The 57671-nt window shown below is 37.4% G+C and carries 56 protein-coding genes (2 of these 56 only partly in view); 40 read left to right on the forward strand and 16 right to left on the reverse strand.

Annotated features, from left to right (window positions below; genetic code table 11):
• Nucleotides 1-621, reverse strand: the 5' portion of a protein-coding gene (locus AB4J89_RS03270; RefSeq protein ID WP_088495482.1) for a 2-hydroxyacid dehydrogenase. It extends 378 nt beyond the left edge of the window; the window shows 621 of its 999 coding nt (coding positions 1-621); it begins with the start codon at nucleotides 619-621; its stop codon lies off the left edge, out of view.
• Nucleotides 622-770: 149 nt separating this feature from the next.
• Between AB4J89_RS03270 and AB4J89_RS03275 the strand changes: the two genes are divergently transcribed.
• Genes AB4J89_RS03275 through AB4J89_RS03285 form a run of 3 tightly spaced genes read left to right on the forward strand, consistent with a single transcriptional unit; the run spans nucleotide 771 to nucleotide 3953 of the window.
• Complete coding sequence (locus AB4J89_RS03275; protein ID WP_368468040.1) at nucleotides 771-3407, forward strand: YdbH family protein; 2637 nt, start codon at nucleotides 771-773, stop codon at nucleotides 3405-3407.
• Complete coding sequence (locus AB4J89_RS03280; RefSeq protein ID WP_088495484.1) at nucleotides 3404-3610, forward strand: YnbE family lipoprotein; 207 nt, start codon at nucleotides 3404-3406, stop codon at nucleotides 3608-3610. The genes AB4J89_RS03275 and AB4J89_RS03280 overlap by 4 nt, the downstream gene beginning before the upstream one ends.
• Before the next feature lie 10 nt (nucleotides 3611-3620).
• Entirely contained in the window at nucleotides 3621-3953 is a 333-nt protein-coding gene (locus AB4J89_RS03285) for a YdbL family protein (RefSeq protein ID WP_088495485.1), read from the forward strand.
• 82 nt (nucleotides 3954-4035) lie between these two features.
• On the opposite strand, the gene AB4J89_RS03290 is transcribed toward AB4J89_RS03285, so the two are convergent.
• The 5 genes from AB4J89_RS03290 to AB4J89_RS03310 all read right to left on the reverse strand — a co-directional run bounded on the left by AB4J89_RS03290 (nucleotide 4036) and on the right by AB4J89_RS03310 (nucleotide 9275).
• Complete coding sequence (locus AB4J89_RS03290; RefSeq protein WP_311754878.1) at nucleotides 4036-4587, reverse strand: fimbrial protein; 552 nt, start codon at nucleotides 4585-4587, stop codon at nucleotides 4036-4038.
• A gap of 26 nt (nucleotides 4588-4613) precedes the next feature.
• Nucleotides 4614-6983 (reverse strand): fimbria/pilus outer membrane usher protein, encoded by a 2370-nt coding sequence (locus tag AB4J89_RS03295; RefSeq protein ID WP_368468043.1) that lies wholly within the window; start codon nucleotides 6981-6983, stop codon nucleotides 4614-4616.
• On the reverse strand, nucleotides 6973-7668 hold the full coding sequence (locus tag AB4J89_RS03300; protein ID WP_311754876.1) for a molecular chaperone: 696 nt from the start codon (nucleotides 7666-7668) through the stop codon (nucleotides 6973-6975). Before AB4J89_RS03300 ends, AB4J89_RS03295 begins: the two co-directional genes overlap by 11 nt.
• Nucleotides 7669-7745: 77 nt before the next feature.
• Nucleotides 7746-8294 (reverse strand): fimbrial protein, encoded by a 549-nt coding sequence (locus tag AB4J89_RS03305; RefSeq protein WP_368468045.1) that lies wholly within the window; start codon nucleotides 8292-8294, stop codon nucleotides 7746-7748.
• Nucleotides 8295-8651: 357 nt separating this feature from the next.
• The gene (locus tag AB4J89_RS03310; protein WP_088495492.1) at nucleotides 8652-9275 is read right to left on the reverse strand and encodes an FMN-dependent NADH-azoreductase; all 624 of its coding nucleotides are present in this window, start codon (nucleotides 9273-9275) and stop codon (nucleotides 8652-8654) included.
• Between the two features lie 223 nt (nucleotides 9276-9498).
• On the opposite strand from AB4J89_RS03310, the gene hrpA reads away from it, so the two are divergent.
• A complete protein-coding gene (hrpA, locus tag AB4J89_RS03315) occupies nucleotides 9499-13395 on the forward strand; it encodes an ATP-dependent RNA helicase HrpA (protein WP_088495493.1) in 3897 nt (1298 codons plus the stop codon).
• A 250-nt stretch (nucleotides 13396-13645) separates the two neighbouring features.
• On the opposite strand, the gene AB4J89_RS03320 is transcribed toward hrpA, so the two are convergent.
• Together AB4J89_RS03320 and ydgH are read right to left on the reverse strand one after the other, a co-directional pair.
• A complete protein-coding gene (locus AB4J89_RS03320) occupies nucleotides 13646-15040 on the reverse strand; it encodes a basic amino acid/polyamine antiporter (protein WP_088495494.1) in 1395 nt (464 codons plus the stop codon).
• A gap of 266 nt (nucleotides 15041-15306) precedes the next feature.
• Entirely contained in the window at nucleotides 15307-16260 is a 954-nt protein-coding gene (gene ydgH, locus AB4J89_RS03325; protein WP_088495495.1) for a DUF1471 family protein YdgH, read from the reverse strand.
• A 386-nt stretch (nucleotides 16261-16646) separates the two neighbouring features.
• Between ydgH and pntA the strand changes: the two genes are divergently transcribed.
• Together pntA and pntB are read left to right on the forward strand one after the other, a co-directional pair.
• A complete protein-coding gene (gene pntA, locus AB4J89_RS03330) occupies nucleotides 16647-18176 on the forward strand; it encodes a Re/Si-specific NAD(P)(+) transhydrogenase subunit alpha (RefSeq protein WP_088495496.1) in 1530 nt (509 codons plus the stop codon).
• An 11-nt stretch (nucleotides 18177-18187) separates the two neighbouring features.
• A complete protein-coding gene (gene pntB, locus AB4J89_RS03335; RefSeq protein WP_088495497.1) occupies nucleotides 18188-19576 on the forward strand; it encodes a Re/Si-specific NAD(P)(+) transhydrogenase subunit beta in 1389 nt (462 codons plus the stop codon).
• A 77-nt stretch (nucleotides 19577-19653) separates the two neighbouring features.
• Here the strand turns inward: pntB and uspE are convergent, their stop codons facing one another.
• The gene (gene uspE, locus AB4J89_RS03340; protein ID WP_088495498.1) at nucleotides 19654-20604 is read right to left on the reverse strand and encodes a universal stress protein UspE; all 951 of its coding nucleotides are present in this window, start codon (nucleotides 20602-20604) and stop codon (nucleotides 19654-19656) included.
• Nucleotides 20605-20745: 141 nt separating this feature from the next.
• Entirely contained in the window at nucleotides 20746-21504 is a 759-nt protein-coding gene (locus AB4J89_RS03345; RefSeq protein ID WP_036912995.1) for an FNR family transcription factor, read from the reverse strand.
• A 573-nt stretch (nucleotides 21505-22077) separates the two neighbouring features.
• On the opposite strand from AB4J89_RS03345, the gene AB4J89_RS03350 reads away from it, so the two are divergent.
• The 9 genes from AB4J89_RS03350 (at nucleotide 22078) to AB4J89_RS03390 (ending at nucleotide 34074) form a co-directional block, all read left to right on the forward strand.
• Nucleotides 22078-24468 (forward strand): DMSO/selenate family reductase complex A subunit, encoded by a 2391-nt coding sequence (locus AB4J89_RS03350; protein WP_368468050.1) that lies wholly within the window; start codon nucleotides 22078-22080, stop codon nucleotides 24466-24468.
• Complete coding sequence (locus AB4J89_RS03355) at nucleotides 24465-25094, forward strand: DMSO/selenate family reductase complex B subunit (RefSeq protein WP_088495499.1); 630 nt, start codon at nucleotides 24465-24467, stop codon at nucleotides 25092-25094. The genes AB4J89_RS03350 and AB4J89_RS03355 overlap by 4 nt, the downstream gene beginning before the upstream one ends.
• A complete protein-coding gene (locus AB4J89_RS03360) occupies nucleotides 25091-25963 on the forward strand; it encodes a DmsC/YnfH family molybdoenzyme membrane anchor subunit (RefSeq protein ID WP_088495500.1) in 873 nt (290 codons plus the stop codon). The genes AB4J89_RS03355 and AB4J89_RS03360 overlap by 4 nt, the downstream gene beginning before the upstream one ends.
• Before the next feature lie 14 nt (nucleotides 25964-25977).
• The gene (locus AB4J89_RS03365) at nucleotides 25978-26862 is read left to right on the forward strand and encodes a 4Fe-4S binding protein (protein ID WP_368468052.1); all 885 of its coding nucleotides are present in this window, start codon (nucleotides 25978-25980) and stop codon (nucleotides 26860-26862) included.
• A gap of 128 nt (nucleotides 26863-26990) precedes the next feature.
• Entirely contained in the window at nucleotides 26991-28016 is a 1026-nt protein-coding gene (locus AB4J89_RS03370) for an NAD(P)H-quinone oxidoreductase (protein WP_368468054.1), read from the forward strand.
• 516 nt (nucleotides 28017-28532) lie between these two features.
• Nucleotides 28533-30371: a tyrosine decarboxylase gene (locus AB4J89_RS03375; protein WP_311754870.1), complete on the forward strand. Its 1839-nt coding sequence runs from the start codon at nucleotides 28533-28535 to the stop codon at nucleotides 30369-30371.
• 423 nt (nucleotides 30372-30794) lie between these two features.
• Nucleotides 30795-31706 (forward strand): PadR family transcriptional regulator, encoded by a 912-nt coding sequence (locus tag AB4J89_RS03380; protein WP_088495503.1) that lies wholly within the window; start codon nucleotides 30795-30797, stop codon nucleotides 31704-31706.
• Nucleotides 31699-31854: a hypothetical protein gene (locus tag AB4J89_RS03385; protein WP_164996164.1), complete on the forward strand. Its 156-nt coding sequence runs from the start codon at nucleotides 31699-31701 to the stop codon at nucleotides 31852-31854. The genes AB4J89_RS03380 and AB4J89_RS03385 overlap by 8 nt, the downstream gene beginning before the upstream one ends.
• A gap of 696 nt (nucleotides 31855-32550) precedes the next feature.
• A complete protein-coding gene (locus tag AB4J89_RS03390) occupies nucleotides 32551-34074 on the forward strand; it encodes a carbohydrate porin (protein ID WP_368468057.1) in 1524 nt (507 codons plus the stop codon).
• 136 nt (nucleotides 34075-34210) lie between these two features.
• Here AB4J89_RS03390 and AB4J89_RS03395 read toward each other — a convergent pair whose 3' ends face one another.
• Nucleotides 34211-34996: an ATP-grasp domain-containing protein gene (locus AB4J89_RS03395; protein ID WP_368468059.1), complete on the reverse strand. Its 786-nt coding sequence runs from the start codon at nucleotides 34994-34996 to the stop codon at nucleotides 34211-34213.
• 252 nt (nucleotides 34997-35248) lie between these two features.
• Between AB4J89_RS03395 and AB4J89_RS03400 the strand changes: the two genes are divergently transcribed.
• The 3 genes from AB4J89_RS03400 to ahpF all read left to right on the forward strand — a co-directional run bounded on the left by AB4J89_RS03400 (nucleotide 35249) and on the right by ahpF (nucleotide 38379).
• Complete coding sequence (locus AB4J89_RS03400; RefSeq protein WP_349474187.1) at nucleotides 35249-35899, forward strand: hypothetical protein; 651 nt, start codon at nucleotides 35249-35251, stop codon at nucleotides 35897-35899.
• Between the two features lie 280 nt (nucleotides 35900-36179).
• Nucleotides 36180-36743 carry an alkyl hydroperoxide reductase subunit C gene (gene ahpC, locus AB4J89_RS03405; RefSeq protein ID WP_006536680.1) on the forward strand — a complete coding sequence of 188 codons (564 nt, stop codon included), beginning with the start codon at nucleotides 36180-36182 and terminating at the stop codon, nucleotides 36741-36743.
• A 70-nt stretch (nucleotides 36744-36813) separates the two neighbouring features.
• Nucleotides 36814-38379, forward strand: coding sequence for an alkyl hydroperoxide reductase subunit F (gene ahpF, locus AB4J89_RS03410; RefSeq protein ID WP_109402331.1), 1566 nt, complete (start codon nucleotides 36814-36816; stop codon nucleotides 38377-38379).
• Between the two features lie 131 nt (nucleotides 38380-38510).
• On the opposite strand, the gene AB4J89_RS03415 is transcribed toward ahpF, so the two are convergent.
• Nucleotides 38511-39500 (reverse strand): tyrosine-type recombinase/integrase, encoded by a 990-nt coding sequence (locus AB4J89_RS03415; protein WP_123822141.1) that lies wholly within the window; start codon nucleotides 39498-39500, stop codon nucleotides 38511-38513.
• A 66-nt stretch (nucleotides 39501-39566) separates the two neighbouring features.
• The gene (locus tag AB4J89_RS03420) at nucleotides 39567-39866 is read right to left on the reverse strand and encodes a helix-turn-helix transcriptional regulator (protein WP_123822140.1); all 300 of its coding nucleotides are present in this window, start codon (nucleotides 39864-39866) and stop codon (nucleotides 39567-39569) included.
• A 101-nt stretch (nucleotides 39867-39967) separates the two neighbouring features.
• Between AB4J89_RS03420 and AB4J89_RS03425 the strand changes: the two genes are divergently transcribed.
• Both AB4J89_RS03425 and AB4J89_RS03430 read left to right on the forward strand, forming a co-directional pair.
• Nucleotides 39968-40228 (forward strand): Cox family DNA-binding protein, encoded by a 261-nt coding sequence (locus tag AB4J89_RS03425; protein WP_099432912.1) that lies wholly within the window; start codon nucleotides 39968-39970, stop codon nucleotides 40226-40228.
• Complete coding sequence (locus tag AB4J89_RS03430; protein ID WP_368468063.1) at nucleotides 40225-40425, forward strand: hypothetical protein; 201 nt, start codon at nucleotides 40225-40227, stop codon at nucleotides 40423-40425. Before AB4J89_RS03425 ends, AB4J89_RS03430 begins: the two co-directional genes overlap by 4 nt.
• Before the next feature lie 161 nt (nucleotides 40426-40586).
• Here AB4J89_RS03430 and AB4J89_RS03435 read toward each other — a convergent pair whose 3' ends face one another.
• The gene (locus AB4J89_RS03435; protein WP_123822138.1) at nucleotides 40587-40862 is read right to left on the reverse strand and encodes a hypothetical protein; all 276 of its coding nucleotides are present in this window, start codon (nucleotides 40860-40862) and stop codon (nucleotides 40587-40589) included.
• Nucleotides 40863-41065: 203 nt separating this feature from the next.
• On the opposite strand from AB4J89_RS03435, the gene AB4J89_RS03440 reads away from it, so the two are divergent.
• The 7 genes from AB4J89_RS03440 to AB4J89_RS03470 all read left to right on the forward strand — a co-directional run bounded on the left by AB4J89_RS03440 (nucleotide 41066) and on the right by AB4J89_RS03470 (nucleotide 47023).
• Nucleotides 41066-41461, forward strand: coding sequence for a DUF5347 family protein (locus AB4J89_RS03440; RefSeq protein WP_368468065.1), 396 nt, complete (start codon nucleotides 41066-41068; stop codon nucleotides 41459-41461).
• Nucleotides 41462-41528: 67 nt separating this feature from the next.
• Nucleotides 41529-41735 (forward strand): DUF2732 family protein, encoded by a 207-nt coding sequence (locus AB4J89_RS03445; protein WP_223878651.1) that lies wholly within the window; start codon nucleotides 41529-41531, stop codon nucleotides 41733-41735.
• Complete coding sequence (locus AB4J89_RS03450; RefSeq protein WP_123822136.1) at nucleotides 41728-41949, forward strand: TraR/DksA family transcriptional regulator; 222 nt, start codon at nucleotides 41728-41730, stop codon at nucleotides 41947-41949. The genes AB4J89_RS03445 and AB4J89_RS03450 overlap by 8 nt, the downstream gene beginning before the upstream one ends.
• A gap of 1 nt (nucleotide 41950) precedes the next feature.
• Nucleotides 41951-42778: a DNA adenine methylase gene (locus AB4J89_RS03455; protein ID WP_368468068.1), complete on the forward strand. Its 828-nt coding sequence runs from the start codon at nucleotides 41951-41953 to the stop codon at nucleotides 42776-42778.
• Nucleotides 42778-43101 carry a DUF5405 family protein gene (locus AB4J89_RS03460; RefSeq protein ID WP_109397520.1) on the forward strand — a complete coding sequence of 108 codons (324 nt, stop codon included), beginning with the start codon at nucleotides 42778-42780 and terminating at the stop codon, nucleotides 43099-43101. The genes AB4J89_RS03455 and AB4J89_RS03460 overlap by 1 nt, the downstream gene beginning before the upstream one ends.
• Nucleotides 43101-45476 carry a replication endonuclease gene (locus tag AB4J89_RS03465; RefSeq protein ID WP_368468070.1) on the forward strand — a complete coding sequence of 792 codons (2376 nt, stop codon included), beginning with the start codon at nucleotides 43101-43103 and terminating at the stop codon, nucleotides 45474-45476. The genes AB4J89_RS03460 and AB4J89_RS03465 overlap by 1 nt, the downstream gene beginning before the upstream one ends.
• Before the next feature lie 32 nt (nucleotides 45477-45508).
• The gene (locus AB4J89_RS03470; protein ID WP_368468072.1) at nucleotides 45509-47023 is read left to right on the forward strand and encodes a hypothetical protein; all 1515 of its coding nucleotides are present in this window, start codon (nucleotides 45509-45511) and stop codon (nucleotides 47021-47023) included.
• A gap of 375 nt (nucleotides 47024-47398) precedes the next feature.
• Here AB4J89_RS03470 and AB4J89_RS03475 read toward each other — a convergent pair whose 3' ends face one another.
• Both AB4J89_RS03475 and AB4J89_RS03480 read right to left on the reverse strand, forming a co-directional pair.
• Nucleotides 47399-48427 carry a phage portal protein gene (locus AB4J89_RS03475; protein WP_368468074.1) on the reverse strand — a complete coding sequence of 343 codons (1029 nt, stop codon included), beginning with the start codon at nucleotides 48425-48427 and terminating at the stop codon, nucleotides 47399-47401.
• Nucleotides 48427-50181, reverse strand: coding sequence for a terminase ATPase subunit family protein (locus tag AB4J89_RS03480; protein WP_134736419.1), 1755 nt, complete (start codon nucleotides 50179-50181; stop codon nucleotides 48427-48429). The genes AB4J89_RS03475 and AB4J89_RS03480 overlap by 1 nt, the downstream gene beginning before the upstream one ends.
• A gap of 174 nt (nucleotides 50182-50355) precedes the next feature.
• Here AB4J89_RS03480 and AB4J89_RS03485 point away from each other — a divergent pair, with 174 nt between their 5' ends.
• The 13 genes from AB4J89_RS03485 to AB4J89_RS03545 form a co-directional block, all read left to right on the forward strand.
• The gene (locus AB4J89_RS03485) at nucleotides 50356-51165 is read left to right on the forward strand and encodes a GPO family capsid scaffolding protein (RefSeq protein WP_368468076.1); all 810 of its coding nucleotides are present in this window, start codon (nucleotides 50356-50358) and stop codon (nucleotides 51163-51165) included.
• A 15-nt stretch (nucleotides 51166-51180) separates the two neighbouring features.
• Nucleotides 51181-52299, forward strand: coding sequence for a phage major capsid protein, P2 family (locus tag AB4J89_RS03490; RefSeq protein WP_368468078.1), 1119 nt, complete (start codon nucleotides 51181-51183; stop codon nucleotides 52297-52299).
• A complete protein-coding gene (gene gpM, locus AB4J89_RS03495) occupies nucleotides 52299-52967 on the forward strand; it encodes a phage terminase small subunit (RefSeq protein ID WP_234566094.1) in 669 nt (222 codons plus the stop codon). Before AB4J89_RS03490 ends, gpM begins: the two co-directional genes overlap by 1 nt.
• Before the next feature lie 74 nt (nucleotides 52968-53041).
• A complete protein-coding gene (locus AB4J89_RS03500) occupies nucleotides 53042-53497 on the forward strand; it encodes a head completion/stabilization protein (protein ID WP_368468081.1) in 456 nt (151 codons plus the stop codon).
• Nucleotides 53497-53703, forward strand: coding sequence for a tail protein X (locus AB4J89_RS03505; protein WP_012368195.1), 207 nt, complete (start codon nucleotides 53497-53499; stop codon nucleotides 53701-53703). Before AB4J89_RS03500 ends, AB4J89_RS03505 begins: the two co-directional genes overlap by 1 nt.
• Nucleotides 53704-53722: 19 nt before the next feature.
• A complete protein-coding gene (locus AB4J89_RS03510; protein ID WP_161710257.1) occupies nucleotides 53723-54037 on the forward strand; it encodes a phage holin family protein in 315 nt (104 codons plus the stop codon).
• Entirely contained in the window at nucleotides 54024-54434 is a 411-nt protein-coding gene (locus tag AB4J89_RS03515) for a M15 family metallopeptidase (RefSeq protein WP_368468083.1), read from the forward strand. Before AB4J89_RS03510 ends, AB4J89_RS03515 begins: the two co-directional genes overlap by 14 nt.
• Complete coding sequence (locus AB4J89_RS03520) at nucleotides 54431-54934, forward strand: lysis protein (RefSeq protein ID WP_368468085.1); 504 nt, start codon at nucleotides 54431-54433, stop codon at nucleotides 54932-54934. Before AB4J89_RS03515 ends, AB4J89_RS03520 begins: the two co-directional genes overlap by 4 nt.
• Entirely contained in the window at nucleotides 54909-55346 is a 438-nt protein-coding gene (locus AB4J89_RS03525; protein ID WP_368468087.1) for a phage tail protein, read from the forward strand. The genes AB4J89_RS03520 and AB4J89_RS03525 overlap by 26 nt, the downstream gene beginning before the upstream one ends.
• A complete protein-coding gene (locus AB4J89_RS03530) occupies nucleotides 55336-55971 on the forward strand; it encodes a phage virion morphogenesis protein (protein WP_115370542.1) in 636 nt (211 codons plus the stop codon). The genes AB4J89_RS03525 and AB4J89_RS03530 overlap by 11 nt, the downstream gene beginning before the upstream one ends.
• A 65-nt stretch (nucleotides 55972-56036) precedes the next feature.
• Complete coding sequence (locus AB4J89_RS03535; RefSeq protein WP_368468090.1) at nucleotides 56037-56663, forward strand: phage baseplate assembly protein V; 627 nt, start codon at nucleotides 56037-56039, stop codon at nucleotides 56661-56663.
• The gene (locus tag AB4J89_RS03540; protein ID WP_368468092.1) at nucleotides 56660-56998 is read left to right on the forward strand and encodes a GPW/gp25 family protein; all 339 of its coding nucleotides are present in this window, start codon (nucleotides 56660-56662) and stop codon (nucleotides 56996-56998) included. Before AB4J89_RS03535 ends, AB4J89_RS03540 begins: the two co-directional genes overlap by 4 nt.
• On the forward strand, nucleotides 56998-57671 hold the 5' portion of the coding sequence (locus tag AB4J89_RS03545; RefSeq protein ID WP_368468094.1) for a baseplate J/gp47 family protein. 235 nt of this gene lie beyond the right edge of the window; the window shows 674 of its 909 coding nt (coding positions 1-674); its start codon is at nucleotides 56998-57000; the stop codon falls past the right edge of the window. The genes AB4J89_RS03540 and AB4J89_RS03545 overlap by 1 nt, the downstream gene beginning before the upstream one ends.

Genomic DNA, 57671 nt, shown 5'->3' on the forward strand with positions numbered 1-57671 from the left:
GCAATGCAACGAAATAACATTAGAATTCGCATAGAGTGTTGCCAAATCGACATATTCTGCACCTAAATCAAGTACTGCTTGATTTGGATAAGGATCATAAGCAAGTAGCTTCATGCCAAAGCCTTTTAATATGCGCAATGTTGCTAATCCTATTTTACCTGTGCCAATAATACCGGCAGTACGATTATGCATATTAAAGCCAGTTAAGCCTTCTAATGAGAAGTTTGCATCACGAGTACGTTGATAAGCTCTGTGTATACGACGATTAAGTGATAGCATCATACCAACAGCATGTTCTGCAATAGCCTCTGGTGAATAAGCCGGCACACGGACAACCGTTATACCTAATTCAGCCGCAGCTTCTAAATCGACGTTATTGAATCCTGCGCAGCGTAATGCGAGGATACGTATATTAAGGCTAGCAAGCTCTTGTAAAACCGCACGATTTGCATCGTCATTGACGAAAATACAAACAGCATCAGCGCCAACGGCATTTTTTGCGGTTTGTTCTGTCAAATTAAAATCGAAATATTCAATATCATAATGGTATCCATTATGTTGATTGACCCATTCCATGTGTTTACGATCATAATGTTTAGTACTATAGGAAACGATTTTCATCCAGTCTTCTCTGCTCTCGATTAAATTTTTATTCAGAGGCTGGAAAAACAAGAATTATCCAGCCCCAATATGAAAGAAATTAATACTATCATTATAAACAATTTAGAGAGGTAAGTGGATGATTCAGGTTTGTTTAAAAGGAATATGATGTGTTGTTAAGAAAAACAATCAAATGGACAGGGACGATACTACTAGGCACAGGTCTAATTGGCACTGCTTTATGGGTGTCTATTCCTCGTTGGCTGCCCGTGGTTGCTCACTATTACTTGCCTGAAGGTGTAACACTTTCTTTATCGCAGCCGAAGTTACAGCGCATAGGCGTTTCAGTTGAAAATATCGCATTAAAGGCAGAGGGTTGTACTTTAGCTAATCTTGATAACTTTGTTTTTACTTATCAAAAAGAGCAGATTGATAAACTTCAATTTAATAGCCAGCAACTCGTCATTGATGAACAATGTTTTTCAATGATGCCAGCAAGTAAACAAGAAGAAACTGCAACTGTTCCTCTTGAGATAAATTCACTATTAACTTCAATACCTTATTTATCCGTTAATATCGATAATGTGCTCTTAAAAGAAAATGCTCGTTATCAAGGTGCATTACAACTAAAAACACAAAACAATGGGCGACTAATTACTTACCAAGGAGAAAATGCTCAACTTGGTATTTTCATTAGAGACAACCAATGGCTTGATATTAAAAAGCTTAAAGTGAATTTACCTGATGATAACAATATTGAACTGGCTGCTGAAATAGCGCTTCCTCTAGATATAGCGTCATTACCTGAAAAAGGCACCATCGATGCAACGTTATTAACTTCTCACTATGAACATCCGTTAGTTTTTATTCTTGAATGGGTTGGACAATCCGGCACTATTTCAATTGCCGAACAAGGTGGTGGTCACGCATTGGCTTTATTACCTTGGACTGTCACACCTGAAAATATCGTTATTGAGCAAGGTCGTTGGGAATGGTTTGGATTAGACCAACCGTTACGAGGTGGGGTAAATATTAATATCGCCCAATGGCAAAAAGGGTTAACGGATTTAAGATTAACTGCACGATTAAATGTGATGACAGAAGGCAATGCAGGGAAAGGAAATTTGGTGATATCGATCCCTGAAACGGCAGTAAATTGGCTAGATGCACAAATTCCTATTCAAATCACTGGTGTTGTTAATAAAGAATTAATGCAAGCTAGTGCGCAATTACCCGTTAAAGTCACTGGCATGTTGACAGATCCTACTATCGAATTTCAATCCGGATCTTTATTTCGTTTCAAAGGCCCCGTTACTGAAACACTGACAGTAACAGATGCCCGCTTACCTTTAGCTGGAACCACCTTTTCATCAAAAGGTTTTAATGGGCGTTTAAATGCGATAGTCGTTGCCCAAGACAGTATTTGGGGTGATTACCGCATTCATTTTCAAGGTAAAGCGATTGATTTCTTGCCTGATAATGGAACTTGGCAATGGCGTTATTGGGGAGATGGAAATTTACTACCGTTAAAAGCGCATTGGGATATTGCAGGAACAGGTTATTGGACTGATAAATTAGTGAGTTTTGAGAAACTCAATACAGGTTTTGATGTTTTAAAATATCAACATACTGCAATGACAGCGCCACGATTATCTTTATTAAGTCCATTTCGTTGGTTCAGAGATGATAAAAAGCCGACATTTAATGGAAAGCTAAAATTAACGAGTCAGCGTATTGATTTCCCTGCGGGTGGTTTTTTAGATAAGACAGATTTTATTGCTACGGTTAGTGGTGAATCACCTTTTAATTTTAATGTGAAAGGTGAGTTAAGTGCTAAACCCAATATAGGACCAATTGCAATTAATACACGCTGGGATGGTGCGAGGCTAAGAGGGCAAATGCGTTGGCCTTCACAACCAATTAATGTTTTTCAATCACTAATACCCGCAGATTTAGGCATTACCCTTGATAAAGGTGAATTGTATACACAAGCTGATTTTTCTATTGCACCAGGACAAGGATTAATTGCTGGTGGGCATCTTGTTGTTAAACAAGGCGGAATGTGGCTTAAAGATGGTGTTTTAGAAGGTTTAGATTTTATCTTACCTTGGCGTTTGAATGGAGATGAATGGCAATTAGGGGTTAAACAACCCGTTCAGTTACGAATAAAACGAGTTAATAACCTTTTTGAAATGACCGATATTACGGCAGATCTTCAAGGTTTTTACCCCGCAACTGAAATTAAGCCATTAGTCTTATCTAACGTTAATGTTGCAATGTTGGATGGAACAATATCTTTAGCAAAATTAGCGATACCACAACATGACGCAGCGATTATTTCTATTGATAATATTCAATTAAGTCATCTGTTTACTCTATTAAAAGTGACTCAATTTGCAGCATCAGGTAAAGTGAGTGGCGAATTTCCATTTTTTATTAATAATAATCAATGGATTATTAAAGATGGTTGGCTAGCTAATTCATCTTATTTAACGTTAAGACTTGATAAAGATTTCGTTGATTCAATTGATGATAACAATATGTCAGCGGGTGTTGCTATGGCATGGTTGCGTTATCTAGAGATCAGTCGTTCTTGGACTCGTGTTAATTTAAGCAATTTGGGTGAGTTAGTGCTAGAGGCTGAAATTCATGGAACGAATCCTTTAGAGGATAAACGCCGTCAGGTTAATCTAAATTATCGACATGAAGAAAATGTCTTCCAATTATGGCGAAGTTTACGATTTGGTTCACAATTGGAAGAGTGGTTAGAAAAAAGCTTATCAGATTTAGGGAGTGAGTCAGAGTGAAACCATTATTCTTAAAAAAACTATTTTTATTAGCGGCGATAGTAATGGGAATATCAACGTTAACAGGATGTATTCGATTAGAAGTCGCGACACCAGATAAACCTATAAATATTAATATGAACGTAAAAATTGAACATGAGATTAATGTAAAAATAGACAGACAAGTTGAAGATCTCTTAAAAAATAACAGCGCCATTTTTTAAAGGGTAAATGATGAATTATAAAAAATATCTCTTAAGTTTTGGGCTAATAATGGCTTTAACCAGTACAAATGCTATAGCATTAACACTTGATGAAGCGAGATCACAAGGGTTAGTAGGAGAAACCTTCAGCGGTTATATTGAACTTGTGCAGACAAATAACAAACAAGCTCAACAACTTGTTGATGAAATCAATCAAGCCAGAAAAGCAAAATATACTGAAGTTGCTAAAACTAACCAAGTAACACCAGAATCAGTAGCTCGACTTGCGGGTGAAAAATTAGTCGCAAGAGCTAATGAAGGTGAATTTGTTAAAGGTATTAATGGTAGATGGGTAAAAAAATAGTAACACCTTAAATAAGCATTTAATTTCGTTAAAAGCACGATCTATTATAAATAGCTATCGTGCTTTTCCATAATTGCAATCACTAACTATCGCTAAACGTAACAACATCATCATTTATTTTTATAGTGAACTGAATATTGGATTGTATATAACCGGGTTTTGGAGGTATATCATCTTTTTTTACATAATTAGCAAAAAAATAAAACTCAACTTTGCCATCAATGAGGTTTTCAACAAACTCATTCTCTTTATTAAGATCTAGTGGTCTTTGTTCTTCATTGTATAATAATTGAAATGTAATATTAGCACTTGCACTATCGTCAGTGATCTGATTTTTTAAATAACCGGTATTATTATCAATACTTGAATTTTCAATTTTCAAACGCACTTCGCCATCGCTTTTAGAGCAGTCATTTATAGTAACAATAATAATGTGGCTGTCAGTATCAGCTAATGTTCCCGCTTCATGTGATGAAAAATCATTTTCATTAATAGAAATCTTATCGCTGATATTTTCATAGATATAATCAATATCACAACTTAAAGGAATTTCATGATCACCGCGCCTAGGTGCTGATGATAATGAAAAAGAGATAAGTAGTAACGTAATCATTAAATAGATAGTTTTTTTCATAATTTTCTTAATAGAGATAAATTAGTTTAAATACAATTGATTTCTTTTTTTATTAGTGTGATGTTCTTTTCATTATCATCAATTTCATAGTTAAATTGACACTGCTTATCTTCTCCCCATTTTACTTTTACTAGTCCACTCTCTGTAATGCCAGAAAGAAAAATAATATTATTTTCTGATACTAATCCGTGAGAAATAATATTGCCGTTTTTATCGAACGCGATGACTGTCGATGCAAAGGGAAGTGGAGTCGTTGATTTAAAAATAACACGATAACCCATTTTTATTGGGAAAATTATTTTAGACACTGAGCCTAATGTAGGAATAACATTTTTACTATAAACTTCGGTTTCTGCTTGTTGGGGTAATGTCGTTGCATTTAATTTAATGTTGTTTATTCGATAAGGTGTTATGTTGTTTAAAATTAGATTTCCAAAAATATCTGTTTTCGCTTTTGTTGAAAATGACGTTTTAATTCCAGATATTCCTTGAGTATTAATCAGTGCAAATGTTCTACCTAAGCGAGGAGCAAGGGTAATACCATTAGAATGAAGAACAACTCCTCCATTGATAGAAATATTGTAATTATAACTATCTTCCACTTTGCTTACATTAAATGTGTAAAATTGATAGTTGTTTTGATAACGGGCATTGGTGGAAAAACGGTTGGACTTTCTTTTCTCATCATAAGTGTGTTGATAATTTACTGAATATCCTAAATTGTAATTAAGTAGGGCGCCTCCAATGTTGGTCGTGTTGATATAGTGTTTCTTCTTATTTTGATAGTTTGTTTGATTATTAACCCAATGATAGTGTTCATTACTATTACCTAATGGTATATGGAGATTAAGCGAGAAGAAATGATCAAAAATAGATTTGTCTTTTTTAAAGTTATATTTAAGATTATAGTTTGTTTTATTTATTGAAGATGAAAAAGATGTGCCTAACTCAAAGCTTTTAGATATATCTTTATATGTTTTTTCGTGATATTGAAAAGAAAGATAACCTAAATTATTAATATTTTGCGATAAAGAAACGGAATAGTTTATTTTTACGCTATCTTTTTTTTGAAAATTATCTAAATAATGATAAAAAGATATTCCAGAAGTAAAGTAGGTTTGCGTTTTTGATATGTTTTTTTGATAACGAAATTGATATTTAAATTTATTTTTACTATTTTCATAACTTAAGTCTGTTGCTAAACCACCCAGCATACCTAAATCAAGAGATAGTCCAGATAAATAATTCATATAGTTATCTCGTTTTTTTATCGCGCTATATGAAGTAATTCTTTGACTAAGACCATATGACAATTCACTTAAAAGGAAAATTGAATTTTCTTTATCGCTATTCTTTGGTAACGTACCGGAAATAAAATTATATTGATAACTACCTTTATTTAGTTGATTAGGCAATGATGTGAAATAATGTGTTGAGGTTTTTATTCTCCCATCGGCTTCTTTAACTTCTAAATTGAGTTTTTCACTCCCTAAAACAGGTAATGAATTTATAATAAAAGGACCAGGGGGAACGGTGCTTTCATAAATAACTTTGTCACCTTGTTTAATCACCACTTGAGCTTCAGTATCAGCAATTCCTTCAATAATAGGTTTGTTAGCATAAAGAGTATTATTTGAAATTAAATTATTGGATATTAATTGAAAGCCAATTATTTTATCAGTTGGTAATATTCGTGTTGTAGGTGAGAACTTGCCTCCATAAAAAAGAGCAGAAAAAGAATTAATTTGGCGATAGGTATATAGTGATGAAAGCTTCGATTGGTAACGATTTTTATTCCAATAAAAGCTATTTTGACTGCGTATGCGCCAAGCACCTAAATTAAGACCTGTTTGTAAATTGAGTTTTTGTTCTAGGTCTTTTTTTTGATGATGCCTAATTGAATAGGAATATTGACTAAATAATGCAGTGATCCCATTATCCCAATCTTTTTCATCAATGATTTTATTTTCTCTTTTTATCAATGCTTTTTGTGGAATAATTAAATTTAGTTTCTGATTTGAAAAAGAGTATTTAAAATCAATTGAGTATTCAATTAAAGGGATTATATCTTGATGTTCTTTTTTTATTGAATAAAAATCCTCATCAATACCAAGAGTGATAAAATCATTAACAGAGAGGCAAGGGATCAACTTGTTGTCTATATTTTTAAAATAAAGGAGTTTTGCCATTTTTTTTCTATTGTTGATATGAATAATAGAATAATAAAACCCTTCAGGTTTTTTGTTCTCAAGTAGTTGTTTAATAGTTTCTTTATCAATATTGGAAAATGAATGAGTATAAATTGAGAGTGAACTGTCCTGAGCTATAGTATGTTGATTATAAATAGATATTAAAATCAAAAATGTTAATTTTGTTTTTATATGATTAATAATCATTAATAACTTCCTTATCCGCCACCTCTATAGCTACACCATGTTGATTAAATATTTTCCATTTAACGTTTCCACTTTCTGAAATTATTTTTTTTGTGTTATATTTTTTAAATGGTGGGATTGTTTTACTTTCATTAACTATTAACATCCTATTGAAATATACTGAAGATAGAGCAATAAAATAAGGTGTAGGGTTGTTTATAATAAACTCATTATTTTTATTTTTTAAAAACTCAATCTTTTTATAAGCATCTTTTGCATCTTTTTCTATTGATATAGGTCTATATATTAAATTATATACAGAGTTTATAGAGACATGTAACATATTTTTATTGTTGTCAGAGTTTAATAGGATAGGTATTCTTTTAATGTTTATTCTATATAATGTTTCTCTATCTATTTCTTTTATTTCATCTTTTTTAAATATTTTCAAAGAAAAGGTTTCATCTTTTTCTATCTTGAAAAGAGGTGGGGTTACCATAAAAGGAATTTCATTACTATTTTCTTTATCATAATGTGTAACCCAACTTTGTATAAAGTAATCATTATTTGCTTTGTTGTTTATTTCAATTATTTCTTGATTAGCACTTTCAATAAAAATAAATTTATCTTTATTTATTTCTATTGATGATTGACTATATGTAGGAAAGATGAAAAATAATGCGAAAAATTTAAATTTTTTAAACATATTCTTTGGCTAGCTAGAGTAGAAAGTATAAGTGTTAAAACAAAGCTGGTATTCCAGCTTTGTTGATTTATGGCGTTTTAATCCACAGCAATATCACTATATATAACATCAAAAGTTAAAGTTGATGATACTAAACCTGGTGTCGCATTCATGCCATTAGGTTTCATATAGTTAACATCAAATAAAAATTGTGCACTGTTATTTTCTTTATCTATTTTTGATTTAAATGCATTAGGTTTTTCATTATTTAATTCAATAATATTTTTATCAGTATCAAAAATAGCAATATCAACATTACTACCGTTATTGGCTAAATTTTTTAAAAGTCGTTTAGTTTGTTTTGGTATTTGTAATTGTACGCTATTAATGTTTTCGCTACAGTTAGTAAATTGAATCTCAAGGGGTTGAGCTGGAGTTTTAGCAATATGATCATCACCAAAATTATTCGCTTGAACTGGTGGTAACTCAATAGGTTGTATTTCATCTAGTTGACATCTTGTATTTGGTATAACAGAACCATTAATTGTAATTGTTCCTACATTTTTTTCTGTATATTCAACAGCATTTGATTGAGTTGAAAAAAGTGTTGTAGATAGAATAAATATTGAAAGTAGACTTTTTTTCATTGTAAATTCCATTTATTGAATTAATAAAATTATTTAACTACTGCTATATTACTTAAAGCGATTAAATATTATTGATTTATTTTTTATAAATCAAATCGGTTTTTTATGTAAATATTTATTTATAATATGAATAAAAGAATAAACAATGAAATATGGTTATTAAAATAACCGGTATTTTATTAATGCTTTGAGAATTTGATTAAATTTAGTTTTTCTTGCCATTAAGGTTTCTAAATTATAAATTAGAAATGATTTTTTTATAAAAGAAAAATTAGCATACCTTTGTATTTGATGAGGTATAAAAATTAGATATAAAAAAAGCACCTAAAGTAGGTGCTTTAAGAAAAATATAAATTATTATTTTACTGTAATGCTTCTTGAGCTAATAACAGCATCAATTTCTTTTTGTGCTTGTAGGTGAGATTGCTGTGCGTATTCTTCACCATATGCAGTACCTTCAGCCATAATAAATTGTACGTCATTAATACCGATAAAAGCTAAAAATTGTTTTAGGAATGGAACAATAAGATCAGAAGGTTGATCTTTATGAACACCACCACGACTAGTTAATACAACCGCTTGTTTATTTTCAAGTAAACCAACAGAGCCAGCTTCGGTGTATTTAAATGTTTCACCAGCACGAGCGATATAATCAATGTAATGCTTTAATTGAGCCGAAATTGAAAAGTTATACATTGGTGCAGTAATCACTATCACATCGTGAGCTTTTAATTCACTAATCAACTCATCTGATAATGCTCTGGCTGTTTTTTGTTCATCCGAAAGCATCGCTGTCTCTTTGCCAAAAGCAAATAGCGTAGCTTGATCCAAAGTAGGCACAGGATTTTTAGCGAGGTCACGTACTGTAATCAAGTCATCTTTATGATTATTTTGCCAATTTTCAATTAAGTAATCGGCCATTTTATTACTGTGTGAATAGCTATCTAAAATGCTGGATTTCAGTACAAGGATCTTTTTCATTCTTTTCTCGTGGTCTATAAAATGTTTTATTTATTAGTGAGTAGTAGTTTACCCGATCTTTAAAATATCACATCACAATCCTTTGAATATGCTATTCAAAATTATTGATTATATAAAATCATATACTAATAAATTTAATCAAGCCTTTATGTGCCAATAGTCTGTTGTGATATCATACGGGCATTAGTTTTGATTAGAATAACCTCAAAAAGGATAATAAAAGGTGACATTATCATCTGCCACGCTCTATCAAGAAATAGAGCAATTATCGTTGCGGGAGCAGCAACGATTAAGAAAACGTCTACGTGGCGTCGCTAAAATTAATAATGAAGAGTCTAAACAAGCGGTATTAAGTACAATTAAAGACGATATTACAACAGCACAACAGATGATAATTCGCCGTCGTGCCAATTGTCCTGAAATTACTTACCCAGAAAACCTTCCTGTTAGCCAAAAGAAAGATGCCATTTATAATGCAATAAGAGATAACCAAGTCGTTATTATTGCAGGGGAAACAGGTTCAGGTAAAACAACACAGATCCCTAAAATTTGTCTTGAATTAGGGCGAGGGATCAAGGGTTTTATTGGCCATACACAGCCTCGTCGTTTAGCTGCACGTTCAGTGGCTGAACGTATCGCTCATGAGTTAAAAAGTACGTTAGGAGGATCTGTAGGTTATAAGGTTCGTTTTAGCGACCATGTTGGCGATAATACTCTCGTCAAGTTAATGACAGATGGTATTTTATTGGCAGAATTACAGCAAGATAAGCTGTTACTTCAATATGACACTATCATTATTGATGAAGCCCATGAACGTAGTTTAAATATCGATTTTATTCTTGGCTATTTAAAACAGCTATTACCTAAGCGCCCTGACTTAAAAGTTATTATTACTTCTGCAACTATCGATCCTGAACGTTTTTCTAAACATTTTAGTCAAGCACCTATTATTGAGGTGTCAGGTCGAACTTATCCTGTTGAAGTGAGATATCGTCCTATTGGTGGCGATGAACTTGATAGCGATAAGGATATGACCGATGGCATTGTTGACGCTATTGATGAATTAAGCAGAGAAAGTGCAGGTGATATTCTTATTTTTATGAGTGGTGAGCGCGAAATTCGGGACACTGCTGATGCGCTGAATAAATTACAACTTCGCCATACGGAAGTATTACCTTTATTTGCCCGTTTATCTAACAGTGAACAAAATCGAATATTTCATCCTCATAACGGCAGACGTATTATTTTGGCGACTAACGTCGCCGAAACGTCATTAACTGTACCCGGTATTAAGTACGTTATTGATACCGGCTTTGCGCGTGTCAGTCGTTATAGTTATCGAACAAAAGTACAACGACTTCCAATTGAGCCTATTTCTCAAGCTTCAGCAAATCAAAGAAAAGGGCGTTGTGGTCGTGTTTCTGACGGTATTTGTATTCGCCTTTATTCAGAAGATGATTTTATTTCTCGTTCTGAGTTTACTGATCCCGAAATATTAAGAACTAACCTTGCATCTGTTATTTTACAAATGACGTCGATAGGGTTAGGGGATATTAGTGCTTTCCCATTTGTGCAGCCACCGGATAAACGCAATATTCAAGATGGCGTTCGTTTATTGGAAGAACTAGGTGCGTTACAAAATGAAACTGACCACAATGGTGCTTATCGTTTAACCCCAATGGGGAAACAACTTGCACAACTTCCTATCGATCCTCGTTTAGCAAGAATGGTACTTGAAGCGCGTAAATATGGTGCAGTGAAAGAATTGATGGTTATTACATCCGCACTTTCAATTCAAGATCCACGCGAAAGACCGATGGATAAACAGCAAGCCTCTGATGAAAAGCATCGGCGCTTCCAAGATAAAGACTCTGACTTTTTATCTTTTTTAAATATGTGGGATTATTTAAAAACCCAGCAAAAAGAGTTGAGTCAATCTCAATTTAGAAAATTGTGTCGCCAAGAATTCTTAAACTTTATGCGAGTAAGGGAATGGCAAGATGTTTATACACAGTTGCGACAAGTTGTTAAAGAATTAGGTTTCCCTGTTAATAGTGAGCCTGCTGATTTTAGAAGTGTTCACGTTGCGTTGTTAAGTGGATTGTTGTCACATATTGGGCAAAAAGATGCAGATAAACAAGAATTCACTGGCGCAAGAAATGCCCGTTTTTCTATTTATCCTGGCTCTGGATTGTTCAAAAAACCACCAAAGTGGACAATGGTCGCAGAGCTAGTCGAGACATCTCGTTTATGGGGAAGAATTGCAGCACGTGTTGAACCTGAATGGATAGAACCTATCGCTGAACATTTGGTGAAACATCAATATAGCGAACCTCATTGGTCAAAAGCGCAAGGCGCTGTAATGGCTAATGAAAAAGTCACCCTGTATGGTTTACCAATAGTTGCTTCTCGACCTATTAATTACAGTCAAATTGATCCACTTTTATGTCGTGAGCTTTTTATCCGCCATGCGTTAGTGGAAGGAGATTGGCAAACTCGCCATGCATTTTTCCGTGACAATTTAAAATTACGCACAGAAGTTGAAGAGTTAGAGCATAAATCTCGTCGTCGAGATATTCTTGTTGACGATGAAACAATGTTTACGTTCTACGATCAACGAATACCTTTGGATGTTGTTTCGTCTCGTCATTTTGATAAATGGTGGAAAGAGGCACAAAAGGCATCACCTGATCTGCTTAACTTTGAAAAAAGTATGCTTATCAAAGATGATGCTAAACGTGTTAGCGCGCTAGATTATCCAAATTACTGGCATCAAGATAATCTAAAACTACGCTTAACCTATCAATTTGAACCGGGGACTGCGGCTGATGGCGTCACTGTTCATATTCCATTACCTATTTTAAATCAGGTAAAAGACGAAGGTTTTGATTGGCAAATTCCGGGTATTCGCCATGAATTGATTGTGGCTTTAATTAAATCACTACCAAAACCTGTCCGTCGTAATTTTGTACCAGCACCTAATTATGCTTCGGCTTTTTTAGAGCGTGTACCTCAAGTTGAAGGTGATTTACTCGATAGGCTTGAAAAAGAGTTGCGCCGTATGACAGGAGTGACTGTCGATAGAGAGAGTTGGCAGCTTGACCAAGTTGCTGATCACTTAAAAATGACATTCCGTGTTGTTGGCGATAAAAATAAAACGCTGGCAGAAAGTAAAGATCTCAATAAATTAAAAGAGAACTTAAAGGAAAAAGTGCAAGAAACATTATCAGCAGTAGCAGATGATGGTATTGAACAACAAGATTTACATATTTGGAGTTTTGGTGATTTGCCTCAGCGTTATGAGCAAAAACGGGGTGGCTATTCAGTGAAAGCTTATCCTGCACTCGTGGATGAAAAAAACAGTGTGGGTATCAAGCTTTTTGAAACAGAATCTGAGCAGCAAGCTTCAATGTGGGAAGGGGTAAGACGATTATTATTATTAAATATTCCGTCACCGATAAAATACCTACATGAGAAATTACCTAATAAAGCAAAACTTGGCCTTTACTTTAACCCTTATGGTAAAGTGTTAGAGTTGATTGATGATTGTATTGCTTGTGGTGTCGATAAACTGATGGCGTCTTATGGTGGTTTAATTTGGCAAGAAGATGAATATCAAAAACTGCAAGAATATGTCAGAGCTGAATTAAACGATGCTGTGGTCGAAATAGCTAAACAAGTTGAGGCAATTTTAACTCAAGTATTTGCTATCAATAAGCGTTTAAAAGGGCGGGTGGATATTAGTGTTGCTTTTGCATTATCTGATATTAAAGCTCAGCTTGGTCAGTTAGTTTTTCCTGGTTTTGTTACCTCTCATGGATGGAAACGTCTTGCTGATATTCCTCGTTATTTGAGTGCAATTGAGAAACGAATGGAAAAATTAGCTATTGACCCTAATCGCGATCGCGCTCAAATGAGCCGAGTTGAAAATGTTATTCAACAGTGGCAACAGTGGTTAGGTAAACTAACCGAGAAACAAAAACAGCAAGAAGAAGTGCAAAATATTCGCTGGATGATAGAGGAGCTTAGAGTCAGCCTGTTTGCTCAACAGATAGGAACTCCATATCCAATATCAGATAAACGCATATTGCAGGCGATGGAACAAATTAGTTTTAATTAATCAAACTATTACATATGCAGACCCACGGGAGTTTATGCTTCTTGTGGGTTTTTTATTATCTTGCTAATTAATAGTTACCTACATATTAGTTACAACATACTATATGTTTCTTGATTTATAGACACCTAACCATCAGTGTAAAAAATAATAGCTTAGCAGGGAAATTTTTTGACTTAAGTGAAATTGCTTTTGAAGGGATGAGAGGATGAGAGGATGAGAGGTACTTTTTTCAGTACCTCTCAGATTGTCTTTAGTAAATAGTTAAGTAACCCAATGCTGGAATAGCACCAAATAAAACAAGAGCTAACAGAATTTTTTCACTTAATAGTAGAGGCTTTTTGTCTTTATACTGTTTGCGTGTATATAAAAACATCAGAATACCGGGTGCATATAGGACGACAGAGAGTAATAAATTAATGACACCTGATGCATAAAGTAACCATAAACCATATAAACTTGCAGGTATCGCAATTAATAATAAAGCACGACTACTGCGAGCAACTGCTACTTTAAATAAAAATGCACCTACGAGGAAGTAAGGAACAAGGATCATTTCTGATGCAATAGTCAGTAATGTATTGTAGTTGCTTCCCGTCAGCCAAATTAAAACTAAAGAGAATTGCACTGCACAATTGGTAAACCATAACGAAGATGAAGGAGCATCATTTTTATTCTGTTTCCCTAATTGTTTTGGGAAAGAGTGATGTAGTGCAGCAATATACGGAACCTCTGCTGCCATAATTGTCCAGCTTAAATAAGCACCACATACAGAGAGAATAAGACCTGCTGCAATAATTATCTCGCCCATGCTACCAATAAGTTGAACAAGTAGCGGTGCCATTGATGGGTTTTTCATCGCTGCTAATTCTGCTTGGCTAACTAAACCTTGTGATAACAAAGTCACAAGAATATAGATAATTAATGCGATGACAACAGCAAGCACGGTTGCTAAACCAACATCACGACGATTTTTCGCTCTAGCAGAAACAACGACAGCGCCTTCAATACCAATAAATACCCACAGCGTGATCAGCATGGTATTTTTGACTTGATCCCAAACTGGGACGCCTAAATTTACACCTTTAAAATCAAGGGTAAATATATCCATATTGAAAGCTAATAGGGCGACAATAACAAATAATCCTAAAGGGAGTAACTTTGCCATTGTTGCCATTAAATTAATACTGGCGGCAGTTTGAACACCACGCAAAACAAGAAAATGGACAACCCAAAGTAAGATTGACTCTCCAATTAATGCTTGCCATGTATTTCCATCGCCAAAAATAATGTTTTCTGGTGTGTCTGTAAAAAAACTAAAGGCAGCAAAGACAATAACAAGATAAGAAACGTTAGCAACGACAGCGCAAACCCAATAGCCCCACGCTGAACAAAAACCAATGAACTCACCAAATCCTTCTTTCGCATAGGTAAAAATACCACCATCAAGATCAGGTCGAAGGCGAGAGAGGAGTAATAAAGATGTAGCAAGAAAGAGGATACCAATGCCTGTTATCACCCACCCAATAATCAATGCGGCAGGGCTGGCAACTTCAGCCATATTTTGAGGCAAACTGAATACACCTGCACCAACCATTGAGCTTAATACTAATGCGGTGAGTGATATTAAGCCAAGTTTCTTATTCAAGGATAATTACCTACATGATTAAAATTGTAAATAAATAGCGTATTTTCTTGTTTTTTGGTCAGTAAATAGAATAAATATGAATATCTCAAATTTAAATAAAGATAAAAACACTAAAAAACAGCGAGATTTTACGGAGAGTTGACTTGGTTGTCTATGCATTAAATCATAAAAATTATTCACTTTTACAAAATAATGTCTGATTGATTAAATTTTGAATAAAAAAAAACCTTGCAGATGCAAGGTTTTTATCAATAGGAAATTTTTTATTACTTGAACAGATCAGCAGTAATAGTGACTGTACCGCCATCACTTTGCCATTCATTTGTAATATGGTAGAACTTAGCGCCTTTTGCTGCTGCACGCTTAGCAACCTGATACGAGATTTCTGGTGAGTTTACAAAGTATCCACTAAAAGTAATGGTATCGAAAGGGTCCATTAGTGCAGCAGCTGCTTTGTTAACTTCTTGAATTTCAGTGCCATTTGGTAAAGTTACAGTGTAACGACCACTTGCACCCGAAGTTTGTGTATCAGCAAATGCACCTACGCTTCTATCAAAATCAGTGTTTGATGCAAGACCAGGTTTCTCAACTTTATTGGCAGCGGCTCCGCCTTCTGCAATAAGTGCACGACCAGCATCTGAGTCATAAGGAACAACTGCCTCTGGTGCTTGAATTGCACGTTTAGGCGCATCTTTTTTGTAGATATAAGCTGTTACTTCTTGGTTACCACCATCATTCGTTGATACGTTACGAACAATAAAGAATGATGCTGCACCTTTTTTGGCTGCTGCTTTTGCAATTGCGTCGTTAATATCAGGGGTTGTAGGGAAATAACCGCGGATAGAAACCGTATCAAATGGTTGTAGCAGAATTGCTTCAGGTTTTGGTAGCTCTTTCACGCCATGAAAAACGCGATAGCTTTCTTGATCTGCTTTTGGTGCATCTTTATGGTATAGATCCGCAGTAACACTCATGTTGCCGCTATCACTAATATCATCTAGACCTTGAATATAGAAACTATCAGCACCGACTTTATCCGCACGACGAGATACCGCATCAGCGGCTTCATAAATAGCGTTAAAACGACCGATAACTGTAATTCTTTCAAATGGTTTTAGTTCTGCAGCTTGTTCGGGTGTTAATTCCTGAGCAGCCTGCGCAACAGTGATATTAGTTAAAGACAACATCGCTGCTGCGATGACTGAGGTTTTCAGCTTCATACAAAATCCTTCCGCCTTGCGCAATTAATATTGGTCATGTGCTGAACGTCGTGGTTTATCACATAGGGATTAATTATTACATGTAATAATAGCATTTGTCGCATTATTTTATTTAGCGAATCACCACAGAGTCAAATGACCAGTATATGTTACCAGATATTTACCTGAATATAGTGAATAATTCATAAATATGCCTTTTCGACTAAAATGATCCAATTAAGTTCAATTTTAGCTTTACACAGATATAGATTATTGGTTTTATTTTCAGTAGGTTATTAGAGCTCCGATTAATGGCATGCACATTATTATTTTTAACATTTTTTTTGCATGAATGTGAAGTTAACGGAGAATTTTTAACAGATCTCTATGGATAAGAAGGGAAAATTATGCGAATTGGTATACCCAAAGAGCGACTTTCTAATGAAACAAGGGTTGCAGCTACACCAGCTACAGTGACTCAACTCATAAAATTAGGATTTACAGTCGCAGTTGAAAATGGTGCAGGCATTGCCTCTAGTTTTGAAGATAAAGCTTATCAGGAAGCTGGTGCTGAAATTCTTGCTCTTCAAAATGTTTGGGAATCAGACATTATTTTGAAGGTAAATGCACCACTGGATAATGAAATAGCGTTGCTACAAGATGGTGCAACACTGGTGAGTTTTATTTGGCCAGCTCAAAATGCGGCATTGCTCGAAAAGTTAGCTGAAAAGAATATTAACGTTATGGCAATGGATAGTGTGCCACGTATTTCTCGTGCACAATCCCTTGATGCGTTAAGTTCAATGGCAAACATCGCAGGTTATCGTGCCGTTGTAGAAGCAGCCCATGAATTCGGAAGATTCTTTACAGGTCAAATTACTGCGGCAGGTAAAGTACCACCAGCTAAAGTAATGGTTATTGGTGCGGGTGTTGCTGGTCTTGCTGCAATTGGTGCGGCAGGAAGCCTCGGCGCAATTGTTCGTGCATTTGATACTCGTCCTGAAGTGAAAGAACAAGTTCAAAGCATGGGTGCTGAATTTCTTGAGCTTGATTTTAAAGAAGAAGCAGGCAGTGGTGATGGCTACGCTAAGGTGATGTCAAAAGCATTTATTGATGCAGAAATGGCATTATTTGCAGAACAGGCAAAAGATGTTGATATCATCATTACAACGGCATTAATTCCGGGAAAACCCGCTCCTCGTTTAATTACGAAAGAGATGGTCGATTCGATGAAACCGGGAAGCGTTGTAGTTGATCTTGCAGCTCAAAATGGTGGTAACTGCGAATATACCGTGCCTAATGAAGTTTTTACGACAGAACATGGCGTAAAAATCATTGGTTATACTGATTTAGCTGCTCGTTTACCGGCACAGTCATCTCAGCTTTATGGTACTAACTTAGTTAACCTGCTGAAATTATTGTGTAAAGAGAAAGACGGTAATATCAATATTGATTTTGATGATGTTGTTATTCGTGGTGTGACTGTTATCCGTGCTGGTGAAGTAACATGGCCTGCACCACCAATTCAAGTATCAGCACAACCTAAAGCAGCTCCTGCTGCAAAACCACAAGAAAAGCCCGTTGCTAAACCAGTTTCACCTTGGAAGAAATACAGTCTATTAGCGATAGCTTTCTTATTGTTTGCATGGCTTGCAAATGTTGCACCGAAAGAGTTTTTATCTCACTTTACGGTATTCGCACTTTCTTGTGTTGTAGGTTATTACGTTGTTTGGAATGTAAGTCATTCATTGCATACACCATTAATGTCAGTGACAAACGCAATTTCAGGCATTATCGTCGTCGGTGCTTTACTCCAAATTGGTAGTGGTGGCTGGGTTAGCCTATTTTCGTTTATCGCAATATTGATTGCGAGTATTAACATTTTTGGTGGGTTTACTGTTACTCAACGTATGTTGAAAATGTTCCGTAAAGGATAAGGGAGACAATTATGTCCAGCGGAGTTGTTACAGCGGCATATATTGTCGCCGCGATATTATTTATTTTCAGCCTTGCCGGCTTATCAAAGCATGAAACCTCTAAACAAGGTAACTACTTTGGTATTGCAGGGATGGCAATTGCACTGTTCGCAACCATTTTCGGGCCTTATGCTGGTAATGTGGGTTGGATCATTATTGCAATGGTAATCGGTGCCGTTATTGGTATTCGTTTAGCTAAAAAAGTCGAAATGACTCAGATGCCAGAATTGGTCGCAATCTTACACAGTTTTGTAGGTTTAGCGGCGGTTTTAGTAGGTTTTAACAGTTATCTTGACCACAATACAGCAATGGAACCTGTAATGGTGAATATTCACCTAACAGAAGTCTTTTTAGGGATCTTCATTGGTGCTGTTACATTTACGGGTTCAATTGTCGCTTATGGTAAATTAAGTGGAAAAATGTCATCTAAACCGATGATGTTACCTAATCGCCATAAATTAAATCTTGCAGCTTTAGTTGTTTCTTTCTTATTGATGGTTTGGTTTGTTAAAACTGACAGTGTCGGTTTACAAGTTTTCTTAATCATCGTAATGACTGTGATTGCCTTGGCATTTGGTTGGCATTTAGTTGCATCAATTGGTGGTGCGGATATGCCAGTTGTTGTTTCGATGCTGAACTCTTACTCAGGATGGGCGGCTGCGGCTGCGGGCTTTATGCTAAGTAATGACCTGTTGATTGTAACGGGTGCATTAGTAGGTTCTTCAGGTGCAATCCTTTCTTATATTATGTGTAAGGCGATGAATCGCTCTTTTATTAGCGTAATAGCTGGCGGATTTGGTACTGATGGCTCAGCTTCAACAGAAGAAGGTGAAATGGGTGAGTATCGCGAAACAACCGCTGAAGAAGTGGCTGATATGCTGAAAAACTCAACGTCAGTTATTATCACTCCAGGTTACGGATTGGCGGTTGCTCAAGCACAATATCCTGTACATGATATTACTGAAAAATTACGCCAACGTGGTGTGAAAGTGCGTTTTGGTATTCACCCAGTAGCTGGGCGTTTACCAGGCCATATGAATGTGTTGTTAGCAGAAGCTAAAGTACCTTATGACGTTGTATTAGAAATGGATGAGATTAATGATGATTTCTCTGACACTGATACCGTTTTAGTTATTGGCGCTAACGATACAGTAAACCCAGCGGCACAAGATGATCCAAATAGCCCAATTGCAGGTATGCCAGTATTAGAAGTGTGGAAAGCACAGAATGTTATTGTGTTTAAACGCTCAATGAATACGGGTTATGCAGGGGTTCAAAATCCACTGTTCTTTAAAGAGAATACACAAATGTTGTTTGGTGATGCTAAAGCCAGTGTGGATGCAATTTTAAAAGCGCTGTAATAGATACAGATAGCGAATAGTAAAAAGCCAGTCGATTTTTTTTGACTGGCTTTTTTAATGGCAACAGAGCAATAAATTTAGTTGTGATCACTATCAACAGTAATAGGGCAGGTAAAACCATCCGGTTTAATTGCTAATAAATCACACTTAATATGGTCAATAAGTTGTTCTGCTGTATTTCCTAAGAATGCGGCAGATAGGCCGGTTCTTCCTAATATACCCAAAACAACAATTCCAGCATTTAACTCTTCACAAACTTGAGGGATCACTTGCTCTGGCAATCCTTCTTTAACATGTGTTTTCTCTTCTGGGATACAGAATTTCTGACGCAGCTCTTTCATCGCAATAAGATGCTGACCTCGTAATGCATTGTTATAAAGATTTGGATCAAAATCAGGTAACTCAATCGCAATATTAATAGGCGCAACAGGGTAGGCGCTAAGTAAATGGACATCGGGATCTTTTTGTATGCGATGAGATAAGTCGGTTGTTAGCTCAATCAGTTTTAGATTAAGCGCGTCATGATAAGATTCTTCATTTGATAAATTTGCGGCGACAACGATAGTACCGTATTCAGGCCACTCTTTATCTTTGACCATCCAAACAGGGCAAGGGCATTTTCTAAGCAGTTGCCAATCAAGCGGGGTAAAAATAAGCGAACCTAATTTATCATGTTGGTGAGCCATTTTAATCAGTAAGTCATGTTGATGTGCTACGACTTCTTCAATAATTGCTTCATAAGGGCGATTATGCCAAATGACTTTGATATCAATCTCTATACCAGCTTCAAGGTAATAGCGTGCTTGTTGTTTGATCCAAGCCGCCTTTTGGCTGATAACACCTTTACGCATAGCATTGCGTTCATCGGGAGATAAAAGGGTTGTCATGTCATAAGAGAGATCATAAACAGGTAGAAAAGCTTTTATCCGCCCACCATTACGCTGAACGATATAGACAGCACGACGAAGTGCCGGTTGGTCATCTTGGTTAGGATCAATGACAACGAGAAGGTTTTGATATTTTTCCATTGTAATATCCTCTTTAGGGCTGGATTTATCCATCTACAATTTAAAGATAACCCAAGAAGATAAAATGCAATAGCATAAAATAGAAAACGGGGCACAAATTTGTGTGCCCCGTTATAAAATTAGCATGTGAAATGTAACAGATTAAACTTCAACTGATGAAGGAAGTTTGCCTGCAAGTTCACTTAACAGTGTACTATCTTCGATAGTAATGTATTTGCCTTTAACGCTTAACATGCCACTTTTCTGGAAGCGACCAAGTAAGCGGCTAATCGTTTCAACGGTTAAACCTAAGTAATTACCGATATCACCACGAGTCATGGTTAAACGGAATTCACGAGGAGAAAAACCACGCTGTGCGAAACGACGAGAGAGATTATAAATAAAAGCAGCCAGACGTTCTTCTGCATTCTTTTTCGAGAGCAGTAAGATCATCTCTTGGTCGCCTTTGATTTCACCACTCATTAGGCGCATCATTTGTTGACGTAAGTTAGGCATTTTGCCTGACAGGTCATCCAAAGTTTCGAATGGAATTTCACAAACCATAGATGTTTCTAAAGCTTGTGCGAAACTTGGGTGTTCAGTATTAATAATGGCGTCAAAGCCAACCAAATCACCAGCAAGATGAAATCCTGTTATTTGCTCGTCGCCTTCTTCCGTAATGGTATAACTTTTAATTGTACCGGAACGTATGGCATAAAGTGATTTCAGCTCATCACCTGCTTTAAACAAGGTTTGACCTTTTTGGATGGGCTTTTTACGCTCGATAATATTATCGAGTTGATCAAGCTCATGCTCGTTTAAAGTAAACGGGATGCAGAGCTGGCTAATACTGCAATCCTGACAATGGATTGCACAACCGCCAGATTGGATTCGGCGAACGACGCGTTTTTCTGGGATCATAAGCTTGCTCATTACAAATAAAAATATTGATATGCGTCAATTTTAACACATATTGCAGTAATTAGTAAGGGGAATAACGATACGTGTGGAAATAATTCTGAATGTAACAAAACGTGTATCTTGATAAAAACAATGTTTTGCTTAAAGGTCTATTTAGAACAATTTGCGCTAACCCTATACTCAATTGGTATATTATTCGATTTTCCAACGAAGTTATAGTGCTATTACTAAATTATCCTTGTCAAAAGCCAAAAATGAAGAGGCGCTTCAATATTTTCTATCTTTATATTGACATTTTATTTACGGCTTTACCTTAAATTCGTGTTTTTTTTTGCATAACTCTTTATTTTCATAACAAAAAATTAGGTAAAGTTAACTAGATGTATTTTTGATACAACTTAATGCTACCTTGAATTAGCTTTTCCTTATAAAAAGTGGGGGATCTGCAAAGAAGTGTGGAATATTGAAACATTCTATTACCTCTTTAGTGGTATTGATGTACATCAATGAGGGTTTACCACTATATCCTATCATTTTTACTGATGAGAGTTGTTATGTGAGAATGATAAACTAATGAAAAAAATAGAAAAAAGTGAGAAAAACAAAGGGATGATGTCGCTAAGTCGTCGCCACTTTGTTCAAACAAGTGCTGCATTAGTTACGGTGCCATTTTTCGCACGAAATGCACAAGCTAATGTAGATGAAAGTTTGCCTATTGCAAAAGTGGACGGAAACCCAGCTACTGTTGTAGCAACATGTAGTACTTTTGACTGTGGTGGTAAGTGCGATATTCGTGCCCATATAAAAGAAGGGATTGTCACTCGGATCACAACAAGACCTGATAATGAACTAGATGAATCAATGCCTATTATGAGAGCGTGCGTGCGCGGCAGAGGTTATCGTAAATTTTCTTATCATGCAGACAGACTAAAATACCCAATGAAACGTGTGGGTAAACGTGGTGAAGGTAAATTTGAACGTATTTCATGGGATGAAGCTACAACGCTTATTGCAGAAAATATTACGCGTTTAACTGAAAAACATGGTGCAGCCAGTCGTTTCTTAACCGTCAATACCGCTGTAACAGGGGGGATCTTCTCTGGTGATACCATGATGAAGAAACTCTTTAATTTAACAGGTGGATACTTACCTTATTATCACTCTGTTAGTTTAGGGAATACGGTCAAAGTAACCCCTTATACTTACGGAATATCCAAAACAGGCAGTTCACTCGATACACTTGAAGATACACCACTAGTGATTTTATGGGGTCATAACCCTAATGAAACCATTTTTGGTCATACAAACCATTATTTTCAAAAAATGAAAAATAAGGGCACCAAGTTTATTGTGGTCGATCCTCGTTATTCAGATACGGCACAATCTCTTGCTGACCAATGGATACCTCTTTTACCAACAACCGATAATGCCTTAATGGATGCAATGATGCATGTCATTGTCACCGAAAACCTTCATGACAAACCTTTTATTGATAAATATGTTGTTGGTTTTGATGAAGCGCATATGCCAGAAGGTGTTCCTGCTAATGAGTCCTTGGTGGCTTATTTAACAGGTCAAAAAGATGGAATAGAAAAAACGCCTGAATGGGCAGAGAAAATTACTCGAGTACCCGCAAATACCATTCGTCAATTGGCACGCGAATATGCCATGACAAAACCAGCAGCCTTAATTCAAGGTTGGGGACCTCAACGTCATATTTGTGGTGAGCGGAGTGCTCGTGGTTCAACATTACTCGCTACAATTACTGGAAATGTGGGTAAAAAAGGGGCTTGGGCGGCAGGTTACGGCGGTATTGGTAATCGTCAATCTATGCGTGGCCCGAATGTTGGGAAGAACCCAATTAAAGCGCAAATTTCCATCATGAATTGGATGCAAGCGGTTGATGATGCAAGCCAAGTACGTGTTGAAGATGGTCTTTTAGGTGTTGATAAACTCGATACCAACATCAAAATGATATTTTCTTTAGCCGGTAACTATTTAGTTAATCAAAACCCAGATGTAAATGCGGCAGCTAAATTATTAGCTGATGATTCAAAAGTTGAATTTATTGTTGCTAGTGATTTATATCTCTCTCCATCTGCAAAATATGCCGATCTTGTTTTACCTGAAACCAGTTTTCTAGAGCGTTGGAACATTGGTAATACATGGGGAACGGGTAACTATTTTCTCTTGTCTGAAAAAGTGGTTGAGCCAGCTTTTGAGCGCCGTTCTGATTATGAGTGGATAACAGATGTAGCAGAAAAAATGGGAGTAAAAGAGGCGTTTACCGAAGGTCGAAGTGAAAAAGAGTGGATAGCTCATCTTGTTGATACAAATAAAGAGCGTTTCCAAGATAGACCTGACTTCCCTAATTTTGAAGAGCTAGTAAAAACACGTCGTTATCTTTTCAAAGATGAACCTTTTGTTGCCTTTGAAGAAAATATCAATGACTTTGCGAATAATCCATTCCCAACGCCATCAGGAAAAATTGAGATTTTTTCTAAGCGTCTTTATGACATGAATAATCCGGATATTCCGGCTTTATCTCATTATGTACCTGCTATTGAAGGTCCTGAAGATAAGTTAACAGCAAAATATCCATTGCAAATGCTAACTTGGAAAGGGAAAAACCGTGCAAACTCAACACAATATGCCAATCCTTGGTTACAAGAAGCACAACGCCAAGAAGCATGGATAAATCCAATTGATGCTGAAAATAGAGGTATCAAAAATGGCGATATGGTGCGTGTCTATAACGACAGAGGAATAACTCAAATTCCAGCATTGGTTACACAACGCATTATTCCTGGCGTGGTTGGACTGCAAGCTGGTGCATGGTGGACACCTGATGAAAATGGTGTTGATCATGGTGGATGTCCTAATGTTTTAACATCAACACGAATGACACCACTAGCCCATGGTAACTCGCATTTAACCGTTTTAGTTGAGGTAGCCAAAGCATGAGTGACTTTAAAGAATATGCACCGGTGAGTGATGAACAGCTCGGTTTCTTTATTGATTCCTCTCGTTGCTCTGGTTGCAAAGCTTGCCAAGTGGCATGCAAAGACAAAAATAACTTGGAAGTAGGACGCCGTTTTCGCCGTATTTATGAAGTAAAAGGCGGTGGTTTTGCTCCAACAGGACAAGGCGGTCTGGTTAATAATGTTTTTGCTTATACATTAACCATATCTTGTAACCACTGTGATTCACCTGTCTGTGTGAAAAACTGCCCAACTACCGCAATGCATAAGCGTGAAGGTGACGGTATTGTTCGTGTGGATACCTCTAAATGTGTCGGTTGTGGATATTGTGCTTGGTCATGTCCTTATGGCGCACCACAAATGAATGAAGAAACCGGACAAATGTCAAAATGCGATTTTTGTATCGATTTATTAGCCGAAGGCAAAAATCCAATTTGTGTTGATACCTGTCCGCTAAATGCGATTAAATTTGGCAAAATTAAAGATCTAAGAGCGAAGTATGGGCATTTAAACCAAGTTCAAGGGTTACCCGATTTTACGATGACTAATCCGAATTTAGTTATCAAACCTCATACTGGTGCGACGAAAAAGGGAGGAGTTAAAGCATGAGTGAATGGCCATTAGTTACCTTTACTTTGTTCGTCCAAAGTTCTGTGGGTGTGACTATTTTCACCGCACTTTATTTTTGCTGGCTAGAAAAAGAAATTGGTAATCAAAGAGCGACCGTTGCTATGCGTCCTGTGTTATTAACAGCAGCCATTTTAGGTTGCTTAGGATTATTAGCTTCAACTTTACACATGGGATATCCATGGAATGCTTTTCATGCATTACGCCATATCTCTTCATCATGGTTAAGTCGTGAAATCATATTTGCTGCAGTTTATCTTGGCGCATTATGCCTTTATACCTTAGTTATTTTGATAAAAGGGCATATGAATAAAACCATACTGGCAATTATTGGTTTACTTGGCATTATCGATATATTCTGCATGGCGTCTCTGTATTACAACACCTCAATGCTGACATGGATGCATGCAAATACCTATTTTATGTTTATAGGGGCATTATTTGCAGCAGGTGCGGTCATTGCACTATCAATAACTGCGTTTCGTGTTAAAGCATTTGTGAATGATGAATTAGCAAAAAAGGTTGTAATAAGTGCATTAGTGGTTGTTTTTCTTGCGGTAACAATACGTATGGCTGTACAGCCGTTCTATTTGGAATGGATGTCAGCAGTCATTTCAACAAATGATGCAATAACGTTCCCTCATACGCCTATCATTGCGTATAATGAAACATTCGGATTAAGAATATCTGCATGGCTTATGTCAGTTCTTGGTATTTTAATGATGGGATACAGCGTATGGAAATATCGCAATGCTGTATTTACTTCAGGATTGCGTATGGTGTTAGCGAGTAGCGCAATAATACTGATTGCAGAAGTTCTTAATCGTTTTGCGTTCTTTATTGTTAAGTAGTGGAGTAGTGATGTATGAGGCGTTTTATTAAGGTGGATCTTCCTCCTGAACCAATTATTAATGATAAATGTGTTAGAAAACGCCTCAAACAAAGCCTATGTGATAGTTGCTCCAAAGTTTGCCCTGTGGGCGCTATCACTTTTGCACACTTAGATGTAAAGATAGACAATGAGCTCTGTTTTCAATGTGGTAATTGCCTATTTACTTGTCCTGTCGATGCGATAGAAAATATCGCACCCCATGAAAGAACACATCAAGATAATTACCTTGTTGTTAATCATGATGAACCGTTAGCAAGTACAGAAGAATTATTAGTGTGGCATCGCCAATATCAAATTAGAGGCATGAAGATAGCACAGCCTTTAGTGGATAAATGGCTTTCTGTTTTAGCAAACTTAAATCTTCAATTAAAAACGTTACAAGAGCCTATTTGGCAATTGATTATCACAGAGCCTACTGATATTGATAGTGGGCGTCGCTTTATGCTTTTTCGTCAAAAACTGGATGAGAAACCACTTAATAAAAATCAAGTAAGAACGGGATTAAATGCAAGAAAACAACTTTATCCTGAAGACAGTTGGTTCCAAATTCAGTTAGATAAAGACAGTTGTATTCTTTGTTCCGCCTGCGCCAAAGTGTGTGATGAAGGTGCGATTGAACTTGAAAATAATATATTCACACTTGATGAAAAGCGCTGTACGGGTTGTATGAGTTGTGAAGTGGTTTGTTTTCCTAAATCTATTCATGTTAATGAACAAGTTGCTAAAAATAACGAACCTACACACTATCATTATTATGATGCTCATTGTGAAAAATGCCGTTTAGCTTTTTTATCATGGACTCCAGAAGCAAAATTGTGCCCGATTTGCATACAACATCAGAAGCAAGGTTGGTTATAATCTCTCTCCAATGCACTTAAGTTATTTATTGCTTCATAAGCTAACACCCTGATTAAAATCAGAAACAGGGTGTTTATTTTGCTTATTTATCATTAAATTCCGATTGTGACTAAATAAAATGGGAGCAAATGATGAAAACAACTGTTTTACCTGCGGATATGCTAGAAATTGCCATCACAGAGCCAGGCGGTATAGATAAATTACAATCTCAGCTATCACCGATACCTTCAGTTCCCCCACATTATCTTTTGATCAAAGTTGCCGCTTCTGGTGTTAATCGTCCTGATATTTTTCAACGCCAAGGTAGTTATCCGCCACCAGCCGATGCTTCACCTATTCCGGGTCTTGAGGTTGCTGGAGAGGTTGTTGCATTAGGTGAAAACTGCACTAAATGGCAACTGGGAGATAGAGTTTGTGCTTTAGTTGCTGGTGGTGGTTACGCTCAATACTGTATTGCACATGAAGACATCGCATTACCATCAATGAATTTAACAGATATTGAAGCAGCTGCATTGCCTGAGAATTTTTTTACCGTCTGGGCTAATTTATTTCAGTTAGGAAAACTAAAACAAGGTGAATCTGTTCTTATTCATGGAGGAACCTCGGGGATCGGTTCAACTGCGATAATGCTTGCTCATACAATTGGTGCAACAGTTTATACAACGGTTGGCTCTGAAGAAAAAGCGGCCGTAGCTCGTGATCTCGGCGCTGATTATGTCATCAACTACAAACAAGCCGATTTTGCTAAAGAAATTCCTATTTTAACGGAAGGGAAAGGCATTGATGTTATTCTTGATATTATTGGTGGGGATTACGTAGAAAAGAATTATCAAGTTGCTGGCAAATTGGGGCGCGTTATACAAGTGGGCATGATGAAAGGAATGCCCCAAAATTTAAATATGATGCCAATGATGATTAAGCGTTTAATTCATACTGGTTCAACGATGCGTTCTCGCTCAATAGACGAGAAGGCACAAATTGCGCAAGAGCTGAAACAACAAGTGTGGCCACTTATTGCTGAAGGGAAAATTAAGCCAATCATTAATGCTATTTTCCCATTAAAAGAAGTGGGAAAAGCACATCAATTAATGGAGTCTGGTGATTTAATTGGTAAAGTGATGCTGGAAATCTTACCTTATAACAAAAAAGAGTAAAAATAAGAGCGCTTAAAACTTATTTGATATAAGCATGAGAAATTATTTTCCTTTCTAAAAAGCGAATATTCCGAAAAACACATGTTCAATATTTCATGTGTTTTTTTATATATTGAAGAAAAAATGAATTACATTTTAATAAATAAATTCCTATTTTAGATAAGTAACTTGATATCTATTCTTAATAATAGATATTAAGCGATAGAATTATTCATTGATTCTAATTAGGGTAGATTTAAGTATTGACCTTAGTAAAAATAATATCACATCTACAGAAATATAACTTAAATCAAAATTGATAATAAGTTAAAGAAACTAACAAATAAAGCTAAATCATTTATCCTCAAAGTGTCAGTTACTTAAATTAAATTAGAAAAATATTAACTAATATCAATAAAATAAAGAAGATTCTTACTCATCATGTAGTATATCATTTGAATAAAGGTTAATTATTAACGATCAATAAACATAATTCTCATTAAAACAGATAATAAAAATTTATATATAGGTGCGATGATGGCAAATTACAAACAAACCTGTCTGAGTGCTACAGAGCGTGTATACCATACCCGAACCGTTGATACCCTTACATGTTATCATCGAGAGATGGCAAAAATACTAATGAATAGTGAGTATTCTTTTCCTAAAGAAAATAAAGTGAAAAGAAATAATAGCGAGAGTTTAGACGCTAAAATAAAAAGTAATACTATTGAAAAAAAAGCAGTAGATAATGCTTATGAAAGTATTTTAGAGACTTTAAAACAGCAAAATATTTATAATCAATCTGATATTGAACCTTATTTTTCCCATCATCATTCACAAGTGATGCAATTGGCGAAATTCGGTTATCTTTCTGCATTAGTATACAATTCAGATAATGTTTTTAATAACCATTCACCCTTACTAAAAGAGCAAGAAAGGAAAATTACAGATGATCTCTGTAAGTTAATTGGTTTTTCATCCGAAGATGCATTTGGTCATATCACAACAAGCCATACTCTTGCTTGCTATGAAATATTATGGGCGCTCAGAAATTTAAAAACATTACCAATGGCAATTGCTCGTCATCCAAAATCACGAGATTTGGTTGCAGATAAAAAAGCATTTGAGTTATTCAATATGTCAGTCACGGATATTTTAGCAATAAGCGAACAACTCAATGAGCGCGGGATTTTTGATGATGTTAGTCATCTAACATGCCGAGGAACGGGCATGACAAAAACAATGCATTTAGGAAAACTACTGGTTCCTGTTTCCCGTTTTGAATTTTGGAAAAAAGCAATGGATATACTTGGGTTAGGGTATGACAACCTTATTGCATTGCCTATTGATGAAACATTTAAAACTGATATTGAAAAAACACGCAGTATTGTTTTTCGTCTGATTGAACAAGGTGAGCCAATCCTTGGCGTCATAGGAATATTAGGCGCACCGTCTTATGGTTGTGTTGATAAGTTAAAACCACTTTTTGAACTAAGAAAAGAGTGTGAGGAGAAATTCAACAATTCATTTTATATCCATATTGATGCATCTCAATTTGGTTATATGAAAAGCTTATTTCTTGATGATAATTACGATCTTATCCCTTATCAGATTTTGTGTGAGAAATTAAAAAAAGAAGCTCCATTACTTGAATTGACACCCGAAATATATGAAAGTATCACACAACTTTCTCTCGCTGATTCAGTCTCTTTTGAACCGTTTCAAGCTGGATTTTCACCATATCCTACGGGTGTTGTATGTATTAAAGATGCGCGTATTAGTCGTTTTTTAACAAATCCCCCTAGATTATGCCCAGAGCAAGCGGATGATGTTCCTAAAATTGATGGTATTCAATCTGCACCCGCAGTAGCGTCGATGTGGAGTGTGCATCAACTCTATCCTTTTACTTCATCTGGATATGGAAAATATGCACAAATTCAATGGGAAACGCGCGTCAAACTTGAACAATTTTTTAATCAAGCAACGGCTTTCGAAAAAGAAGGTGAGCACTATTATATTCGTGTTTTATCTACATCTGATTTTAATAAACTAAATTTTGCGATTGTAAGAAAAGGAAATAAGAGCCTAGAAACGCAAAATGATCTTAATAAAACAATCTATGAAAACTTGGTTGTAAAAAGTCATCATAAACAAGATTTAAGTCTGTTAACGCTTTGTGCTCGTAATAGCGATGATGCACCAGCACAGTTTTGTTCTGAGTGCGATTTTGATAACAATGAGTGGGAAACTATCAAACATTTAAATTTGTTACAGTTGACTATAAAAAGTACGGAAACCTGTGATGAACAACAGATTGAAGCTGGATATCAATATATTAAGAAAGTGGTTTTATCAGCATTAGATAATAAGTAGCGATATCTCGTTTTTGTTATATTTCCTACAATTAAAATAAATTTTGTTAAAAAGCGAAGTAGTGGGTTATTACTCATTATCTTCGTTTTTTTTAATAGATGTAACGTGACAGTGTCACTCTCTTTATTCTAAAGATGCTCTATTTTTCATGTGTTTTTCAATCTAAAAATGTTTATTTTTTATTCTTTGTTACTACTTTTCTTCTTTTATTTTCATTGATAGCACATAAAAGCAAGTTAGAGAATGAGAATCATTCATAATATAAGCCTATATTTAAAAAATTAATCATAGATAAATCATATTGTTAATAAGGAAGTCGATTTAGATGTGCATTTAGATATATCTAAAGCTTGATCATTTAGATATATCGGATTATATTGCACTACATAAATTCGATATATCTAAAACAATGAGGGAATATTTATGATGATTCGAGCATTAAACTCACTTTATCAACAGCGTGCTGAAAATGGCGAACATGGTAGTCATGGACATGGTCACGGAAAAGGGCGTTGTGGTGGTAAAGGTAAACATAGCCAACACCAAGAACATCATGGTGAACATTGTTGTCATGGTGAACACGGTCATGGACACGAAGGACGTGGCGAATGTTGTCATGGTGAACATGGTCATGGGCACGAAGGACATGGTGAATGCTGTCACGGTGAACATGGTCATGGACACGAAGGACGTGGCGAATGTCGTCACGGTGAACACGGTCATGGACATAAAGGACGTGGTGAGTGTTGTCATGGTGAGCATGGTTCTGAAGGTCAAGGTAAACAACGTGGTCGTGGATGTGGTGGCAGAGGAAAAGGCCAAGGTCGCCAATTAAAACGTATGTTTGATCATGGTGATTTACGAGTTCTGTTACTTAGCATGATCTCGAAAAAACCAAGCCATGGTTATGAAATTATTAAAGAAATAGATGAGGCTTCTTCAGGACTGTACGTACCTAGCCCTGGTGTTATCTATCCAACGCTAACACTACTTGAAGAGCAAGATCTATTAGTTGCTACGATTGCTGAAAAAGGCCGTAAAAACTACAGCATTACACCTGAAGGTACTGCATTTTTAGCAGAACATCAGGAAATAGATGCCAATATTCAAAGAAAACTGGCTTATGCGAGAGATTTATCTCAAAACGCAGGTGGTGTTTCTGAAGAAATTGAATCTGCTGTTGGGAAATTAAAAGCCGTTTTACGCCATAAATTAGTGTTAAAAGAGCTCTCTGTGGAAAGAGCAGGACGTATTGCTTCTATTCTTAATGAAGCAGTTGAGAAAATTGAAGCTATTAATGAGGCATTGATCTCAGAGGAAAGGGAAGATGAATAAAACAGATACTCAGCTACAAAATTCAAGAAGAAATAATGAAATAGACAAAGATGATTTAGAAAACAATCCAGCAGTAAAAGAACAAATTTGCCCTAAAATGCCAGTTTCTTACTTTCGTAGAGCGTTACGTAAACCTGGCAGAATATGATAATGATGGACGGAGGTTATAATGATATGACCTCTGTCAGTTCTTTTCCTTTCTCATTTTATTTATCCTCTCTTCACCGTATTAGCTTATTCTTATAGCAAGGTTGCTAAATAATAGAAGCTAACAATACCGTTATAAAATTAGTCTCTTCAGATCTTAACTATCTTTTGCTTGGTTTAAACCTTACTTAATAAATCACTTTATTTTCTTTCTATATCCCCATTTTTGATGGTCATTTGTGTCTTTTTTCTTAGGTTATTGTATCAACCTCAAAAAAATCACAAATGATTGTGGAAATGTTCCATATTAACGATTATTTTATTTAGGTTAGTGAACCCATTAAACAATTTGAAAACTTAAACCAGAGATATGCTGAAATAACAATAAATTAATGCCAAATCAAAATAATAAGTGTTTGTAAGTACTTAAACGAGAATAAGTACCTCAGTTCAAACATAGTCTTGCTTATGATACTGGAAGTTAATCGGTAAAAAATAATGGCAAGGTAATGAAGATATGGGTTTATTTATTGTTAAGAATAGAAATAACGATGCGAATAACCGATTGATATTTAAATAATATTATCGAATAAAAATAACAATACGCTCATTAGATAGAACTATAGATTAACTAAATCGATAGTTTTGTATTTGCCGTACCTGTTAAGCCAACATTTGCTAACTTAGGAATATTCGAATGAAAGTAAAAGCATTATCTGTTGTGATAAGTTTAATACTCGCTACTCCATTATGTGCAAACGCACAAACCGACATAAGTGCAATTGAAGCAAGGTTAAATGCCCTTGAACAACGTGCAACCGCCGCTGAAGCTAGGGCCGTTGCTGCAGAACAAAAAGCGGCTCGCCTTGAACAATTAATTAATTCCAACAGCTTATCCCAAGAAAAGAAAGCAATGAATCATGTTACAACCGTCAACATGGAGCAACGCATTGCTATATTAGAAAAGCAATCTGATGAGGCTCAAGCAAAAGTAAACATTGCACAAACTCAACTTAATGAAATTCAACAAAAACAATCTGCTCAGCTTGCTAGTACGAAAAATAATGAAAGTACAGGCTTTTTCTCTACCAATACAAATTGGGGTGATCTCAAATTGTATGGTGATGTTGAATATAATATCGATGCTGCTAGTAAGAAAGGGCAACTAACATCAATGAGAATGATGTCCGGCAATCAAAAAGATTTTGATGATAATGAAAAATGGTCACTTAATGGGCGTATTTTAATTGGTGTAGATGGTGAGCGAGAATTAAAAAACGGTAATTATGCTGGTTTTCGTGCTCAGCCAATGGCTGACATGACGGGTAAAATGAATCTAGATGATGCTGTTTTCTACTTTGGTCAACGTGATAAATGGCAATATAAAATTGGTCGTTATGAAGCTTACGATATGTTTCCTCTAAACCAAGATACATTTGTCGAGTATTCAGGTAATACAGCAAACGATTTATATGGTGATGGTTTTGGCTATATCTATATGATGAAAGAAGGGCGAGGTCGTAGTAGTGATGGTGGTAGCATGATGGTTAACACACACTATAACGATTGGTATTTTGAGCTAAATGCTTTAGTTGAAGATGGGACTTCTGTTTTTAAAGACAATGAATATCATGGGCGTAAACTTGATAACCGCAAGAATGTTATTTATATGCGTCCTGTTGTTGCATGGCAGAAAGACAATTTAACTATTGCAGGAGCCATAGATGCGAACGTGATAAGTAAAGCCTATGGCTATGATGATGAAAATGGAAAATTTCAAGATCAATCACGACGTACAGGTTATGGCTTAACTGTAAAATGGGACACTTTAGCTGATGATCCAATTAACGGCATTGTTGCAAATTTAAGTGCTGCTTATCTCGACGCTAAAGATGAAAATGATTTTTCTGTTGGTAGTAATGTTTTATGGCGTAAATTTCAACTTGGTTATATTTATGCTCATAATGATATTAAAGCTTACTATCAAAAAAGCGGAAACAATAGTGGTCAAAATGATACCTATCTGACGCTCAATCCTGGTAAGTATAATATCAACACTGTATTTGCTTCTTATGAACTACCTAATATTTTAGATATGGATAACTTTAAAACCTATTTAGGTGCTTATTATTCACGTATAGATGGTAAAGACGATATTAATGTACATAACAGTGATAAAGATCGTTACGGTGCCCGTATCCGCTTTAAATATCTATTTTAACCTTATTTTTGGTACTTATTGTTAGATATTGAGTTTATATATAAAGACTTCAAGATACCGAGTATTGTTGGTTAATTGAGGTCTTTATATTTTTATATTATTTGCATAGTTGTTGGAACATTGGAACATTGGAACATCAGATACCAGATAAAAGAAAAGCCTTAGTTAATTTTTCAGCTGACCACTCTTTAATATCCGATACTTGCCCATCACCAATTTCAACTAAACGTAATTCTCCCACTGTATTTTTGACTACATCAATGGAATAAAACGGTGTGTTTAGCTGTTGCGCTACTTTCTTCACAAACTCAGGAATATCATCATCCGCAGAGAATATTTTCTTATTTAAAACAAAATATCTACGCTCACTATCATTAAGAAATTTCTCAACATAGCGAAGGCTCACACCACCTTCAATATCACCTCTAAACTGTGCAATAAGTTTTAGGATTTCTTTAATTTCATCAGCATTTTGAGCAATAGAACCTCTCGTAGTTGTTAAAGATTTTACATAGTCTTTCACAAAGTAGGCTGGCCATTGAAGTTGGCTGGTTAAGCTTTCAAAGTCAGTATTCACAGTGGTAAACACTGTTTTTGGTGTGAACTCTTTACACGCTTCATACCAACCTGTTATGTGGTGGTTCTGAATATAATCTTCAGGGGTTTCAAGCATCTGCCCACCATGAGTATTAACAGCATGGTATAGCTGTTGATATTCGTCTTTATTTAGCATCCATCCACGCCAAATAACGGGAGAATCTGATTTAAAAGGATGTGAAAATTTATATTTACCCAATGCTACATCTTCTGACGAGAGTAACAAACAATGAATATTTAGCGCTTGAGCGCAAAGATATTCCTGTTCAAATGCTTCATCAGGTTTGCCTGTTTTTGAATAATCGTCAGGGTAAATTATTTGCATAAGTAATTCCTTTTAATTAAATAGATCTAATAAGAGACATCCTAACGCTTTATTTAATAACTTGAACTTTTTTTCTCTTAATTACATGTTCTCTTTTATAAGTTGTGAGATCTCTCGATTTTTTGATCTTTTCTCTATTAGGTAACTGATTTTACTCGTGCCATTGTTTTATTTCCTGCCATAATCGGTCTAACGTTTACAGACCTTAAATAGCGTATTAAGTACGGATGATAGTTATCAGGAAATAATTCAATGTCTTTCTATATACAAAACAGTAGTTCAAATAACGATAAAACCGACAAGAAAAATAGAACAAAAATACTATTAATAGGCTTAGCCTTAATTCCTACATTTGTATTTGCTAATGATCTTTCTCAATTGCCACAAAAAGAGCGCGTAGCTTACTTCACTCAGGCTCAGCAAGCAGGGATCACAGGTATTGCAATTAAAACCAAGCCAGTTCTAGCAAGACCAGCTAAAGAAGGTGAGATCATCACAACTATAATTAAAGGTGAAGGAGTTGAAACAGTTTCAGAACCAGCAAAAAAAGGTGATTGGGTAGTACAAAATATTTGCCCAGAAACAGGTAATGAGGAGATCTTGGTAAGAAAAGCTAAATTTGCCCAGCGTTACAATACCGCAGAAAAAAGTGAAATTAATTTAGCGTCTTATCCTAGTGATTATCAGCCTTTTACCCCCAAAGGCGTTGAGATGAATTACTTTATCGTACCTGACTCTACACCTCCATTTGCAATGAAGGCACCTTGGGGAGAATTGCAACGTTTTCAGTCGGGCGATGCGGTTGTGCAATCCACAACGGACAACCAAGATGTTTATCGTATTCAAAAGGCAGCATTTGAGTGTACTTACACTATTCTAAAGCCTGCAAAATTAGCACAGTAATATTGAGTTTATCTATAATGGTTGGATATTAATTTTATAATTCATTAGGTTATAATTTTTACGTTACTGAAGCTAAAGCTATTAAACAGAGAGTAGGTTAATCGAATGTAGGTACAATTTACTTGTTGTGCATTTGCTTTAATAGCTACATTTCGTTAACCTATCTCTATCAATTTCTTCAACTCATTAGGTAAAACCTATTGAACTGATAGCAGGAATGTATTAGCTATTCTCAAGTGGAATAGGTACATTAGACCCATACCAAACAGGAGGAAATACAATGTCTTTAATTAATACCCCAATCAAACCATTCAAAAACATGGCATTTAAAGACGGTCAATTCGTAGAAGTGACTGAAAAGGATGTCGAAGGCAAATGGAGCGTTTTCTTCTTTTACCCTGCAGACTTCACTTTCGTGTGCCCAACTGAATTAGGTGACTTAGCTGATCATTATGCTGAGTTCCAAAAAATGGGCGTAGAAATTTACTCAGTTTCTACTGACACGCATTTTACCCATAAAGCATGGCACAGCAGCTCAGAAACTATCGGTAAAATTAAATATGGCATGATTGGCGACCCAACTGGCGCATTAACTCGTAACTTCGAAAATATGCGTGAGAACGAAGGTCTTGCAGACCGTGGTACTTTCGTTGTTGACCCACAAGGTATCATTCAAGCAATTGAAATCACAGCTGAAGGCATTGGCCGTGATGCATCAGACCTGCTGCGTAAAGTTAAAGCTGCTCAGTATGTAGCTAGCCACCCAGGCGAAGTTTGCCCAGCAAAATGGAAAGAAGGTGATGCAACTTTAGCTCCATCACTGGATTTAGTTGGCAAAATCTAAATAAGAATTAAGCCACTAAAAAAGTTATTTATCGGGTGTTTCGGCACCCGATTTTATTGAGGGTGCAAAAATGTTAGATAATAATTTAAAAGCTCAATTGAAAGCTTATTTAGAACGATTAACCCAGCCAGTTGAGTTAGTAGCAACATTAGACGACAGCAAACATTCTGCTGATATCCAAGCGCTATTAAAAGAAATCGAACCATTATCCGATAAAGTTACTTATCGTGAAGATAATAACGCTAATGTACGTAAACCATCTTTTCTTATTACCAACCCAGGGAAAGAAACAGGTGTTCGCTTTGCGGGCTCACCATTAGGTCATGAGTTTACTTCTTTGGTTTTAGCATTACTGCAAACTGGTGGTCATCCATCAAAAGAAGCACAAGAATTACTTGAACAAATTCGTCAGTTAGACGGTGAGTTTCATTTCGAAACCTATTATTCGCTCTCTTGTCATAACTGCCCTGATGTTGTTCAGGCATTAAACTTAATGGCGATTTTAAATCCGAAGATCACACATACTGCGATTGACGGAGGCATGTTCCAAAATGAAATTCAGGAACGTAATATCATGGGCGTTCCTGCTGTATTCTTAAATGGTAACGAGTTTGGTCAAGGTCGAATGACCTTAGCTGAAATCGTTAACAAAGTAGACAGCAATGCAGAAAAACGTACTGCAGAATTGTTAAACCAGAAAGATGCGTTTGATGTATTAATTGTGGGTAGTGGTCCTGCGGGTGCATCAGCCGCTGTTTATTCAGCTCGTAAAGGTTTAAATACAGGTCTTATTGGTGAACGTTTTGGCGGCCAAGTTCTGGATACTGTTGATATTGAAAACTATATCTCAGTACCGAAAACCGAAGGTGCAAAACTTGCTGGTGCATTAAAAGCCCATGTTGATGATTACCAAGTGGATGTGATTGATAGCCAAACTGTTAGTCGTTTAATTCCGGGAGCATCAGAAGGGGAATTACACCAAATTGAAACAGCATCAGGCGCAATTTTAAAAACCCGTAGCTTAATTATTGCAACAGGTGCTCGCTGGAGAAATATGAATGTTCCCGGTGAAAATGAATATCGTACTCGTGGTGTAACTTATTGCCCACACTGTGACGGACCTCTGTTTAAAGGCAAAAGAGTTGCTGTTATTGGTGGTGGTAACTCAGGTGTTGAAGCTGCGATTGACTTAGCTGGCTTAGTTGAACACGTAACAGTATTAGAATTTGCTCCAGAAATGAGAGCAGATGCGGTATTACAGAAAAAATTACGTAGCTTAGGTAATGTAGAAGTTATCTTAAATGCACAAACTACAGAAGTGTATGGTGATGGCACTAAGTTAACTGGTCTAAAATATAAAGATCGCACTAATGATTCTATGCACGATATTGCATTAGCAGGTATTTTCGTTCAAATCGGTTTATTACCAAATACACAGTGGCTGGAAGGTACTGTTGAGCGTAATAAGATGGGCGAAATTGTTGTTGATGCTCGTGGCGAAACCAATATCAAAGGTGTATTTGCTGCCGGTGACTGTACAACAGTTCCTTATAAGCAAATCATTATTGCTGCTGGTGAAGGTGCAAAAGCCTCATTAAGCGCATTTGATTACTTGATTCGCACGACTGCAAAATAAGTAAATTAAAGATAATCAATGGGTTATAGAGAAAGGCATCTTTTTTAAGATGCCTTTTTTTGTACACAAAACCATCAAAAAGGGCTGAAAAGTGCCCTTAAGTGTTCAAGTGTGGACAATATGTGGACACTCTAAACCAGTAATTCTGTGCTACCTTTCAAAGGGTTATATTGAATGGCATCTTGTAAGAAGTCTGGCGCGAAGTGTGCATAGGTCAACGTTTGTTGCAAATTAGTGTGTCCTAAGATGCGTTGTAACGTAATAATACTTCCGCCGTTCATCATAAAATGGGTGGCGAATGTATGGCGCAATGCGTGGGTTGCCTGACCTAATGCCATACTTGGTTTCACTTTTTTAATTGCTCTACGAAACATGTGATAAGACGTTTCAGTAAAGAGCAATCCTGATTTCTTTGTACAAATCATGTCAGCAACAGCTTGGGAAATTGGCACAATTCTTGGCTTATTGGTTTTGGTGTACGTAAATCTCACCTTATTTTGGATCACATGTTCACGTTTTAGCTTGAGCGCTTCGCCCCAACGGGCGCCAGTGCTTAAACAGAGAACGGCAACTTTTAGGTTGTCACCTTCCAATAATGCTAATAATTGCTGAATTTCATTATCTGTTAGATATGACATTTCAGTCGTTTGCTGTTTTAACCGTGATATCCCTTGAACGGGATGTTTACTTAAAAAGAAATCCGTTTTTTTAAGGGCCGTAAACATACCGCTGAGTGCTGAGATATCTCTATTTATCGTTGAGGCTTTTATACCAGAAGCGAGCCTGAGTTCACGATAGAGTACCAATTGCTTATCGGTTAATTGGCAAACAGGGGGATTATTCAGTGATTCAGCAATACGTCTTACCCTTAGATGCGTCATTTTTCCATAAGGTGTATTTTTGCCGAACACTTCCCACCAAATATCAATTAAATCACTAAGAGGGCGAATATCGGTTGATGTTTCTACCCAATCTTTTGTTTGCTGATTAGCCAGTGAATAACGTTCAAATAAAATAGCTTCTTGCTTCTTTTCAAAGCGTCGTCTGATCCGTTTTCCGTGACGGCCAGCCGGTCTAATGTCCACTTCATATTGACCATTTTCGAGTTTCTTAATTGTCATAAGAAAGCCCTCCAATGGAACAAATGCTTTGCGAATCAATAAATTCGCAAAATGCTTGATGTATTGTTATCCAATTTTCTTGTCTGAGTGGGATGATTGCGTGCTGTCTTGCCCATTGTGTGCGAGTGCCGGTGCGATTTGCCCAGCATCAGGATTAACTTCATCGAACATAAACCAGTCTCGATATTTCCTGAATACTTTGGCTGAAAAGATTTTCACGCCTGATTCAAACGTCATTTTCGATTTGTCACTTTCATAGCCGTGGTAGGTTGCATAATTTAGCCCAACCAAATCAGCGAGTTCCCTTTTTGTCATCTGTTCGGAGTTACGCATTAATCGTAATTTCTCACCTTGCGATCTTGACATTATGTGGAGTTCTCCATATTGTATCGAGTATTAGATATTTCCTTGCAATGAAGCAAAGAGTACGAAAGCGCTATAAAGCGCCTGACATAAGAGGGTAGCAGATGAGAGAGAAAATCGTAAGTCTGTCAGATGGCGTGACTGAGGAAAAATTTGCTGAATTAATCGGTAAGCCGGCGAGTGCAGTTGCAGATATGCGTAAAGCAGGAAAGTTACCCATTATTCAAATGAAAAGACCAGGTTCAAGTAGAGCTGAAAACTATGTTTATCTGCCTGCATGGAATAACGGGTTAAAGATGGCTTATGAATCTTTACCAAAAGAGATGCGCGACGGTTGGTTAGTGTGGTTAGGGCTGAAATCATGATACGACAAATAACTGAGCATAGTTTTATGTATCGTGGCTTTACGATTATTAAGTTACCACGAAAAGCAATGAACCCAGTTACTCGTTATCACGTTTGGTTAGATGATCAGTCATTCGGTAAGTTTGATGCAATGGCTGAGGCGGTTAAATATATTGATGGGTTACAGAATGAAATATATTCAAATGATAATGTTTGAATCAAATAATAAAACTTATCTTATTTCTGAATCTGATGTTGTCTCTAATTATCCAGTGAGAGCATTAAAATGTGATTGTTTAATAACAAAATCAGGAAGGGAATATAACGCCACCAATATAAAAAAAGTTTATTTAGATGATATTGATGGCATTTTGAACATCAAATAACAGGTGCTTTTGAACGGTAATGTTGAGCTAGTGCTTTGCATTCTTCAAAAAATTCATTGGCATCATAATGATCATCACCATATACAGAGTATTTTTCTAAGCATTTTTTTATTGCTAGATCAAAAGGAGTTCCATTAACAAAAGTGCCGTCAGGAAGTTCACTCATTACGGCAATGAGTAACTCTTGTTGTAGTTTTATTTTGAAATTAAGTTCTTTAAGCGCATTAACAATAGGTTCTAACTCTTGTTGGATAGGTGTTTTTATCATTACTTAATATCTCCATGTAATAGTGAAAATATGAGGATAAAGAAGATGAATGAATTGGTAAAGCAAAGAAATAAATACAAACTAAACAGTGAATCTTTTACTAATAAAAGTAAAAAGTATTCAAAAGCTGATAAAGCAACACTGGTTTTATGTGCCATTGTTATTGTTTCGTTTCTTGTGAAAGTTTCTATCTAGGTGTTGTTATGAATGCCGCGGAGCTTATTCGAGCAAGAGAGCAACTACAAGGCAATGATGATTTTTATCAGTCTAAAGTTGTAAAGCACTATCGTAATGATGGTCTTTCATTTGATGAGCGAGTCAGTGGTATGAATAAAACAGCAGAAGTTAGGGCTGATTTATTAAGTAAGTTAAATAAAAATAGTGATGATATTTTGATTGGTGAGTTTCTTGATTATTTAAGAAATGAAAATAATCGTATATATCAGATGATTTATTACCTTGCTGAGATAGAAAAAGAAAAGAGCGGAATAGATTATTTATTATTAAAGAGGAAAGATAAAATAAAAATAATTAATGCACTTCACCAAATAAAAGTATTGAGCGCATTAATTCCGAATAAATTAGTAATACCTATTTAATTACACCTAAAAACAAATGGCATTTATTTGTCAGGGCTTTTTATATCTGATTATCAGAGGTCTGATTATGTCTAAAGAAAGTGATGTAACCGATTTAATTAATGCCGTTCGAGAAGATGAAAGAAAATCTCGGGCGGTTCTTTTTTCTGCCCGTTTACGCAAATTAGCATCAAAAGCACTAAGTGAACGAATGGAGCCTTCACAAGTATTTCAATTATTAGAAGGTGAAGCCGAGTCTATCGAACATCAAGCACAGGAATGGAATTATGTCTAAAGAAATGGATTTAGCCTGTGAACAATCACAGTTATTACTTGATAAACAAATAAAAGCAGTAACAGGGCGTTACGTCGGTGTATCAGCGTTTGAATGTGAAGATTGCGGTCGTGAAATATCCGAAAAACGCCGTATTGCGGTAATGGGATGCACCCGCTGTGCAGATTGCCAAACGGTGTACGAGTTGAAATCTAAGCATTATCGGAGTGTGTGAAATGGCGAATAAAACCATTCTTAAATGGGCTGGCTCAAAAGTTCGCATCATGGATAAATTAATCCCACATTTGCCAAAAGCAAAGCGCTTAGTTGAGCCGTTTGCAGGCTCTTGCGCGGTTATGATGAATACGGAATATAACGAATATTTAATTGCTGATGCCAATCAGGATTTAATTAGTTTATATCGTAATGTCGTAGAACATACTGAAATTATGGCACGTAAAGAGTTCTATGTGTGGGAAGAAAATAATCATAAAAATGATTACATTTCTATTAGGAAATTATTTAATTCAATTAAGGTATTAGATAAAAGTGAATGTAATAAATATATACAGTCCGCAAGATTTCTATATTTAAATCGTCATTGTTTTAATGGTTTATGTCGATATAACAATTCGGGTGAATTTAATGTGCCATTCGGAACATATGCCCGTGTTTATTTTCCAGAGGAAGAAATTAGGCAATTTGCTGAAAAAGCCGTTAATGCCATTATCGCCTGTTTAGAATGGCAAGATACTTTGTCACTCGTTGATTTCGGTGATGGTGTTTATTGTGATCCTCCATATATGGGTGATGAGAAATGTTTTACTAAATATCATCACACTGATTTTACTCATGCTCATCAAATTGAATTAGCTCAAGCGTTAAAAATATTAAATCAATCACAAGGTAACCCGATTACCGTCTCTAATTCCATTCACGCCAAAGAGCTGTATGCCGATCTTGGTTTTCTTATTCACGAGATTGATGCGCCTCGTTCTATTTCTGCCAATGGAAACCGCCAATCAGCCAAAGAAATTATTGCTGTTTTGCCGGAGGTGTGCTGATGGAACAGGGCTATGTTGATATTCAAGATCCAAAAAATGGGGTGCATATCACTGGCACCCGTTTTGCTATCGTTTATTGGAAAAAACAATTCGGATTAATTGAAGTCACTGTTATTGATGGTCGTGTGCGCCGTGAAGTGATTGCGTGGTATGACTCTGCGGTAAATGTGACGGCTGGCGTTGTTGGTGCGCATGTGAGTCGTGTTATTTGTGCGGAAATTAAGTCTATCTCTGAATTGATAGAGATAATGACTCACGTTGCTAAACTGTGCGAAACAGCCATTGAAATTATTGATCCGAAACGTTTAGGCGGTGTGCTGTAATGGCTAGCCGTCTGATTGATTTTTCTCAGCCTCCTGTTTCTTATCCTGCTGATATGCAATGGACATATTGGTGGAATGGGAAACAGCATGAGCCTGTTGTTTATGAAAGACCGCTTACCCGTGAGCAATTGGCTCAGGGGCAAGCGATTTTATTCGATATTGAAAAGTTACCTCGCTTTCTTAAATCCCGCTTATTTAAATACATCGAACATCTTAGAAAAGAAAAAACACCTAAAGAAGTTCATAACTGGTTGGTATTTAAGTTTCATAAAAGCGTCTATCAGCGTTTGTTATCTGTTAATGCTCGGTATGGTTTAACAAAAGATAAGCGCCAATTCTTATTAGATAGAGATTTTGATCAAGCCATGTTTTTTAATCGCTTGCCCGATGCGCATGACAAAATATTGCGCCACATGGCGAAGACATTCGCTGATGCAAGTGACAACTTATTTGCTGAATTAGCTGATCAGGCAATTGCTGAAAATAACGGTGATCGTGAGGTTTTACTTAACTTAAAAGTGATTAACCCTATTTACCAACAACTAGGACAGTTAATTACCTATTTGCATGTAACGCCGTTGTTTTGGGGGAAGGCTCAAAAAGGGAAATTAACACCAGAAAATGCGTTATCTGGATTAAACCGGTTAGCAGATGAAAATTGGTGGCTTAAAAAGTTAAAGGCTCATCGTCAACGTTGGCGTGAGTCTTTGCATATTGCCTTTGGTGATGTGAATTCAGACAAGACGCCTTACGCCAGTAAAAATGCAGTCCGTGAAGTTAGAGCGCAGCGTTTAGCAAACATGAATTATCTTGAAATGATGGATATTCAAGATGTTGAAACGGGTGATCGCTTTGATTTAATGGAAAAAGTATTAGCGAGTATCGCTAACCCTAAAATTCGTCGCATGGAATTAATGGCGCAAGCAGCAGGTATTCAAAAAGTTGCAGAAGAACGGGGTGATATAGGTTTATTTATCACCTTAACCACGCCTTCAAAATACCATCCCACCAAGCAAATTAACGTTTCTAAAGATGAGAAAAAGAAAAAAGTTCTCATTAACGAGAAATGGAATAACAGCGCATACACTCCGAAAGACGGTCAACGTTATTTAGTGAGGGTATGGGCAAAAATTCGCACTGCCTTTAAAGATAAAGGCATTAACTATTACGGGATCAGAGTTGTTGAGCCACATCATGACGCTACACCGCACTGGCACATGATGATGTTTCTGGATAAATCTCAACGTGCATCAGCGATTGAGATCATGCGTAAGTACGCCCTTGAAGAAGACGGCGAAGAACGGGGTGCAAAGAAACACCGTTTTGAAGCGAAGCATTTAAATAAAGGCGGTGCGACGGGTTATATCGCTAAATACATTTCAAAAAATATCGATGGTTATGCGTTAGAGGGCGAGGTTGATGACGAATCGGGAGAGTTATTAACCGAAGTTGCATCAGCCGTTACTGCGTGGGCGTCTACTTGGCGTATTCCTCAATTTCACATGTTTGGCTTGCCGTCTAAAGGCGTATGGCGTGAATGTCGCCGTGTTCGTGGTGTGAGTATCGCTGATAAGTTGGGTGATATAGCGGAAAAAGTAAGGGCGTCTGCCGATGCAGGAGATTTCGCCGCTTATATCGAACACCAAGGAGGCCCTAACGTTAAGCGTAACCTACAAACATTATTAGTTGCTCGTACCGTTGCAGATGAGCCGAATTCTTATGATGAAGAAGTGATGCGCGTTATTGGGCTATGTTCACCATTGAAAAGCGGTGATTTAGTAAAAACACGTGAGCGTCAGTATCGTTTAGTCCGTAAATCTAAGCAGGATATAGAGGCGATTGAGCATAAGCGTAAGTTAGAAACGGGTCGGGTTTTGACTTTAAAAAGCGCGATCAGCGCGCCTCGGAGTCCTGTCAATAACTGTGGATCGGGCAGTTCACCCGATATTAAAAACCCACACAATAGCGGCTTAAAATCGCCAGTATGGGGGATTTCTGAGCCTGAATATTTCGACCTGCATTCAAAATATAGCGATTGGGATAAATCATTTGGTGAGGTTTTAGAGCATAAAAAGGGGCAACGAATAATTTCAACAGTGTCATTAAGTGAAAATCAGGAACGTTTGATACCTGAATTCAAAGCTTTTGCCGAAAAAATGGGATTGGATTTACCACCAGACACAATGTGGTCAATGGTGATGAACGGTATGCGCCTGAGTTATGGCGATGAAGTGATTTGGTTTGAGAATGGGAAGATTCAAATTTCATCAACGAAAAGCGAAAAAGTTAATTTTGAGGAAGTGAAAAGAAAAAATATTGAAAAAAGGAGAGATAGGATTATGGATAAAGTTAATAAGTTAAGAGAAAATAATTAAGAAAAATTGATTTAACTATATAAGGTAATAGTATGTGGCGTTTTTTAGTAGGATTAATATTTATAGGGGTGTGTGCTGGAGTTTATCTATGGGTTGTTTATGATCCCAAAGTGATCAATATAATTGAGTTATACACAGGAATGGGAGTCATATTTTCTAGTATTGGATCCATTGCAACAGTGTTTGTTTTTCGTAGCACAGCTCAGGCGACGAAAAATGCAATTAAAAGTGTCGAGATAGCAGAAAAAAACCTAAGAGAATCCAAAGAATATAATAAAGAAACACTAAAGATAGCAGAAACATCTTTACAATCATCATTAGAAAGTAGTCGAAAAGATGATTTTATTAAGCAGTTTTCTCTATTAATAGAACAACATGATAAATCTCATAAAATAATGATGGAAAACTTGAATCGTTATAAAATAGATAGTTCACTTCCTAATAATATCATGTGGAAAATGACAATTAATCAAGCATCAAGTACCTTATATTTGAATTATAAATTTAGCCCTTATATGAGAATGTTATTTAGAGTTTTAAAACATTGTGCTGAAAATTTCTATATGCAAGGTGATTCTGATGAAGTGATCAAAGAAAAAAAGAAATATACATCAATTGTAAGAAGTGTTATTCGAAACGATGTTTTGTATTTCGTAGCAATAAATAGCAAAAATGAAAATAATATTTTTGAAGATTATCGAAAATATTTAGAAGACTTCGATTTTTTTGAACATTTAAATGTTAATGATATAGGAGATACAATATTATTTTCTACTAGTGAGTTTTATGAGCAACCGTATGATTCTAAAGATTATAGTGAAAATAAAATTAATTTATTTATTTCTAATGTTATAAAAAAAGAATTAAATGAAATTATAAATGAAAACATAGGGTTTGAAGGTTTTTTTCTTGATGAGAAAAATGATAATTCAGAAGGTGATTCAAGTGATATTTTATATTCATTTAATTATGAATTGGCAAAAAATTATGATATTAAACAATATAATAAATATAAAAAAGAAATCGAAGGTTTAATTGATTATGAAAGTGAGTTATTAAAGTTATGGACTAATAATTTTAATGAATCTGACACTGCTTGTAATAGGGAGTTTTTTTTATTTACTTACGAAGGTGATATATACTACAAATTTAAACCAAACAAATTGGATAGAGCGCCATTAAAGACAAGCGATATTTTAAGATTAATAATAGAAAACAAGCTCGAACATAATAATTTTAGAGAGTATATGGGTAATGAAACAGGTTTGGAAAATAATATATTTCTAATTTCAAAATATATACATTATGATAATAATAAATTAACACGTAATATGTTTTTAAATACGGAAGAGATGTATGAAGAGTGTAAATTATACATTGCTAGTGAAACTAAAAAACGTATTGCTAATAGAAAAGATGAATTATTAATAAGAGTAAGAAAAAAGATTATATGTGAAATGAACAAAACTTCACTGATAACAGAAAGTGAAGAAAAATTTGTCCTTGATAAGGATAATAAAATAGTTTTTGAAGACAAGAATAGCTGAAAAAATCATGCAACAAAGTGTAAAAAGCGCAAGATCAAAAAAGGATCAAAGTTTCTCGAAGGCGCCAGATATCACAGGCTTTTGTGGCACTCATGCAGGTGCATAAAAAGAGGTCAATTTAGTGCGCGGGCGTGGCGGGGTCACGATTGCGTTTTGAGGGGGGTGAAAACATTATTGCTCGCAAATTTCCAGCGCATAGAGCGATTAAAACAAGATAAAGTTATCTAGGTATCAAATAAATTACGTACGCTTAAAATAGATTACAGGCGTATTTAATACGGATTTGAGAGGGTGGGGATTAGGCGGATTCGCCTTATACCTTACAGGTAAAAAAATACCGCCAGTGTCGGCGGTATTGTTCTTTGTGCGGTGAGGTTACTCATCATCTAATGTGTACTTATCAAACTTAATCACTTCTTCACCTAGCCAATCATTAATCTGTAATATCTTGCTTTGCAGTGGCGCCAACTCATTACGAAAGAAAACCTTTGCCGCTTTTTCTACGTCACCAAAGCCACCGGTATTCTGTGGAATGATCCCCATCATTTGAGGCGGTACACGGTGTGCGGCTAACATATCGTCACGGCTGACATTCTTGATATTCATAAATTCATCTTTTGCTGCAATCTCACTTAGTGGAATAACTTGTACGCCGTCTTTCTTGCCGTTCGGAGCATTGATAAGTAAATTACGAAAATTGCCGGGGCCTTTGGAATTTTTCATTGCATCACGAATTTTATCAATATCACTTGGCGTTTGTGAGGCATCACTAATGTATAAAATAAATCCCGCATGGCTTCCATTACGATAATACTTAACGCGGAACAGGGTAGCCGCTTCATTCAGTAGCACTGACATAGTAGACGCCAGATATTCCGGTAACCCGTATAACTCTTGATTTAAATCGGGTTCATATAACTGAAACACGCTACCGGGTTTAAACTCATAAGGTTGTGAGTCATAGCCATAGCGTACAAACCAGTAGCTATCATCGACAACACCACGGCGGGTATATTTTGCTAACGTTGGTGTGAGTTTTAATAAATTACCCACCATATTATTACGCCGTTCAAGATAGGCATTGCCAAAAGTTAAGAAGTCGAGAGCAAATCGGCTAAAGTCTAACTTAGATAGAAAGCGGGTAGGTTGGAAGGTACTCACTAAGATATTACGTTTCACATAAATCGCACTGCTATGATGGGGTGTAGCACGAAATAGCTTTGATAATGCGTCAAAACTAATCGGTGGCTCGTACCAATTATCAACTTGCGCACATTCCAGATAATCAAAGATTTCTCGTTTATCTAACACCGGAACAGGACTATCGAAGGTAAAGGCTTCCATACCGTTATTGGCGGTTGCCGTTTGTTGTGCTTTAAAACTTTTTTTATTTTTACGGCTCATCAATAAATCTCCACAATGTTATTACTGTTCTCGGTGGTGCCAGTTAACGGTTCGTTGAAAAGGGCGTGCATCGTTGCCCATGCAAGGTCAGCATGTCCGCTTTCTTCACTGCGTGAGGCTTCATAAGTAGGGCGGTTACCGCTTCCGGTGGTCGTACGGCGAATGGAAGTAAAGGATTGAATGATATCAACGCACTGCGCATCGAACTCTAAACGTCCGTGACTAATCACGTCATAAGCTTTAATGACTAAAGCATTTTTGACATTCGGGTTATAAATAAACTCACGCGCAGCAGGAAAAAACTGAATGACATTCTGATAAACCCCATGCCCTAAGCCGGTGGTATCAATCCCCATATATTCCACATAGAAACGTTCGGTGATTTTTTTTATGGCATCGGCTTGTGCGCGAAAATCCATGCCTCGCCATTGATGGCGTTCTAATATGCGGAATTTCCCTCCGGGTACTTTCGGCGGAGCGATAACCACACAACCGGCACTATCACCATTTTCACCGCCTTTGCTGGGGTCGTAACCTACCCAAACAGGATTATAGGCATAAGGGCGAAGGGCTAACGGTTGAATGTCATCCCACACCTCCCAACTATCCACCATGCAATTTTGCATCATGTTAAAGTTGAATAGAGATTCGATATCATCCATAAAGTGACACATAAGCAGGTTGTTATATTCGTCTGGGCTATACTCTTTTTTGAGTTGCTCTAAATCGAATAAATCACAACCGCCCCGCAACGCATCTTCAATATTGACGATTTGTCGCCACTGCCCATCCTCACATAAACGCCCATTCACTAACGCTTCATGTGAGATATCAATATCAACACGATCTTCTTTTTTGCGTCCGCGATTATACAGCTTGCCCGACCAAAACGGGTACGCTTCATGGCTCATGGTTGACGGTGTTGAAAAGTAAGTTTGTCGCCAATGTTTTTGTATTGCCATACCTGAAGTAACTTTGCGTAACTCTTGAAACTTGGGTATCCAAAAGGTTTCATCAAGATATAAATTGCCGTGATAACTTTGTGCTGTGCGGGCGTTAGTGCCGAGGAAATAGAGCGTTGCACCGTTACTTAACATCAGTGGGTCGCCTTTTAATTCAACATCAACCTCTAATGCCATTTTGATAATGTATTCACGGAACATATAGGCTTGCGCTTTACTGGCGGATAAGAAAACTTGATTCCGTCCAGTAGTCAGGGCATCAATAAAGGCTTCACGGGCAAAGTAAAACGTTGCGCCGATTTGACGGGATTTTAAAATATTACGGATGCGGTGATGACCGGCGCGATACCACACCTTTTGATATTCAAATAACGTATTGCGAAACTCATCTTCTAATTTTTCGATTTGTTCTTCTGAAAAGAAGTTTTTCTCTGGTTGACGGCGTTCGCCTTTATTGCGGTTAGCAATCTTAGGGTTTAGGTCAGTTTCATTGCCACCGTTTTGATATTTTCTGATCCGTGCCATGCGTTCAAGTTGACGCCCTAATAAGTCGATTTCTTTAAAATCTTTGCCTTCTTTGCTCTCTTTTAAAATCAGATTGCAATAACGCGCTTCAACGGTTAACTCTGCGCGTTCGGTTGGGTTGATTTCATCCCAATTATCACGGCGTTTCCAACTGTGAATAGTGGACGCCTTTTCGCCTAGCGATTCCGCTATGCGGGCAATGCGGTAACCTGAAAAATACAGGTGCATTGCTTTTTTTCGGTTATCAAATGTTTCGGTAATAGCCATTGCACAATCACTATTTCTTGCTTAAGTTACGGCTAGTCTATTGACCGAGGATCACCGATTCGCTTCATTCCCTTTGTGCCATTTCTCAAACAAACCTTATCCATTGTTTAACGCCCCTTTTAACCGACAACATACAGACCAACGAATAAACGGATGCAGTCTGGAGTAGTGTGCATGTCGAAGAAATCAAAACCGGTTCGTCTTTGTGTTGAAGGGGCGACAACGGACGGGCGTCGAGTTGACCGCGAATGGTTAACCCAAATTGCGAAAAACTTTGATCCCGCGGTTTATGGTGCGCGGGTCAATATCGATCACTATAACTATTCATGGGCACCACGCTTTGGTGATGTGGAATCGGTGTATACCGAGGAAATCAAAGAAGGGGCACTGGCAGGTAAGTTGGCATTATACGGTGTGATCAATCCGACACCTGATTTAATTGAACTCAATAAAAAACGTCAAAAAGTTTATACCTCTGTCGAAATTAACCCGAGTTTTTCAGATACCGGTGAAGCCTATCTGGTCGGTCTTGCAGTGACTGATAACCCCGCGAGTTTAGGCACTGAAATGCTGCAATTTAGCGCCAATGCACAAAGTAGCCCACTTTCAGAGCGCAAACAAAGCAAAGATAACGTCTTTACTGCCGCAGAAGAAACGCATTTCGAATTTACTGACGAAAAACCAGAAAGCGATAAGCCGGGACTTTTTAGCGTCATTAAAGAGATGTTTTCTAAAAAACAACACAGTGATGATGCGCGATTTACCGATGTGCATCAGGCAGTAGAGCTGTGCGCCAAAGAAGTGCAAACCCTTTCAGCAGAAATTACCGCATTAAAAAGCGCCGATCAAAGCGAGGCGGTAAAAGCGCTCACGCAACAACTCACGGAATTAAAAAACCAATTTGAAAATACAGACGCCTCGTTCTCACATCGTCCGCCGGCAACGGGTGGCGAAAATAACGGCGAAGTGCTGACGGATTGCTAAGGTAGTGAACAAACCATGAAAAAAGAAACTCGTTTTAAATTTAATGCTTATATGACGCAACTCGGTAAAATTTACGGTGTTAGCGCCCAAGAGTTTAGCGATACCAAAGTACCGATTGAACCGTCTGCTGCTCAAAAATTAGAAACTACGATCCAGCAATCGGCGGAGTTTTTAACGCACATTAATATCGTGCCGGTTGATGAGCAAGTCGGTGAAGCCATTGGTTTAGGTATCGGTTCGACTATTGCGGGAACCACTGACACAACAGCAAAAGACCGTGAAACAAGCGATCCGATTAAGCTGACAAAGAACAGCTATCTTTGCCAGAAAACCAATTACGATACCCACCTTGAATATTCGAAAATTGATATGTGGGCGAAGTTTACCGACTTTCAAACCCGTATCCGTGATGCAATCATCCGCCGTCAGGCATTAGACCGCATTATGATTGGTTTTAATGGTACTCACCGCGCCGATAACTCTGATCGTAAAAAATACCCCTTACTGCAAGATGTGAATTCAGGTTGGTTACAAAAAGTCCGTGAACGTGCGCCAGAGCATGTGATGGGAAGTATTACACAAGACGGTACAACAACAGCCAAACCTGTTTATGTTGGTAAAGGGCGCGCGTATCAAAATTTCGATGCGTTAGTCCAAGACACCATTGATAAGGCAATTGATCCAGAATATCAGGACGATACGGGGCTTGTTGTGATTTGTGGGCGTAAATTGTTAGCAGATAAATACTTTCCACTGGTTAATAAAGACCAAAACAACAGCGAAAAGCTGGCAGCAGATACCATTATCAGTCAGAAACGTATTGGCGGTTTACCGGCTGTACGTGCGCCGTTCTTTCCTGAAAATGCCTTTTTTATCACGCGTCTTGATAACTTGTCGATTTATTTTCTTGCGGATTCTCGTCGTCGCCAAGTGCTTGATAATGCAAAACGCGATCGCATCGAAAACTACGAGTCAGTCAATGAAGATTTTGTGGTTGAAGATTTCCGCGGTGTGGCATTGGTTGAAAATATCGTTTGCGAAGATGCCGAAGAAACACCACCCGAAACCACTGAAGATACAGACAACAGCGCAGTAACAGAAGAAGTACCGGCTGAAAATAAAAAGGCGAAATAATGTTATCTCCGTGGGAAAAACACCGCATGAGCCTAAGTGCGCAACAGTCCACCCAATTGGGTGGGCATGTTAGTCGCAATACGAAAGGCTATCACATGATGCTGTTACGTCTTGCGACAGATAAAAAAGAGCTAAAACATTTTCAGTCACGCGAACGCAAAGAGGCTTATAAACGCAAGATATTAGCCAATTATCAACCGTGGGTTGATGGGGCACTGTCTGGTGGTAGTGGGGTGCAAGATGATGTCTTAATGACGATTTTGCTTTGGAAAATTGATGCGGGGGATTATGAGGGAGCGTTAGATATTGCCGTTTATGCATTAGCTAACCGTTTAGTGATCCCCGGTGTTAACCGCACCACGGGCACCGTGATTGCAGAAGAAATTGCCGATTCGGCCATGCGAGCGTATGCCGTGAAATCACCGGTATCTTTAGCAACGTTAGAGCGTACACGCGCCTTAACCGATGATGAAGATATGCCCGATGAAGTGAGGGCAAAACTCTATAAAATTTTAGGGTTAGTGCTACGCGATAACAATCGCCCACAAGAAAGCTACTGCGTATTAAGCCGAGCCTTAGAGTTAAATATTAATGTCGGGATTAAAACCGAATTAAAACAACTCGATAAAGTGCTCAAAGCCCAGCGTGACGCTGAAAAAGCATTGTGACACCACGTCAGGGCGGCACGGAAAAAGCAACTCGCTTTCTTTCGTCCACCGCCCATCTATTTTAAGGTTTTCTCATGGATTATGTTTCTGCTAACACTGTGCCACAAAAAGACGAAACCATTAAAAATAATGGCTTTTTCCCTGATATTCAGACTCGTGATTTTCAATTGCAAACTCGCGTCGATGGTACGGTGACACCGGAACGACTGAAAAGCACCTTACTGAACGCCATGATTGAAGTGAATCGAGAGTTGTATCAGTGGCGTATTGGTCAATCTGCGAAAACATTAAAAGACGTACCTGCTGAACAAATTAACGGTGAAAGTGAATTGATGATTTTATATCAACGTGCCGTGTTCTGTTTTGCAAAGGCAAGTTTAATCGAACGTTATCGCGATATTGATACTACCGCACAAGGCAATAAAAAAGCCGACACCCTGACACCAGTGATTGATGAAGTGTGGCGTGATGGTCAGTGGGCTTTACAACGTATCAAAGGGGAAACCCATAACACGGTGGAGCTTATCTAATGCGGATTTACACCCAACAAGGGGATACCGTAGATGATATTTGTTGGCGTTACTTTGGTCAGTCATCCGGCATGATTGAACAAGTATTAGAAGCTAATCCGGGGCTTGTTGAATTAGGGGCAATATTACCCACAGGCACAGCGATTGAGTTACCGGACACGCCACAACAACACAGCACCACACCGATTTTACAACTTTGGGATTAACCCCTTTAAGGGGGAAGGTATGAAGAAGATGCCCTATAAAGATCCAAGTAATATTAACTGGTTTACCGCCTTATTAATTGCCGGAATGGCGGTTTTTGGTGGTATTGCCAGTTATGCCAATAAAATAGTGAAAGGGGAGCCGTTCCGCTTTGCCATTTTACTTGCACAAATTATTGTCTCCATGTTTTCAGGGGCATTAATTTTATTCGGTGCAAGTTATTTTCAGTGGCAACCAGAAATTGCCGGTGGTATAGCGGGCATGGCGGGCTGGATGGGATCAGCATTTATTAGCGCAGTCGGAAAGTTATTCTTAAGGAAGGTTGCTGGTGAGTAAGTTTACATTGAGTCAGCGCAGTAAAAATAACCTTATTGGCGTTAACCCACTGCTAGTGAAAATTGCTTATCGTGCGTTAGACATTTCTACGGTGGACTTTGCAGTGATTGAAGGTGTTCGCACACTCGAAAAGCAAAAAGAAAACGTCAAAAAGGGTGTTTCAAAAACATTAAACAGCCGTCATTTAACAGGCGATGCCATTGATATTTTACCTTCTGTGATTAAACCGGGAATGGAATGGCAACCACATTTCTTTGAGCCGATTTTAAGAGCCTTTAAACAAGCCGCAGATGAAGAGGGGGTAACATTGCGCTTTGGTAAAAACTGGAAAAGTGATCCCAGTTTACCCGTTGAAACCCGCTTTCCTGACTATCCTCATATTGAGATCCCACGATGAAAAGGAACGTACTGCTTATTATTGTCGCGGTCGTGATGGGCTTGCTACTGATATTTAAGTTTGATGCCTTGCTCACTGAGAATAGCCAGCTTAAGGGTGACAACCTCGCCCTTAAGCAAAATGTTATCAGTCATAAAAATGCTATTGAGCACTATCAGAAAGAACTTACTCGTTTATCAGAACTGGATAAACAACACACAAAGGCGCTAACCGATGCAAAAAATGATATTAGCCGGCTTAATGATGAGTTGCGCAATAATACTAAACGGGTGTACATCAAAGCCGATTGCCCCAACCCCGATAATCACACCACCGCCACCGCCGGCATGGGTAATGCAACCACCGCACGACTTACCAAAACAGCTCAACAAGATTATTTACGTCTCCTCGAAATGATGGCGGAGAATAAGGCTCAAACAGAATATTTGATTGATTATACAAACCGATTATTACAATACATCAATAAGTTAAACCATGAAAAAGCCTGCAAACCTGCGTGATACATTAATTAAAAAGGTAAGCTATTTAGGGGATAACCCCGATAGGCTCTACACCTTTATTGACGGCGGGGCGATTGTGGCAACGGGTGCAAGCAGTCAATCTTATGAGTATCAATACAATCTCAATATTATTATTGATGATTATCCCGGTGACCAAGATGTGTTAATGGCGGTGATCATTGGTTGGATTGAACAACATCAGCCTGATATTTTCCTCAATCCCGATAAACGCCAAAGTCATTTTACCTTTGATGCCTTTATTGATAGTAACCAGACCGCCAGTATCAGTATTGATTTAAAGCTGACTGAGCGTGTCCTCGTTAATGTGCAAGCAGATAAACTGGTTGTCGGTGCAGTTGAAGAGCCGGCTGATCCGTTTGAGAGCTGGGAGAGTGTGGCTCATGAACGCTGATGATTTCAGCCCGTTAACCCAAGCGTTAGCCACCATGCTTGCAAAAGCTTCGCCCAATGAACGTAAAAAATTGGCCCGTGAAATTGCCCGTGATTTACGCAAAAGCAATTTACAACGTATTCGTGCCCAAAAAAATCCCGATGGGTCGGCATTCACCAAACGTAAAGCCTCAACCATTACCGTTTTACGAGGAATGAAATTTGTCTGGAAAGGACAGCCACGCAGTTTAAAAAATTGGCGATTACGCAAAACGAAAAAAGGTGAAGTGATCACCGGCTACGATTTAGAAAAAAAAGCTGAACGCAGTTTTTATAAGCGCGATATTCTACGTTTTATTGAAGTGAAAAAAGACAAAATCAGCACCGCAAAACCCAATAAACAGACTCGCATGTTTAAGCGTCTAGCCACTGCTCGTTATTTGCGAATGTCGGCTAATGATAAAGGCGTTGATCTCTTTTTTGCCCCTCAAGTTGCGGGCATTGCTGCCGTGCATCATTACGGTTTAAAAGAGCGCGTGCGGGGTAAGTCATTAGAAATTCAATACCCTGAAAGAAAGCTATTAGGCTTTTCACCGGCGGATATCAAACATATCGAAAATCAATTACTGGAATTCCTTTCCCGTTAATTGTCCTGTCTTTGAAACAATCCCAACCCCGTGAGTTTTTTTATTTCCCGTTGCACATTGCGGGTATGAATATCGCAGAACTTATCCGAAAAATACAAAACCTGATCCGTACTGGCGTTGTGATTGATGTCAGCGCAGAAAAAGGGTGTCGAGTTAAAACGGGCGACAATGAAACCGATTGGCGTCCGTGGCTTACTGCGCGTGCTGGTAACTCTCGATCATGGTGGGCACCCAATGTCGGCGAACAAGTGTTATTGCTGTCAATCGGTGGCGATTTAACTACCTCGTTTGTGTTGCCGGCGATATTTAGTGACGATTTTTCGGAGCCATCAACCTCATTAACGGCGCACCGCCATGAGTATGAAGATGGTGCTGTGATTGAATATGAGCCAGCAACAGGGACGCTAATAGTCACAGGAATTAAAACCGCCGTGATTGAAGCCGGCGAGTCGGTCACGGTTACATCACCCGACATTACGTGTGTCGCGACAAGCAAAATCACCTTAGATACCCCTACTGTTATTTGTACCAACAACTTAACCACGGGATCACTGACGGTACAAAAAGGTGGCACGATGACTGGCGATATTACCCATATTGGTGGGCAAATGTCCTCCAATGGTGTAGTGGTTTCAACTCATACCCACGGTGGCGTGCGCACCGGTGACGGCAATACAGGGCAACCGCAATGAACTATCTCGGCATGAATGCACAAACCGGTGAACGTATTACCGATATTGAGCACGTTCGCCAGTCTATTAAAGATATTTTTAATACACCCATTGGTAGCCGATTGATGCGCCGTGAATATGGTAGTTTGCTTGCCGATTTAATTGACGGCCCTGTTAACGCCAAGATGCGACTGCAATTAATGTCGGCGTGTTACACCGCGGTTTATCGTTGGGAGCCACGCATTGTGATGACCGCCATTGATATTCATAGCCAACGCGAACAGGTGATTGTCGATATCACCGGCTATTACGCCCATAACCAACAACCGATTAACTTCTCTCTACCGGTGACATAATGCCAACGATTAATTTAAGCCAATTAACACCGCCTGATGTGATTGAGTCGTTAGATGCAGAACAACTCTTGCGTGAACGCAAAACGGCATTGATTGCTGCGATGCCAGTACATTTACGTGATGCGATTGCTAACACGTTATCGTTAGAGTCTGAGCCACTGACCAAGCTGTTAGAAGAAAATGTCTATCGTGAGTTGCTATTACGTCAACGAATTAATGAGTCTGCCCGTGCTGTCATGGTGGCGTATGCGAGAGGGGCAGATTTAGACCAATTAGCCGCGAATTATAATTTATCGCGTTTAGTGTTACGCCCCGCTAATCCCAAAACCATTCCGCCCACACCGGCAATTTTAGAATCTGACGATAATTTGCGTTTACGCATTCCCGCCGCTTTTGAGGGGCTAAGTGTTGCGGGGCCGGTGGGCAGTTATGAATTTCATGCCCGTAGTGCCGATGGTCGGGTGTCCGATGTGTCCGCGATCAGTCCAACACCGGCAAATGTCACTATTTCCGTGTTATCTCGCGAAGCTGACGGCACCGCATCCGAAGAATTATTACGCATTGTTGAGCACGCGTTAAACGATGAAGATGTGCGACCGGTTGCTGACCGCATCAAAGTACAATCCGCCAAAATTATCCCTTATCAAATTGATGCAACGTTATTTCTTTTTCC

It is taken from the genome of Proteus sp. STS61-E (genome assembly GCF_040932335.1).
GTDB classification, from domain to species: domain Bacteria; phylum Pseudomonadota; class Gammaproteobacteria; order Enterobacterales; family Enterobacteriaceae; genus Proteus; species Proteus mirabilis_B.

Coding starts and splice junctions, on each gene's coding strand:
- AB4J89_RS03285 (WP_088495485.1), top strand. CDS start 3,621: ATGAATTATAAAAAATATCTCTTAAGTTTTGGGCTAATAATGGCTTTA.
- AB4J89_RS03290 (WP_311754878.1), bottom strand. CDS start 4,587: ATGAAAAAAACTATCTATTTAATGATTACGTTACTACTTATCTCTTTT.
- AB4J89_RS03295 (WP_368468043.1), bottom strand. CDS start 6,983: ATGATTATTAATCATATAAAAACAAAATTAACATTTTTGATTTTAATA.
- AB4J89_RS03300 (WP_311754876.1), bottom strand. CDS start 7,668: ATGTTTAAAAAATTTAAATTTTTCGCATTATTTTTCATCTTTCCTACA.
- AB4J89_RS03305 (WP_368468045.1), bottom strand. CDS start 8,294: ATGAAAAAAAGTCTACTTTCAATATTTATTCTATCTACAACACTTTTT.
- AB4J89_RS03310 (WP_088495492.1), bottom strand. CDS start 9,275: ATGAAAAAGATCCTTGTACTGAAATCCAGCATTTTAGATAGCTATTCA.
- ydgH (WP_088495495.1), bottom strand. CDS start 16,260: ATGAAGCTGAAAACCTCAGTCATCGCAGCAGCGATGTTGTCTTTAACT.
- pntA (WP_088495496.1), top strand. CDS start 16,647: ATGCGAATTGGTATACCCAAAGAGCGACTTTCTAATGAAACAAGGGTT.
- pntB (WP_088495497.1), top strand. CDS start 18,188: ATGTCCAGCGGAGTTGTTACAGCGGCATATATTGTCGCCGCGATATTA.
- uspE (WP_088495498.1), bottom strand. CDS start 20,604: ATGGAAAAATATCAAAACCTTCTCGTTGTCATTGATCCTAACCAAGAT.
- AB4J89_RS03345 (WP_036912995.1), bottom strand. CDS start 21,504: ATGATCCCAGAAAAACGCGTCGTTCGCCGAATCCAATCTGGCGGTTGT.
- AB4J89_RS03350 (WP_368468050.1), top strand. CDS start 22,078: ATGAAAAAAATAGAAAAAAGTGAGAAAAACAAAGGGATGATGTCGCTA.
- AB4J89_RS03355 (WP_088495499.1), top strand. CDS start 24,465: ATGAGTGACTTTAAAGAATATGCACCGGTGAGTGATGAACAGCTCGGT.
- AB4J89_RS03360 (WP_088495500.1), top strand. CDS start 25,091: ATGAGTGAATGGCCATTAGTTACCTTTACTTTGTTCGTCCAAAGTTCT.
- AB4J89_RS03365 (WP_368468052.1), top strand. CDS start 25,978: ATGAGGCGTTTTATTAAGGTGGATCTTCCTCCTGAACCAATTATTAAT.
- AB4J89_RS03370 (WP_368468054.1), top strand. CDS start 26,991: ATGATGAAAACAACTGTTTTACCTGCGGATATGCTAGAAATTGCCATC.
- AB4J89_RS03375 (WP_311754870.1), top strand. CDS start 28,533: ATGGCAAATTACAAACAAACCTGTCTGAGTGCTACAGAGCGTGTATAC.
- AB4J89_RS03380 (WP_088495503.1), top strand. CDS start 30,795: ATGATGATTCGAGCATTAAACTCACTTTATCAACAGCGTGCTGAAAAT.
- AB4J89_RS03385 (WP_164996164.1), top strand. CDS start 31,699: ATGAATAAAACAGATACTCAGCTACAAAATTCAAGAAGAAATAATGAA.
- AB4J89_RS03390 (WP_368468057.1), top strand. CDS start 32,551: ATGAAAGTAAAAGCATTATCTGTTGTGATAAGTTTAATACTCGCTACT.
- AB4J89_RS03395 (WP_368468059.1), bottom strand. CDS start 34,996: ATGCAAATAATTTACCCTGACGATTATTCAAAAACAGGCAAACCTGAT.
- AB4J89_RS03400 (WP_349474187.1), top strand. CDS start 35,249: ATGTCTTTCTATATACAAAACAGTAGTTCAAATAACGATAAAACCGAC.
- ahpC (WP_006536680.1), top strand. CDS start 36,180: ATGTCTTTAATTAATACCCCAATCAAACCATTCAAAAACATGGCATTT.
- ahpF (WP_109402331.1), top strand. CDS start 36,814: ATGTTAGATAATAATTTAAAAGCTCAATTGAAAGCTTATTTAGAACGA.
- AB4J89_RS03415 (WP_123822141.1), bottom strand. CDS start 39,500: ATGACAATTAAGAAACTCGAAAATGGTCAATATGAAGTGGACATTAGA.
- AB4J89_RS03420 (WP_123822140.1), bottom strand. CDS start 39,866: ATGTCAAGATCGCAAGGTGAGAAATTACGATTAATGCGTAACTCCGAA.
- AB4J89_RS03425 (WP_099432912.1), top strand. CDS start 39,968: ATGAGAGAGAAAATCGTAAGTCTGTCAGATGGCGTGACTGAGGAAAAA.
- AB4J89_RS03430 (WP_368468063.1), top strand. CDS start 40,225: ATGATACGACAAATAACTGAGCATAGTTTTATGTATCGTGGCTTTACG.
- AB4J89_RS03435 (WP_123822138.1), bottom strand. CDS start 40,862: ATGATAAAAACACCTATCCAACAAGAGTTAGAACCTATTGTTAATGCG.
- AB4J89_RS03440 (WP_368468065.1), top strand. CDS start 41,066: ATGAATGCCGCGGAGCTTATTCGAGCAAGAGAGCAACTACAAGGCAAT.
- AB4J89_RS03445 (WP_223878651.1), top strand. CDS start 41,529: ATGTCTAAAGAAAGTGATGTAACCGATTTAATTAATGCCGTTCGAGAA.
- AB4J89_RS03450 (WP_123822136.1), top strand. CDS start 41,728: ATGTCTAAAGAAATGGATTTAGCCTGTGAACAATCACAGTTATTACTT.
- AB4J89_RS03455 (WP_368468068.1), top strand. CDS start 41,951: ATGGCGAATAAAACCATTCTTAAATGGGCTGGCTCAAAAGTTCGCATC.
- AB4J89_RS03460 (WP_109397520.1), top strand. CDS start 42,778: ATGGAACAGGGCTATGTTGATATTCAAGATCCAAAAAATGGGGTGCAT.
- AB4J89_RS03465 (WP_368468070.1), top strand. CDS start 43,101: ATGGCTAGCCGTCTGATTGATTTTTCTCAGCCTCCTGTTTCTTATCCT.
- AB4J89_RS03470 (WP_368468072.1), top strand. CDS start 45,509: ATGTGGCGTTTTTTAGTAGGATTAATATTTATAGGGGTGTGTGCTGGA.
- AB4J89_RS03475 (WP_368468074.1), bottom strand. CDS start 48,427: ATGAGCCGTAAAAATAAAAAAAGTTTTAAAGCACAACAAACGGCAACC.
- AB4J89_RS03480 (WP_134736419.1), bottom strand. CDS start 50,181: ATGGCTATTACCGAAACATTTGATAACCGAAAAAAAGCAATGCACCTG.
- AB4J89_RS03485 (WP_368468076.1), top strand. CDS start 50,356: ATGTCGAAGAAATCAAAACCGGTTCGTCTTTGTGTTGAAGGGGCGACA.
- AB4J89_RS03490 (WP_368468078.1), top strand. CDS start 51,181: ATGAAAAAAGAAACTCGTTTTAAATTTAATGCTTATATGACGCAACTC.
- gpM (WP_234566094.1), top strand. CDS start 52,299: ATGTTATCTCCGTGGGAAAAACACCGCATGAGCCTAAGTGCGCAACAG.
- AB4J89_RS03500 (WP_368468081.1), top strand. CDS start 53,042: ATGGATTATGTTTCTGCTAACACTGTGCCACAAAAAGACGAAACCATT.
- AB4J89_RS03505 (WP_012368195.1), top strand. CDS start 53,497: ATGCGGATTTACACCCAACAAGGGGATACCGTAGATGATATTTGTTGG.
- AB4J89_RS03510 (WP_161710257.1), top strand. CDS start 53,723: ATGAAGAAGATGCCCTATAAAGATCCAAGTAATATTAACTGGTTTACC.
- AB4J89_RS03520 (WP_368468085.1), top strand. CDS start 54,431: ATGAAAAGGAACGTACTGCTTATTATTGTCGCGGTCGTGATGGGCTTG.
- AB4J89_RS03525 (WP_368468087.1), top strand. CDS start 54,909: ATGAAAAAGCCTGCAAACCTGCGTGATACATTAATTAAAAAGGTAAGC.
- AB4J89_RS03530 (WP_115370542.1), top strand. CDS start 55,336: ATGAACGCTGATGATTTCAGCCCGTTAACCCAAGCGTTAGCCACCATG.
- AB4J89_RS03535 (WP_368468090.1), top strand. CDS start 56,037: ATGAATATCGCAGAACTTATCCGAAAAATACAAAACCTGATCCGTACT.
- AB4J89_RS03540 (WP_368468092.1), top strand. CDS start 56,660: ATGAACTATCTCGGCATGAATGCACAAACCGGTGAACGTATTACCGAT.